This is a genomic window from Rossellomorea sp. GQ25, assembly GCF_059758515.1.
Genome location: NZ_JCAXEQ010000006.1, coordinates 288,357 through 346,027, shown reverse-complemented (window position 1 = coordinate 346,027; position 57,671 = coordinate 288,357). Strand labels below are relative to the sequence as shown.

General features: G+C 43.7%; 41 protein-coding genes and 1 pseudogene (2 of these 42 cut by a window edge). 7 read left to right on the top strand and 35 right to left on the bottom strand.

Annotated features, from left to right (window positions below; genetic code table 11):
• The 6 genes from AC6CIB_RS19395 to AC6CIB_RS19370 all read right to left on the bottom strand — a co-directional run.
• Nucleotides 1–667, bottom strand: the 5' portion of a protein-coding gene (locus AC6CIB_RS19395; RefSeq protein WP_498283457.1) for an SIS domain-containing protein. The gene continues 533 nt to the left of window position 1, outside the view; 667 of the gene's 1,200 nt are visible here — the first part of the coding sequence; the start codon lies at nt 665–667; its stop codon lies off the left edge, out of view.
• Nucleotides 668–732: 65 nt separating this feature from the next.
• Nucleotides 733–1,452, bottom strand: a complete 720-nt coding sequence (locus AC6CIB_RS19390; protein WP_498283455.1) for a GntR family transcriptional regulator — start codon at nt 1,450–1,452, stop codon at nt 733–735.
• A gap of 99 nt (nt 1,453–1,551) precedes the next feature.
• The gene (locus tag AC6CIB_RS19385; protein WP_498283453.1) at nt 1,552–2,811 is read right to left on the bottom strand and encodes a Gfo/Idh/MocA family protein; all 1,260 of its coding nucleotides are present in this window, start codon (nt 2,809–2,811) and stop codon (nt 1,552–1,554) included.
• A gap of 29 nt (nt 2,812–2,840) precedes the next feature.
• The gene (locus AC6CIB_RS19380) at nt 2,841–3,674 is read right to left on the bottom strand and encodes a carbohydrate ABC transporter permease (RefSeq protein ID WP_498283451.1); all 834 of its coding nucleotides are present in this window, start codon (nt 3,672–3,674) and stop codon (nt 2,841–2,843) included.
• Between the two features lie 14 nt (nt 3,675–3,688).
• On the bottom strand, nt 3,689–4,630 hold the full coding sequence (locus AC6CIB_RS19375; protein WP_498283449.1) for a carbohydrate ABC transporter permease: 942 nt from the start codon (nt 4,628–4,630) through the stop codon (nt 3,689–3,691).
• Between the two features lie 60 nt (nt 4,631–4,690).
• A complete protein-coding gene (locus AC6CIB_RS19370; RefSeq protein ID WP_498283447.1) occupies nt 4,691–5,941 on the bottom strand; it encodes an ABC transporter substrate-binding protein in 1,251 nt (416 codons plus the stop codon).
• Between the two features lie 472 nt (nt 5,942–6,413).
• Between AC6CIB_RS19370 and AC6CIB_RS19365 the strand changes: the two genes are divergently transcribed.
• The 4 genes from AC6CIB_RS19365 (at nt 6,414) to AC6CIB_RS19350 (ending at nt 9,023) form a co-directional block, all read left to right on the top strand.
• On the top strand, nt 6,414–7,439 hold the full coding sequence (locus AC6CIB_RS19365; protein ID WP_498283445.1) for a glycosyltransferase: 1,026 nt from the start codon (nt 6,414–6,416) through the stop codon (nt 7,437–7,439).
• A gap of 83 nt (nt 7,440–7,522) precedes the next feature.
• Nucleotides 7,523–7,648: a hypothetical protein gene (locus tag AC6CIB_RS19360; RefSeq protein ID WP_498283443.1), complete on the top strand. Its 126-nt coding sequence runs from the start codon at nt 7,523–7,525 to the stop codon at nt 7,646–7,648.
• On the top strand, nt 7,608–7,988 hold the full coding sequence (locus AC6CIB_RS19355) for a hypothetical protein (protein ID WP_498283441.1): 381 nt from the start codon (nt 7,608–7,610) through the stop codon (nt 7,986–7,988). Before AC6CIB_RS19360 ends, AC6CIB_RS19355 begins: the two co-directional genes overlap by 41 nt.
• Nucleotides 7,989–8,126: 138 nt before the next feature.
• Nucleotides 8,127–9,023: an RNPP family C-terminal domain-containing protein gene (locus tag AC6CIB_RS19350; protein ID WP_498283439.1), complete on the top strand. Its 897-nt coding sequence runs from the start codon at nt 8,127–8,129 to the stop codon at nt 9,021–9,023.
• A gap of 403 nt (nt 9,024–9,426) precedes the next feature.
• Here AC6CIB_RS19350 and AC6CIB_RS19345 read toward each other — a convergent pair whose 3' ends face one another.
• Together AC6CIB_RS19345 and AC6CIB_RS19340 are read right to left on the bottom strand one after the other, a co-directional pair.
• On the bottom strand, nt 9,427–12,846 hold the full coding sequence (locus AC6CIB_RS19345) for a S8 family serine peptidase (protein WP_498283437.1): 3,420 nt from the start codon (nt 12,844–12,846) through the stop codon (nt 9,427–9,429).
• 307 nt (nt 12,847–13,153) lie between these two features.
• The gene (locus AC6CIB_RS19340) at nt 13,154–14,137 is read right to left on the bottom strand and encodes a DnaD domain-containing protein (protein ID WP_498283435.1); all 984 of its coding nucleotides are present in this window, start codon (nt 14,135–14,137) and stop codon (nt 13,154–13,156) included.
• Nucleotides 14,138–14,749: 612 nt separating this feature from the next.
• Between AC6CIB_RS19340 and AC6CIB_RS19335 the strand changes: the two genes are divergently transcribed.
• On the top strand, nt 14,750–15,034 hold the full coding sequence (locus tag AC6CIB_RS19335) for a hypothetical protein (RefSeq protein ID WP_498283433.1): 285 nt from the start codon (nt 14,750–14,752) through the stop codon (nt 15,032–15,034).
• A 241-nt stretch (nt 15,035–15,275) separates the two neighbouring features.
• On the opposite strand, the gene AC6CIB_RS19330 is transcribed toward AC6CIB_RS19335, so the two are convergent.
• The gene (locus tag AC6CIB_RS19330; protein ID WP_498283431.1) at nt 15,276–16,931 is read right to left on the bottom strand and encodes a cell wall-binding repeat-containing protein; all 1,656 of its coding nucleotides are present in this window, start codon (nt 16,929–16,931) and stop codon (nt 15,276–15,278) included.
• Between the two features lie 403 nt (nt 16,932–17,334).
• A pseudogene (locus tag AC6CIB_RS19325) lies at nt 17,335–17,514 on the bottom strand (TasA family protein); the annotation flags it as partial.
• Nucleotides 17,515–18,363: 849 nt separating this feature from the next.
• Between AC6CIB_RS19325 and AC6CIB_RS19320 the strand changes: the two are divergent.
• Complete coding sequence (locus tag AC6CIB_RS19320; protein WP_498283429.1) at nt 18,364–19,608, top strand: glycosyltransferase; 1,245 nt, start codon at nt 18,364–18,366, stop codon at nt 19,606–19,608.
• Between the two features lie 29 nt (nt 19,609–19,637).
• Nucleotides 19,638–21,065 (top strand): nucleotide sugar dehydrogenase, encoded by a 1,428-nt coding sequence (locus tag AC6CIB_RS19315; protein WP_498283427.1) that lies wholly within the window; start codon nt 19,638–19,640, stop codon nt 21,063–21,065.
• A 433-nt stretch (nt 21,066–21,498) separates the two neighbouring features.
• Here AC6CIB_RS19315 and AC6CIB_RS19310 read toward each other — a convergent pair whose 3' ends face one another.
• The 25 genes from AC6CIB_RS19310 to AC6CIB_RS19190 form a co-directional block, all read right to left on the bottom strand.
• On the bottom strand, nt 21,499–23,859 hold the full coding sequence (locus AC6CIB_RS19310) for a family 10 glycosylhydrolase (protein ID WP_498283425.1): 2,361 nt from the start codon (nt 23,857–23,859) through the stop codon (nt 21,499–21,501).
• Nucleotides 23,860–24,130: 271 nt separating this feature from the next.
• On the bottom strand, nt 24,131–25,696 hold the full coding sequence (locus AC6CIB_RS19305) for an FAD-dependent oxidoreductase (RefSeq protein WP_498283423.1): 1,566 nt from the start codon (nt 25,694–25,696) through the stop codon (nt 24,131–24,133).
• 55 nt (nt 25,697–25,751) lie between these two features.
• Nucleotides 25,752–26,636: an ROK family protein gene (locus AC6CIB_RS19300; RefSeq protein WP_498283421.1), complete on the bottom strand. Its 885-nt coding sequence runs from the start codon at nt 26,634–26,636 to the stop codon at nt 25,752–25,754.
• Entirely contained in the window at nt 26,633–28,153 is a 1,521-nt protein-coding gene (locus AC6CIB_RS19295; protein WP_498283419.1) for a DUF4127 family protein, read from the bottom strand. The genes AC6CIB_RS19300 and AC6CIB_RS19295 overlap by 4 nt, the downstream gene beginning before the upstream one ends.
• Entirely contained in the window at nt 28,150–30,711 is a 2,562-nt protein-coding gene (locus AC6CIB_RS19290; protein ID WP_498283417.1) for a glycoside hydrolase family 38 N-terminal domain-containing protein, read from the bottom strand. Before AC6CIB_RS19290 ends, AC6CIB_RS19295 begins: the two co-directional genes overlap by 4 nt.
• The gene (locus AC6CIB_RS19285; protein WP_498283415.1) at nt 30,711–31,604 is read right to left on the bottom strand and encodes a carbohydrate ABC transporter permease; all 894 of its coding nucleotides are present in this window, start codon (nt 31,602–31,604) and stop codon (nt 30,711–30,713) included. Before AC6CIB_RS19285 ends, AC6CIB_RS19290 begins: the two co-directional genes overlap by 1 nt.
• Before the next feature lie 6 nt (nt 31,605–31,610).
• Entirely contained in the window at nt 31,611–32,486 is an 876-nt protein-coding gene (locus tag AC6CIB_RS19280) for a carbohydrate ABC transporter permease (protein ID WP_498283413.1), read from the bottom strand.
• Nucleotides 32,483–33,391 carry an ROK family protein gene (locus AC6CIB_RS19275; RefSeq protein ID WP_498283411.1) on the bottom strand — a complete coding sequence of 303 codons (909 nt, stop codon included), beginning with the start codon at nt 33,389–33,391 and terminating at the stop codon, nt 32,483–32,485. Before AC6CIB_RS19275 ends, AC6CIB_RS19280 begins: the two co-directional genes overlap by 4 nt.
• 27 nt (nt 33,392–33,418) lie before the next feature.
• Nucleotides 33,419–34,273: a MurR/RpiR family transcriptional regulator gene (locus tag AC6CIB_RS19270; protein WP_498283409.1), complete on the bottom strand. Its 855-nt coding sequence runs from the start codon at nt 34,271–34,273 to the stop codon at nt 33,419–33,421.
• Entirely contained in the window at nt 34,227–34,973 is a 747-nt protein-coding gene (locus AC6CIB_RS19265; RefSeq protein WP_498283407.1) for an N-acetylmannosamine-6-phosphate 2-epimerase, read from the bottom strand. Before AC6CIB_RS19265 ends, AC6CIB_RS19270 begins: the two co-directional genes overlap by 47 nt.
• 64 nt (nt 34,974–35,037) lie before the next feature.
• Nucleotides 35,038–36,354: an ABC transporter substrate-binding protein gene (locus AC6CIB_RS19260; protein ID WP_498283405.1), complete on the bottom strand. Its 1,317-nt coding sequence runs from the start codon at nt 36,352–36,354 to the stop codon at nt 35,038–35,040.
• On the bottom strand, nt 36,338–37,090 hold the full coding sequence (locus AC6CIB_RS19255) for an alpha/beta hydrolase-fold protein (RefSeq protein ID WP_498283403.1): 753 nt from the start codon (nt 37,088–37,090) through the stop codon (nt 36,338–36,340). Before AC6CIB_RS19255 ends, AC6CIB_RS19260 begins: the two co-directional genes overlap by 17 nt.
• A gap of 479 nt (nt 37,091–37,569) precedes the next feature.
• Nucleotides 37,570–39,492, bottom strand: coding sequence for a fructose-specific PTS transporter subunit EIIC (locus AC6CIB_RS19250; RefSeq protein ID WP_498283401.1), 1,923 nt, complete (start codon nt 39,490–39,492; stop codon nt 37,570–37,572).
• A 127-nt stretch (nt 39,493–39,619) separates the two neighbouring features.
• Nucleotides 39,620–41,566 carry a BglG family transcription antiterminator gene (locus tag AC6CIB_RS19245; protein ID WP_498283399.1) on the bottom strand — a complete coding sequence of 649 codons (1,947 nt, stop codon included), beginning with the start codon at nt 41,564–41,566 and terminating at the stop codon, nt 39,620–39,622.
• 505 nt (nt 41,567–42,071) lie between these two features.
• The gene (locus AC6CIB_RS19240; protein ID WP_498283397.1) at nt 42,072–42,485 is read right to left on the bottom strand and encodes a glycerate kinase; all 414 of its coding nucleotides are present in this window, start codon (nt 42,483–42,485) and stop codon (nt 42,072–42,074) included.
• Nucleotides 42,482–43,084: a hypothetical protein gene (locus AC6CIB_RS19235; RefSeq protein ID WP_498283395.1), complete on the bottom strand. Its 603-nt coding sequence runs from the start codon at nt 43,082–43,084 to the stop codon at nt 42,482–42,484. The genes AC6CIB_RS19240 and AC6CIB_RS19235 overlap by 4 nt, the downstream gene beginning before the upstream one ends.
• Nucleotides 43,085–43,250: 166 nt before the next feature.
• Entirely contained in the window at nt 43,251–44,123 is an 873-nt protein-coding gene (locus AC6CIB_RS19230) for an ROK family protein (RefSeq protein WP_498283393.1), read from the bottom strand.
• Nucleotides 44,124–44,779: 656 nt separating this feature from the next.
• Nucleotides 44,780–46,240: an ABC transporter substrate-binding protein gene (locus AC6CIB_RS19225; RefSeq protein WP_498283391.1), complete on the bottom strand. Its 1,461-nt coding sequence runs from the start codon at nt 46,238–46,240 to the stop codon at nt 44,780–44,782.
• Nucleotides 46,241–46,305: 65 nt separating this feature from the next.
• Entirely contained in the window at nt 46,306–47,259 is a 954-nt protein-coding gene (locus AC6CIB_RS19220) for a carbohydrate ABC transporter permease (protein WP_498283389.1), read from the bottom strand.
• 35 nt (nt 47,260–47,294) lie between these two features.
• Nucleotides 47,295–48,233 carry an ABC transporter permease gene (locus tag AC6CIB_RS19215; RefSeq protein ID WP_498283387.1) on the bottom strand — a complete coding sequence of 313 codons (939 nt, stop codon included), beginning with the start codon at nt 48,231–48,233 and terminating at the stop codon, nt 47,295–47,297.
• 164 nt (nt 48,234–48,397) lie between these two features.
• Complete coding sequence (locus AC6CIB_RS19210) at nt 48,398–49,885, bottom strand: response regulator transcription factor (protein WP_498283385.1); 1,488 nt, start codon at nt 49,883–49,885, stop codon at nt 48,398–48,400.
• Between the two features lie 3 nt (nt 49,886–49,888).
• On the bottom strand, nt 49,889–51,658 hold the full coding sequence (locus AC6CIB_RS19205; RefSeq protein WP_498283383.1) for a sensor histidine kinase: 1,770 nt from the start codon (nt 51,656–51,658) through the stop codon (nt 49,889–49,891).
• 153 nt (nt 51,659–51,811) lie between these two features.
• Nucleotides 51,812–54,922: an alpha-mannosidase gene (locus AC6CIB_RS19200; RefSeq protein ID WP_498283381.1), complete on the bottom strand. Its 3,111-nt coding sequence runs from the start codon at nt 54,920–54,922 to the stop codon at nt 51,812–51,814.
• Between the two features lie 23 nt (nt 54,923–54,945).
• Nucleotides 54,946–56,259: a glycoside hydrolase family 125 protein gene (locus tag AC6CIB_RS19195; RefSeq protein WP_498283379.1), complete on the bottom strand. Its 1,314-nt coding sequence runs from the start codon at nt 56,257–56,259 to the stop codon at nt 54,946–54,948.
• Nucleotides 56,260–57,671, bottom strand: partial view of an alpha-mannosidase gene (locus AC6CIB_RS19190; protein ID WP_498283377.1) — the 3' portion only. 1,285 nt of this gene lie beyond the right edge of the window; 1,412 of the gene's 2,697 nt are visible here — the last part of the coding sequence; its start codon lies beyond the right edge, outside the window — the gene reads right to left on this strand; the stop codon is at nt 56,260–56,262.

The window sequence follows — 57,671 nt, the reverse complement described above, 5'->3', positions numbered from 1 at the left end:
CTGTCTTCCCGGTCTTGATGATCTTTTCGCCGGCTGTTCCTATTTCCTTCACTGTCTCCTCTAGAGTATGAATGTGCTCTGGCTGGAAAAGGAGCAGGACCGAAAGAAGCATGGTCGTAAAGCTGCTTGTCATCGCAAACCCTTGATCATTCGCTTCCTTCGGCATGTAGATGACCAGGTGATCCGGATCCCCCTTCTTCTTCTCAGCCAGTAAACCATCACGATTACACGTAAGGGCGATTCCGTAAAAATCATCAATGATTTGTTCTCCTAACTCAACCGCGCCAACGCTTTCAGGGCTGTTACCGGAACGGGCAAATGAAACCATCAAGGTCGGATAATCCTTGTCTAAATACTCATATGGATTGGAGACAATATCGGTAGTGGCGATGCTTTCTACCGTCCATTTCTTGTTCTTAACCAGTTCCTTTATGGAAGTAAGAACGGTTTCCCCGACAAAAGCAGACGTTCCCGCTCCTGTCAAAATCACTCGGAGATGAGGATGCCTTTCTCCCAATTTCTTAAAAAAAGTCATCAGTGTATCTCTATGTTCAAGCAGGATATCAACGGTTTCTTTCCAAAGTCTTGGTTGTTGAGCAATTTCTCTTGTTGTATGGATGGCACCGGGATCATTTGGTTCCCATTTGTTTGATTGTATAAGTTCCATATCCATTCCTCCATAACTGTTAATGTCATCATTACCAGTTAAGTGAAATAGATACTCGAAAGCACCTACTTCAATTCAACTGTGTACGTAAATTTATCTCCCCTTGCGATGGAGATGGTATATTCAATGACGTCTTGATCCTCATACGTGATGCGCTCCAGTCGGAGACACGGTGAGTTTTCTTCAATGGTCAGCATGCCGGCTGCCTGTTTTTCGGCGCTGACAGCATTGAAGCTTTCCAGTGCTCTTGTAATCGTCACATCGTATTGGGACCGAAAGATTTCATACATTGGCGTATATTCCAATTCTTCCTTCGTGAGATTGGTAAAACGCCCTACCGGAACATAAGAGGTTTCATAAATCATCGGTTCTTCGTCAGCAAGCCTCAGTCTCGTGATCTTGAATACTTCTTCTTCCACCGGCAGTTTCATAGATTTCGAAATCGTGCTGTCACAAGGTACTTTTTCAAACGAAACGACCTGTGTGGATGGCTGTTTCCCGATTTTTTTCATTTCTTCTGTGAAGCTGTAGAATTCAACAAGGCTCTGCTTGTAGGTTTTCGGTGAAACATAGGATCCCTTGCCGTGAACCTTATAGATGTAGCCGCCCTTTTCAAGCTCCTGCATCGTTTGCCTTACTGTCGTCCGGCTCACTTTGTATGTTTCACACAGCTCCCGTTCAGAGGGTAACTGCTCCTGCTCCGCAAGTTCACCCTTTTCGATCTTTTCGAGAAGGATATCCATCAGCTGGTAATATAACGGGATTCGATTATCTTTTTCTATCATGTTAAGCTCCTTTAGTGGTATCTTTGTCATAACCATTTGTATACTCATTATACATAAAATTGCGACAATTATCACTTGATGCCATGATAGAAGTTTTGATTAAGCATTTTCTTTTGACTTCTCCAATTCTTCCATATAATTTTTTATATCGATAGTCGCACCTGACAGTCTCGATTCCTCCGCTGCAAAGGCAATCAAGTGACTCTGAGAAGAAACTCTGGCAGATGTTAGTGTCCCTTTATCCTTCGTGCGGACTCGGTTGATGAAATCCTGCATGATACTCGTATCAGCACCCATGTGACCGCCATCCACGGTTGGAGGATAGATCACTTCCTTCTTCCCGGCAAAATGCTTGATGATTAATTCATTATCGGCGTCATGACCTGTAATTTCCCCTTTTGTCCCCATGATCTTGAAGTTACGATAGGTTTCCTTCGTAAAGGCCGTCATCGTGAACGAAACCGTCACATCCCCACCAAATAATAAATTGACGACTTGATGGTCCACCACATCATTGTCACATCGGTACACACAGCGGCCATAAGGACCTTCCTGGATCGCCTTCAAGCGGCTCTCGATACTGGGACTCGCTGACACAACATTCGCTGGCCACACATCCCGGTCATGAAGGTACCACTTCGCAGCGGAATACGGGCATTCCTTCTCCACCTTACAGCCATCCAGACAGCGGTGGGTCGATCCCTCAGGAGCGTTCTCCTCTTTAAAATAGGTGAGACTGCCATAAGACGAAACACTCTTACATTCCGTTCCGATCAACCAGGCGAGCATATCCATATCATGACAGCTCTTCTGAAGAATCATCGGACTTGATTCCTTCGAATTCCGCCAGTTTCCACGGACAAAGCTGTGTGCCTGATGAAAATAGCCGACATTCTCATTCCATTGAATCGAGACAATATCCCCGATCACCTTCCGATCAATCACTTCTTTAAGAGACTGATAGAAAGGAGCATACCTCATCACGTGGCATACACTGAGGAGCGTGTCATGCTTCTCGGCCGCTTCTGCGATGGCCAACGTTTCAATGGGGCTCGGTGACATCGGTTTCTCCAGTAGAATATTATATCCCTTTTCAATGGCACGCATGACAGGTTTATAATGATCCCGGTCCGGGCTGCATATAAGCAAGGCTTCACATACCCTTTCTTGTTCCAACAGGTCCGGCCAATCTTCAAATCTCATATTCTCAGGGATTCCATGTGCTTCTGCAAATTTCTCCCGCTTTTCTTTATCGGGTTCAGCTACTGCGATAAACTCGATTTCATGAGGATACTGGAGGGCATAGGACCCATACGCATAGAATCCCCTGCTTCCAGCCCCTATTAATGCTGCTTTCATTGTCATTCCTCCCTTAGTTGCCTACCAACTTATTTTCCACCGGTAATCGCAATTCCTTCTATAAATTGCTTCTGTAATATGATAAATAGGATCAACATCGGTAACACGGCCAAGAATGAGCCTGCCATCAGGATCGGATAGTTAGTGCCGTACTGCCCCTGCAAAGAGGATAATCCCACTGCCAGGGTCATGGCGTCCGGTGAACTATTCACGATCATCGGCCACATCAGTTCATTCCAGGACCATAGAATGGTGAAGATCCCAAGGGCGATCAAACCCGGCTTAGCGAGTGGCAGCATGATGCGCCAATAGATTTGAAAATGATTGCACCCGTCAAGTCGGGCCGCCTCCTCCAGCTCCTTTGGTAATCCCATGAAAAATTGTCTTAAGAGAAACGTTCCAAAGGCACTAAATAACCCAGGAACCACAACGGCTTGAAGCGTATTGAGCCAGCCCAGCTTCACCATGATCATGTATTGAGGAAGCAAGAATACCTGGCCTGGGACCATCAATACGGACAATGCCAGCACAAACAGGAGATTCCTTCCGGGAAACACAATCCGTGCGAAAGCATAGGCAGCCAGTGAGCAGAGAAATAACTGCCCCGCCGTCCGGAGTACCGTAATGATAAATGTGTTCATCATAAATTTAAAGAATGGCAGCAGAGTAAATACCTCTTGATAATTCTTCCACTGAAAGTCTTCCGGTATCATCACAGGTGGAACCTGAATGGACTCTGCATAGGTTTTCAGTGAGGTCAGAATCATCCAGACAAAGGGAAACAACATGACAATCGAGCCCATGATCAGGATGAAATGGATGAGAAAAGTCTTACTCCGTACAAACTGAATCGATTTCTGCATAGGTCATTCCCTCCTCAATCATAATGGACCCACTTCTTTTGCAGGGCCATCTGGATCACAGTAATGATGAGAATCACCACTAGTAATAAAACCGCAATGGCTGCTGCATATCCTTTATCATTTAAAACAAAGGCATGCTGATAGAACAAATACACAATGGATTGAGTATTCTCCAGCGCCGTACTGCTCTTACTGATCATCATAAAGATCAGGTCGAAGAATTGAAAAGCTCCGATCAACGACATGATTGACACGAAGAAAATGACTGGTGAAAGAAGCGGCAAGGTAATTTTAAAGAACATCGTCACAGGACCTGCCCCATCCATTTCGGCTGCTTCGTAATACGTTTTCGGGATCCCCTGTAGACCCGATAAGAAAATGACCATGTTGTACCCGATCCCACTCCAAATCGCCACTGCAATAATCGAATATAACGCGATGTTTGGATTCGTCAACCATTGTGGACCTTCTATCCCAATAAAGGACAGCAGATAATTCAATAAGCCGAAATCAGAATTGTATAGCCATTTCCATACCATGGCGATTGCTGCAGGCATGGTAATGACGGGCAGGAAGTACAACGTCCGATAAATCGTCGTCCCTTTAATCTTTTGATTAAGCAAAACAGCTATAAGAATCGAAAGGAAAATACCCAAAGGAACGGTAAATAGGATATAGATCCCTGTATTCTTGAATGATTGCAGAAGATTCACATCCGAAAGCATCCTTGTATAATTTTTTAGCCCGATCCACTCGTATGTCCCAAATGCCCCCCACTCGGTAAAACTGAAGTAAAAGGTCTGAAGCATCGGCCATAAATAAAATACAAAGAGACCTATCATCGTCGGAGCGATCATGATATATGCCCATAAATAGTCAGAACGTTTCTTCGTACTTGCATAAGAAAGCACGTGAAGCTTTCGTTTCGTTTCAACCTGGAGAGGAAGCGGTTCCATTTCATTCTCCTCCTTTGTCAGGAAATGAAGAGAAGAAACACTCTTCCCTTCTTTCCTTTCCTACTCTACCAGTTCTTGATTCGCTTTTTCCGCCAGCTCTTTTACTACTTTCTCCACACTCTCTTCTCCCGCCCAGGCCTTCTTAAGGATATCCGTTTCATACTGCCAGATAGCCCCTGTGTTCTTCACACTTGGAAGGGGATTCGAATACTCAGCTCCGTCGATATACGCTTGAAGATTCAACTCCGGAACAGAATTCAACCAGGCCTCCTGAGTACCGTTATAAGCCGGTATGACCGTACCTGTTTCGGCAAACACTTCAGCTGCCTCTTTCGAACCAAGGAACTTCACAAACTCCCATGCGGCCTCTTTATGTTTGGTATTGGCTGCGATGACATTGGACAATCCATGAATCGAAACAGCCCTCTGCTTTCCTTTTGGCAGAACCGCTACGTCCAAATCAGGATTCTTCTTATATTCCGGTACCATCCAGGGACCATCGAACATCATGGCGATCTTTCCGGATGAGAACAGATCCGATGCTGCCGTTTCATTCATCTGGGCTTGAGTCGGAGACATTCCCTCTTCTATGAAACTGATATTGTATTTCAATGCTTCGATCGCTTCAGGCTGATCAAATCCTACCGATTTTCCATCCTCTGAAATCACGTGTCCTCCGTTCTGCCAAATCAAATCGTAGTACCCACCTTGATTCCCCATCACGGCAGCAAATCCCCATACTCCTTTATCCTTGTTCGTCAGTTTCTTTGCCGCTTCCTTTAACATATCCCAATCCCATGTGTCATCCGGATAAGGGACTCCGGCCTCGTCGAAAATTTTCTTGTTATACCATAATCCCGTCGTATCATAATCCTTAGGTATTCCATATACCTCATCCTTGACCGTATACAGATCAATGAGCGACTCGGGATAATTATCCAGGCTGTAATCATCTTTCTCGGCAAGGTCGCTCAGTGGCAGAAGTACATTCCCCTCCGCATATTGAACAATATGAGGACCGTTCATCCATAACACATCAGGCAATGCCCCCCCGGTCGCGGCAGTTTCAAGCTTCTGAAAATACTGCCCGTATGGGATCAGTTCCGTCTTCACCTTAATGTCCGGATGTTCTTCATTAAACTGTTTAATGATCTCCTCAATCGCGGGTACTTGCTTCTTGTCCCAGAACCCATAACTGATCTCGACCTTTCCGTCCTTCGATTCCCCTGAAGAACTGTTACTGCACCCTGCCAGTAATCCAAACACCCCAAGTACTAACGATAGTAAAACAATAAGACCTTTTCTCACCATGTTTCCCCCTCTTTCTTCAAATGATCATATAATAGAAATCCCTGCCTTATATATTGTCATGATGTTATTACCAGTTGGAGTATAAGGCGTTGTATTCACTGGTAAGAATCGAGGATGCTTTGTATTAGTAATGATGTCATTACCAGTTAAACAAAGTATATCACCTTCATTCCTGAAGATGAACAATTTATTTTAAATTTTCTAAAAATTATATCGACAGGATTCTACAAAAATTCATTTTCATTAAAATCCCAATTACACCAATAATATTTTCATCACGTGACTACGAAAGACAGCTCAAAGACTTTCATTCGCATCTTTCTATGAGTCAATCATCTAGAAGCTGTTTTCACTTAACCTATTAAAAACATAATCCCTATGTACGTTGAATCATAAAAGATCCTATCATTCTACTATTCATAGCCTCGCTTACTTATCTATTGATTCATTGCACCATGAAGGAGGTCAGGAATTGTTTAGTACAATCATACATTCCGTTGGAAACTTTCTTTTCATTTATCCTTTGTTCATGAGCCTCGTTTGGATCATTTTGGGTCTACTCTTCTATATAAGACGTGAAAGAAAACCGAAGGAAATACAACACAACCTGAAGGAGCTTCCTTTCGTATCCATTCTCTTGCCTTGTTACAATGAAGACGCTCACATTGAGAAGACGGTTAAGGAATTAAATGACATCAACTATAAAAATTTTGAGATAATCGTGATCAACGATGGCAGCTCTGATCAAACACAAGATATTTTATCCGTGTTGGCCCACTCGATAGAACGGATAAAAGTAATTAACATTTTAGAAAACAAAGGAAAAGCAAATGCCTTATATTATGGAACCATCGCCTCGAAAGGTGAAATTGTAGTGACGATGGATAGTGATGCCATGTTGGATAAAAATGCGTTACTCTATATGATCCCTCATTTCACAACTCCCAGAAATAGTGAACGTGTAGGGGCAGTAACCGGGAATCCTCGTGTTCGTAACAGGGATTCCTTATTGGGAAAAATCCAGGTGGTGGAGTACTCTTCCATTATTGGCTTAATTAAACGATCCCAAAGGATTTTAGGCAAGATGATGACCGTTTCAGGGGTTTTTGTTGTCTTTAGGAAAAAAGCCCTTCTTGACGTCGATTTTTGGGACAAGGATTTAATAACGGATGATATTGGCATTACCTGGAAACTTCAGGAACGGTTCTGGGATGTACGGTACGAACCAAGAGCATTGTGCTGGATGCTGGTCCCGGAAACGCTAAAAGGGTTATTAAATCAGAGGATCAGATGGGCGCAAGGTGGAATGGAAGTGCTCATAAGGCATAGAGCCATCTTTAAGGATTTCAGACAAAGAAGATTATATCCCGTTTATTCGAACAGACTCTCAGCACCCTGTGGTCTATATCATGGATGTTCTATCTTATTTATCTATTATTCTCTGGATTTTCTTCTTCTATGCTGCTATACGGTGCCTATATTGCCTTTATCTCGTTAATTCAATTAGTGGTCGCTTTATGTATTGATAGACAATACGAAGAGAAACTTGTCCAATACGTTTGGTGGGCAGGATGGTATCCAATGGTTTACTGGATGGTAAGTATATTCGCACTGGTTCCAGCCATCCCGAAAGCCTTTAGAATTCTCACATCAAATAAAACGGAATATGCCATTTGGGAAAGTCCGGATAGAGGGAAAGAGACATGATCAAAAGAAAACGCAAGTGATTGCCCACGTCATCAGTGGATTGATGTGGTTAATCATCATACTATTAAACGGAGTCCTTTTCACTCCAGCCTTTGACTTTATCATCTCATTCAATCATATAGCCTTTTTACAATTTGTCCTCCCATTGACTGTCATGTTTATGAGTTTCATCGCGATTCTATCATACGGGTGGAGCTTCTATAATAAAAAACGTTTCGGTAAGCTAAACAGACGTACAATGCCTGGTGAGGTAACACTGGAAGACCTCGAAGAAGCAATCCCCGACAGGAATAGAATCCTTACGAAACTTCAATCGCAGAAATGGACGAATATAGGGTGAGCAGAAGGGATACACGTAGAACCGTATGTCCCTTCTATAAAGTGTGAGACATCCTTTCTAATTAGAAAGGATGCCTGCCCACCCCTCCCATCCATCTGTTAAAATAGTAAAAGAGGACGTGTTCGGAGAGGTGAGGAATTGGATTACTCAGTGATAGGAAAGAAGATAAAAGAATTAAGAAAAGTGGTAGGATTGACCCAGGGGGATTTGGCTGAAGGAATCTGCACCCAAGCGCTGATCAGCCGGATCGAGAAAGGGGATATTTACCCAAGTGCCACGGCGTTATACCAAATCGCCATGAAGCTTGGAGTGGACGTGAATTACTTCTTTGAAATCGGGACGACCCCCCGTATTGATTATGTCCGAGAGGTTGAAAGACAATTAAAAACTCTGAGGTTTAAACGAAAGTTTACTGAAATGATCGAGATGGTAAAGACGGAAGAAAAAAATCCATTTTTCTACAAGGATAACGAAAAACTGCAACTCCTCAACTGGCATAAAGCCATCTATCTATTCGAAGTCGAAGAAGACCACACGTCCGCCTTTTCCGTATTGCACCAGGCGTATGAGCTAACTGCCCATCAAAAAAAAGCACCCTCTGAAAGAGAATTGGAAATCATGATGACTTTTGGAACATGGGAGAAATTATTACACAACAATGATAAGGCGCTCCATTATTATCATAAAGTCGAAGGTATCCTCAAGCAAATGGAACATTTGAATGATCAATCCATCAATACACGATTATTATATAATATTGCCCGTGTCCTGACCCAAATAGAAAACTATGAAGAGTCTATTGCCTATTGTCACAAAGGCATCAATTGGTGTTTGGAAGAAGAGCATTTATGGGGGCTGGGAGAGCTTCACTATCATATAGGTTATAATTACGAAAAAATCGGGGATTTTGAAAAGGCACTTCCTTATATGGACAAAGCCATCCAATTGTTTATTTTGAGGAATGATGATACTCATCTCGAGTTTCTTGAGCGTAGGAAACAAGAAATTGTGAGCAAGATAAAAGGCGGGGATTGAAGGGAAGCAGTCAATAATAGTTCGTGCTTTCCCTGAGACACATTCTCTTCAAGACCTCCTCATTAAGTGTTTATTATGAAATGAACGATTATTCCCCTAACCATCTATTATATTAAACACTCGATTAGCTTTATAAAAACCATGGTCCCAACGTTCCATTCGTTTCATCAAACGTTCGTTTAAAAAACACTCTCTTAACCGGGCGGTGAATACTTCTCCAGTCGCTTAAGGGACCGATTCTGCTTTTGACAAGAAATAGAGAAATTAAAGAAAAATATATTAAAAGATAAGGATTAGGTGGGACCCAGGCAGGTCCCTTGTCCCAGAACCCAAATAAAGACGAGGGAATCAATCCCCTCGTCTCTTTCACTTTCGGGCAAGGGTGCCTGTCCCCCCGTCCCACCTAACGTTTCACTGTGAATTTCTTCGGAACCGTTGAAAGCGTCAATCCACTCTCATCCTTGACCGTAACCTTTACATAGTAGTCCCCATCCGGATAATCACTGTCAGGAGCCCATGGCAGGTTATAGATGGAGTGTTCGTCATGAATGTCTGCTTCTTCAAGTGTGTTCCCCTGTGTATCGGTAATTTCCAAATGCCAATCGAGGCGTTTGTATCCGAAGAGCGTCAGGCGCAGCGGCTTCGTTTCACTTACGCTTGAAGCATTGTTGATGCCTAAATAGTTAATAAGGGGTTCGGCGTTTAAATACGTTTCATCCCCCTGGTACGCAACTCCCACATTTCGGGCATTGTCTATGGCAGAGATGGTGACCAGTTCCGGTTTCACTTTTGAGATGTACTCTGATCCCCCGTTTTGAATCCGTTGGGACTTTCCGTTCACCCAAAGCAGGCTGCCAAGAGGACCGGTACCCGTGTCTGTTATATCCCAGCTGATATGGTAGTTTCCATCCGGCATTTCTTCTACCTTGATGTCTTCCACTTTAGGAGCTTCGGAATCTACTTTTATCGGAATCTTGGTCTCTTGAGGTTCAGCACCCTCATAGTTTAACGCGCTCGTATAGACGTAATAATACTGTCCATCCTTTATCGTTTTCCCATCGTCGTCAGTAGAATTCCAGAATAATCCTTCCATGTTATAAGAGTAATTTCTGTAGCTCATGATATTCTTTCTGAACTTAAACGGACTTCCATCCTCTGTGAATTCACTAAAGTTGCTTATCTCTTTAATGATATTCCCTTTTTCATCCTGAATGCTCAGGGACAGTTCCTTCAGGTTGCGTAGCGCCGTGAAGGAAGGATAAGCCCCTTCACTAATAGATCGTGGTGAAACGCCTATTTTTTCTTTATTGAATGTGCCAGTGGTCGGATCATATCCGAGAGGCAACGAATCAATTTCATTGAATAGGACTGTATACCCCAAGAATGCATCCCCTGTTACCGGGCTTTCATCCACATTTGCCATGGAGTCCCAGTCTCCGTAGTATCCCATAAGCGGTACGGAAAGTGTCGTCAGTTCTTTTACGGAGCTTCCTTTTGGTACAAAGCGGATAAACCCTTCAATGAAGCGTCCTTCACTCAGCTCTTCAGGCAGTTCAACTGAAATTTCCACTTCCTCATCACGGTGCGGTTTATATGGATACGGTTCCGCTGGATCGTATGTCTTGCCGTTGATTTTGATGTCTGCCCCTGTAACTGGGACAGTTTGAAGCGTTAAGTATTCTCTTTCCACTCCATCATGGGTTTGTTTGGTTGTTTCGTCTGTAATCAGATCGATCACAATCTCATATTGGTGCTGAGGCTTAACAAGATTCTTCTTCAAAGCCTCCACCTTCAAGGTGAAATCAAAGTTGCGGCCTACTTCCTTCAAAGCAACTGAAGCGGCTTGCTCTAATGGAACACCAGCACGTTCAAGGAGATATGGCGTCTCCATCGCACGGTCAATCTTCATGATCCCGGAACCTTGTCTTCTTGGTGAATACACCGAGTTATCATGGGTTGGATTCGTCAGTATTTCGGAAGTATTCATCAATGCGTTTTTCGCTTTTAACACCGTTTCCTTATCTTTCGGAAGACCCAGCTCCTGATAATAGTGTTGTAAAAGAAGCGCGGCTCCACCCGCTACCTGCGGGCTTGCCATGGACGTTCCGCTCATGGTTTCATACTCGTTATTAATCACCGTCGAGAAAATCTTCCCACCTGGTGCCGTGATCTCAGGTTTGAAGCTTAAGTCCGTTGGAGACCCAAAGGATGAGAAGGTCGACATCGGTTCTGTTGCCGTATTTTGAACCTTCAGCATTTCGTCAGTCAGTTGAACCGTCAATTCTTCACCGGACTTCAATCGCTCAGCGAGTTCATTTCCGTTCACTTGATCCGTTGTGACCGCCGGAATGAAGTACGGGCTGAAGAAAAGGTTAGCATACGCCGTCACTTGGGGAGGTGGAACCACCATCACCGCTACGGCACCTTTCCCTGCAGCTGCTGCCTGCAGATATGTTGCTGGGGAATAGTATTGCGTTGGCTGTGCGACTGCTATTTTCCCTTCCAGATCAAGGTCCTTGACCGCCGCCGAGTTCCCCTCTCCAACATAAACAAGTTCATATTCCTTAGATGGATCCAACGTCCCGATCAATTTCTTGATCCCCGGCTGAATTTGATAGCCCAATAGACTTCCATCCGACAAACTGAGCCCGTCCACTGTCATCATGTCGTTCTCTGAAGAAGCCACTTGAAGGGCATACGGTGTCACACCAGGGTCTCCCACCAACCCGATGTCAGGATTTTTCGCTAACGGCAATTGAGACTTTGCCAGCAAATTGTTCTTTGTGCTGTAAGCCGCATTCCCTGCCGCCGCAACGACTAGAACGCCTTGTTCTGTTGCATATTGAATCGAGCGCTGAACGGGATCGTTCGGATCTACGCTACCTGCATCGGAACCGAGGCTGAGGTTGATGACGTCCGCACCCATTTCAACGGCATGATAGATCCCGGCTGCGATATCATCGTCATAAGCGCCGCCACCCTTATCCGAGAATACTTTTTCCGCTAAAAGCTGTACATCAGGAGCGACCCCTTCTGCTTTTTTCTTGGTTTCTTCATAGGCTCCAACAATCCCCGCTACGTGGGTTCCATGAGAATTGGAGGTTGGAATAACGTTGGTGTCGTTGTCTGCCCAGTCGTACCCTGTAGGGACTTTATCTGTATACCATGTTTCCTTTACTTCTGTCTGGTTAAACTCATCTTGTAGATTTTGTTCGGTTAACTTCGCCGCTTTCTTTCCTTCTTCAGAAAGCTGCATCGCTTCGTGCCGGTGGTCCACCCCTGAATCAACGACCGCTACGACCATACCTTCACCGCGCGTGTTATACTTCGTCCACGTATTCATGGCCTCAACGAGCTCTTTGCTGTCTACAACGGTATGCTCATATTGTTTCGCTATCCGGACGTCTTTTACGCCATCCAGCTTAGCGATCTTTTGGGCTTCCCCAAATGTTGTATCCACGCTGAAGCCACTGAATCCTTTCGAAAATGTGTGTCTCACTTTAGACTTTGAGCTCTTTTTGCCCGAAATGACATTCTTCACTTTTTCTAGTTGAGCGTGCGACGACGACTTTGCCTGTTTGTCCACATCCACTTCTACGACAATCCTTACATTCTCCTTCGGATTGAAGGAAGACTGATTCAAACCGTACAATGGGTCATTGTTCTGCTCGAGTAGTTCCGCAAACGGATTGGATTTCTCTGCAAGTACTGAATGTGGTACCCGTCCCTGTTTTGAAACCTGAAATTCCGCACTTGCTGATGCCCCGAACGTCCCTGCAGCCATCACACATGCCAATAAAGATGGTACGATCTTTTTTTTCATGCCTCTACTTCCCTTCTACTATCTTGTATTCTAACTATTCTTACTTTTAATAGTAGATAGAGAAATCGTCGCAGTAAATGGGGGTTTTACAAGCACCTTTCCAAATGAAAAACAGATGCCTTTTCTATCAAAATGGTCAAAGAAACGCTAAATTGATAGTAATATAGTCATTGATTTTATGAATAACACTGTCTTTAGTGAAAATATGTGACTTCCTATAACCCCAAGTTCCCGTATACTTTGTTGTAAAAGACGATCGATTATAGTCATCACAAGAGACATTGAACTCAACCCTTCCCAAACATTCCTAACTCCTTCTAAAGCTTTGCTTTCTCCATCCAAAGTCATACCCTTCCTCATCAGACGATGTATCTTGTTCCTGACAAAACCAATCGGGAAGCATCTCCGTCCGGGTCGGTTTACCGGTTCTACCACTTCTCATCTTCTTCGATTTACTCTTAAATGCCTCATCCTTCTCCCAAACCCCGTTAAGAGTCAAAACCCCAGCCTTCAACCAATTCTTCAAAATGGCTTCAACATACCCCCAATGGACCTTTCCTTTTTCCACCGCTCGCTTCATTGCTTCAATGACTAAGGCAGGAGATAAACTTCCACACCAGCTCTCGATTTTGTTTTGTATGTAGGTACCCAGGTGGCCAAATCCATTCTCAACGAAAAACGCGTGGGTGTTACCATCTATATCATTTGTTGTTTTATTATTTGAAGTAATAGTTGAAGAACTCTTTGTATTTGTCTTACGCTCCACCGTAGGAGGGGGGTTATCCCCTGGAGATTGGCCCTCCGGTAAGATGTCCTCCTTCTTACGTTCTGGCGTAGTTGGCGGGCAAAAAGAAAGGTCAGCCACATTTACCTTCTCCTTCATGACACGTTGAACGTTTCCAGTGACAGGCTGCACAAACATGACGTTATTCAGCAGGATGCTTGAAGTCGAAATCGTCCTAAATTCACGAAGTAGAAGATGATGATCCACCAGAAAATCAATGGCATCCTTCACTTGTCTCTTGGTAAACCCATAGGAATCAGCAAATGCCTGGTAACTCTTCTGCAGCATATCTCCTTTGAACTTCGTGCTTGCTCCGACAATCATTCCGCTCTCGTCCTTGATTACAGTCGCACGGTACCAATATACGATATCCGCTAGTAATGTCATGGCTACAAAATGGGCCTTTCCGCTTGAAAATGTGATGTTCTTATACCATAAATGAGGAACAATATTCCCTTCGATCTTTAACTCTCCGATTTGATCCACTACCTGGCATCCTGATTTCATCTGTGATTCCACCCTTCTTATCTATTCATTTTTTAAATAGGCTGGAAGAAAGAAAAAGGACACCCTATCAATAAATTTTTTTAAAATAGATTGCCGTCCTTGAAAAGGCACGGATATCTTTTCTGTTAAACTATTAAAAAATACAACCCTTATCGAGGAGATGAAACGATGGATTACTCAGTAATCGGAAAGAAGATAAAGGAAATGAGAAAGGCTGTCCGGATCACACAAGGAGAACTGGCTGAAGGGATCTGTACCCAAGCCTGATCGAAAAAGGAGACATCTATCCAAGCGCCACGGCTTTGTACCAAATAGCTGTCAAGCTGGGCGTCGACGTTAACTATTTCTTTGAGATCGGGACCACCCCGCGGCTGGATTATATTAAGGAAGCAGAGAGACAGTTAAGGTATCTGCGGGTCAACCGACAATTCGAGGAGAGGATGGAGTTGGTCAAGACAGAGGAAAAAAAAACCTTTTCTATAGAGATAACGAAAAGCTCCAGCTTCTTTACTGACACAAAGGGATATATCAATATGAAGTGAAAAAGGATTCAGGACCTCCTTTGAACTTTTAGATCACTCTTATCAGTTGAGCGCCAACGGCAAAAAAGCGATGTCCGAAAGAGAAATGCAGATTCTTGCAAGCATTGGCACCATTCATTTTTCCATCCAACAATATGAAGAAGCACTCCGTTATTTCAATCAGGTCGAAACAGCCCTGCGCACGACTGAGCTATTACATGATAAGTCCATTAAAGCCCTATTATTCTATAGTATATCCAGAGTGCTGACGCGCATAGGAGAACTAGAGGATTCGACGGCCTATTGCCTCGACGCCATCAAATGGTGTTCGAAGAAGAGCTTCTATGGGGAGTGGGAGAATTGCATTACCAGTTAGGCTACAACTATGAGCTGGTGGGTGACTATAAAAAAAGCCCTACCGTATTTCAAACACGCCTTGCATATGTTTGAAATACGGTAGGATAAGGTGTATATAGAGTTTCTCACGCCTAAGATTGAGGAGATTTCGAAACGGGGGACTAAGGGACAGGTTCCTTGTCCCAGCATCCATAAAGAGACTAGGGGATAGCCCTCTCGTCTTTTTCTTTTTGGGACAGGATGCCTGTCCCCATGTCCCACTATTGGATTTGTATTAAATTAGAATCCAATTCCTTCACAACGTTATCGGTAACCGCTCCCGGTCCACCCCATACCATGTAATGAGAATAACCCATCAAGAGGGATTTAGTCGGACTTGGTATAGAGTTATCACTGACCAACAAAATAGGGGAGTTATTTTTTGCTGCCAGGACAGATCCTGCAAGGGCATCAGGGAAGTTCTTTCCTGTCGCAACATATCCCGTGTTTTTCCCCAGTGCCAGGTTTTCAATAATCAACTTAGCTGTTTCATAGCGATTTATTCCACCGTAGCGAACCGGACTTGGGAGTTGATTCTCTATTGACTCACTGACCGCACCTGCCGCACCTACAATGATGGTATTTGCCTTCCCTGCAAGTGCTTTTTTCGTCGCATCCGGTAACGAAGCTTTTTCAGTCAATAGAATCGGGATGCTATTCTTTGAAGCGTATGGTGCTACAGCCAGGGCATCAGGGAAGTTTTTACCGTTTGCTACCACAGCTTTTGTGGATGGTATTTCTTTCGCAACATACGCAGCTGTCTCGTAACGGTTATCCCCACCGATTCTTTTCACAGAAATATCCAGATACTCCAATTCATCCACAACCTGATTAGAAACGGCTCCCTCACCACCGAGGATTATCACGTTCTTCGCTTTGAGGCGTTGAACCTCCCTCCAGGTGGCAATCGGAAGTTTTTCCTTATCCGTCAACAGAATCGGGGCATTGTAATAATAAGCCAGAGGTCCACCTGCAAGGGCATCTGGGAAGTCATTCCCTGAGACCATCACAACCGTGTCAGAGGTTTTCCAACCTTGCTTTGAAATCCCCACTGCTGTGTCGTAGCGCTTCGCTCCCTGGATACGATCTGTTAACTCCTGAACTTTGAACGCATAGGGAACGTTCGGGGTGCCCCAATTGTTTTCCAATCTCACATAGTACGTTCCAGCAGGAAGCTCCAGCCGTTCTACATCAGGACCGTACTCGGCAAAATGGACGTCAGTGTCCAGATTGATATATTCCTTCCCATTCTCATCCACAAGGAGGACATTCCATGATCCTTCATTATCTCTCTCTATACTGAAAGCAATTCTCTCGGTACGATCTAAGGTAAATGTAAAATAATCTTTGTCATCATATGTTTGTATGTGACCTTTGTAGGTTTTGTTCAATTGCATAGAAGATGCTGCTTCCATTTTGTCATTGAATTCTTTTTCATAATAATCGTTTTGGGTTTGTTGGACCATGAACGTATATGGGACCCCTGCGGATTTGTGATAGTCAGTGCTCACCTTGATAAAATATTCTCCCGCAGGCAAGCCGATATTCACCTCTTCAGCACCCGTGACCCCTGAATGAAATCTAGTACTAAAATGCGTATAAGGGTCACCATTTTCATCGGTGATTTCCACATCCCACGTAGCGCCTTCCACTCGATTAAATTGAATAACCGTATTTCCAGTCTTATCGAGTGTAAAACGGTAAAAGTCTACATTTTCAGTCGATTCCAGGGTTCCTTCATACTCCTGGTCAAGAACGATAGGTTCCGCATTCTCCAAAGTATCTCCCTGCTCAGAAGCAGCTTTCACCGTGCCACCTGTACATACAGATAATAACATCATCGTAATCATACCTATACTGCTTAGAATTTTCCTCACATTTTGCCTCCTTAGTTTTTGGGTTATTTTTACAACAAGTCTATTATACTGTGTATTTGGGTTAATATTACTTTTTATCTATAAACATAACTTTTGACCCACTCGATATTGGGGTGTAATGGCATTATTTTTTGGATTTTTAGTGAGAGAGAGGGCGATTCATGGGTTATGTAGGGGATATTATGGTTTCAGTTCCTTATAAAATCATACTCTTTTCCATTTTATTAGCCGTTTGTCGAAACTGCAGTTTACTACTTAAATGTAGAGGCGGGTGATCCACAAAAATTCATGATATAAGTGGTCTCGAACCAGCCCTTCTCCAGAACCAAAATAAAAACGAAGGGATGAATCCCATCGTCTCTATCACTTTTGGGACAGGGTGCCTGTCCCCCCGTCCCACCGATTAGTTGCTGTCAGGGTCTGTATCGTCATGGTAGGTTGAACTTCCTGTCTTGGCGTCAAACGTCCAGTCAACTTTTAGTGTGTCACCTTGGAATTGGTTTTGATCTTCGCCATTATCTACAAACTCGAATAGTACAAAGATTTTTTCTTCTTGTCCTACAGGAATTCCATCTGGTACTGGTAGGGCGCCAGTCTCGTTGTTACTTCCAATAAGCTGCCATCCAGTCCGCTCGAGACAAATATCCAGATAAGAATGGTCAACCATCAGTACAAATAAAAGCAGTCATCGATGCCGACGATGCTGTTGGGGTTCCGGCTGAATAATGAAATAAAAACCTTGATTGAGTGAACAATCAGGGTTGGAGTCCAAAAGCTTCATTAGATTAATTTTATTAAGTTGAACCGCATTTTAACTGTACCCTGTAGAGTAGACACTACATAAATGTCTACCTCTATGGGGTAGTTTTGTGTACTCCTGGAGCAGGAGGAAGGTTCGAGACCCCGGGCTTCCAAATAAATTCAGCCTGAAAATCGTCTAAGCGAAGGTCCTTTTGAGGCATTTTGTAGTTTATCATAATAACCCTTCTATTGATAAATCTTCCGATAATTATATTGATCCTGAATTAATCATATCAATTTCCTCCTCAGAAGGTCCGCGAATGGAACCGTCCCCTTGTTACCAGTACTCTTTCCGTAAAGATTGTTATTATGTAACCTGCAGAGCTTCATAAACAATTTACAGCTCAATCGAATAGCAACACTTCTTAGAAAACAGCCATCATTAAATAATAATAAAAACCTGACATTCACCCCAAAGTAAACCATCTCTACCTCATAATTTCCAAAACACCTGCCAAAAGCAGCAGGCGTTTCTCTTCATTTATTAACATCTCCTTACATTTCAACGTTTTCCCTTCCATCCAAGGAAACAATTCTCTCGTTTCAACTGTTTATATAAGGTGTAAACCTTAAGAGCATCACATCTCAGCTTGTTTATTTATTCCATTCTATTAATAAAGGAGATTTTTCATTGGGAGAAAAGAAAATACACAAACTATTCATTATCCTTTTATTCAGCCTCATCGTTGCCATGCTATTCGTAGTTCGTAAATATGCCCATGGCGGGGTGGACTACACTCTGGGAATCTATGGTTCGATCATGATTACATATCTACTTGGAAAGATGCTGCTTTCATTCCGGTACAAGCCAAAAACCGGTACGCCGCCTGACCTGAACGTGTCGGTGGTCATCCCTTCTTATAATGAGAAGCCGGATGCCGTCATTAAGACTGTGGAGAGTATCCTTCAACAGGATTACCCGATTCATGAGATTTTCTTTGTGGACGATGGCAGTAAAGATATTTCCGGTTATGAAGCCATTCTAAACCTTAAAGAAAGCCGGAACATTGAGAAGTTGATAGTTCATCGGCTGGAGAAAAATAAAGGAAAGAGACATGCACAAATCTGGGCATTCAAGCAAGCGACAGGAGACATCATTTTCACTGTCGATTCTGACGGGTATATCTATCCCGACGCTACCCGTGAGTTATTAATACCGTTCCATGACCCGGAAGTAAAAGCCGTCACCGGTCACATCAATGCAAGGAACAGAACGGATAACTGGTTTACGAAGTTATTGGATATGCGGTATGAGAACGCCTTTAGAGTGGAAAGGGCGGCTCAATCCGTTACCGGGAACGTACTAGTCTGTTCCGGCCCGATCAGCTGCTACAGATGGGATGTCATCATGGATAATATTCATGACTACGGCAATCAAACCTTCTTAGGGGAGCCGGTTCAATTCGGAGATGACCGCTGCTTGACGAACTATGCGATTCTCAGAGGAAAGACTGTCTACCAATCGAAAGCAGTGTGTCTGACCGACGTGCCTGAAACCGTCCGGCAATTCATCAAACAGCAGATCCGCTGGAATAAGTCTTTCTTCAGGGAAAGCCTGAACGCGTTAAAGGTAGGATTCAAGAAACCGCGGACCCTTGTGTGGGTGTTGCTGGAACTATCTCTATGGATCTTATTCGGATTCGTTATTTTATTCGCCTTTATTTTCAAAGCAAAGACGATCGGTTTATTGCTGATGTTCTACTATTTCATTTATATTTGCCTCTCGGCTTATGCAAGAAATATCTACTATATCCTGAAGCATCCAATCGTGTTCCTGATGGCCCCTTTATATGGCCTTATTCATTTGGGATTACTGTTCCCATTACGCATGTACGCCCTGGCAACCCTTAAATCCAATGGATGGGGCACACGTTAATCCAATCCATTAAAAAGGAGATTAAATACATGAGTGTCAATCAACAAGACTTACTTTCCATGTCATCCAGTTATAAAGAATACCTTTATCATAAAATCATCGATAAAACCGCCCGAATCGGAGTGATCGGGCTGGGCTATGTCGGCCTCCCCACTGCCTTTGAAAAAGCAGAAGAGGGGTATCAGGTTATCGGGTTCGACGTTTCAGATTTTAAAGTAAAACAAGTCAATAACGGTACGAACTATATCAATGATATTGACGACACTACGTTTAATGAACTAACAAAAGTACGTAAGAAGTTAAGTGCCACTTCTGATTTTTCGGAGCTATCTAAAGTAGACATTGCACTCATTTGTGTGCCTACCCCTATCGATGAATATAAACAGCCGGACCTTTCTTTCGTCCGGTCTGCCGCAGAATCGATTGCAGAACATCTGCATCCGGGCATGCTCGTGATCTTGGAAAGTACAACCTACCCAGGCACCACAGAAGAGATCATGATGCCTTTATTTGAAGAAAAAGGGTATACCTCGGGCAAGGATCTTTTCGTTGCTTACTCACCAGAGCGAATCGATCCGGGAAATCGTCAATTCGGAATTAAAAACACGCCTAAAATTGTTGGAGGGGTAACCGAAAACTGCACAACGCTTGCTGCTGAATTTATCGGAGATGTCTCTTACCCTGTTTCATCCGTTAAAGTGGCTGAAATGGCCAAGGTCTACGAAAATACCTTCCGCTTCATCAACATCGCATTCGCCAATGAAATGGCCGTGTTAGGTGAAAAAATGGACATTGATATGTGGAAAGTCATCGAGGCATCAGGCACCAAACCATACGGCTTCATGAAATTCTTTCCGGGACCGGGAGTTGGCGGTCACTGCATCCCTGTAGATCCTTACTATCTAACCTATAAAGCAAAGGAATTAAATCAGAACACCAAGCTGATTGAACTCGCTGGTGAAATCAATAACAAAATGAGTGAAGTCGTTGTCAATCGAGCCATGAAGTCACTTAACCAGCACGGAAAAGCGATAAACGGAAGTAAGGTGGTGGTATTGGGTGTGGCCTATAAAAAGGACATCAGCGACATGCGTGAATCACCGATATTGCCAATCCTGGATGAATTAGCAATGGTAAATGCCGACGTTACGGTATGTGATCCATTCATAGACCAAATATCAGTTAACAACGAGACGCGAACAACAGAGAAATATTCAAAACGATTACTGAAATACGCAGATCTGGTCATCATTGGAACAGACCACACGTGTTTTGACTGTGAAGAAATTCTGGAAGAATCTCAAATCGTCCTGGACACTCGTAATGCATGTAAGGACATTGGGGAGAAGTATTCTAATTACATTCGATTGTACAATCCGATTTTCATACTGAAGTTATCAAACTATGAATCATTTTGGCTCTTTAACAAGTTAAAGGCCCGTCCCTCGAAGCTTTAAAGCGTCGGGGACGGGCCTTTAAAAAGTTGACCAATAGAGCCAATGCCCCCTTGGCGCTCGACCCAACCTCTTCACCCTTCCCACTCCATATACATCTGCGCTGTAAATTCATAAAAAAATCTCTATGGAATTATAAGGAGTGTTAAATGACACATCGAGCGGGTCTTTTGATCCGTGTACAGGAAGGATGATATCGGCGGGTTCGGATAGCTGTCTTTCTTTGCTCCTTGTTACGGCGGCATTACGCATGCCCTTGCGTTTGACATTGAAGTTTCCAAGGATGCCTGCTTTTGCCATGATTTAAATAAAGGAGTTCAGATAAAAGATTGAATACCTCATCTCATTGAGAGAGTAATGTATCTAATAGTTAAACAAGAAAAAGGTTTTGGGAAAAACGCTTTCCCAAAACCTTATCCATTATATGTTTAGCTGTTTACTGCTGTTTCCCATAGTAATAATTCAACCACTTATGCACTTTGTTCATCTTCTCTACCACTCGTTCTTTGACTACTTCATTCAATGTTTCCATTGAATTCACCAATTCTATCGACTTCTCAAACTCTTCTTCTACCTTTTCAATGTCTAATGATTGATCAGGGCGCTCCATCATCTGCTCCCATTTACGAAGGTTGTTTTCTAGTTCCTTACCTTCTTCTTTGTTTACGGCTCCCTTTGGAATATAGATGGATGCTGTCTGTTCCTTCAGTTGTCTGACCGTAGCAAGGACGGCTTCTTTCGGTGTCTCTCCAGGATTGATGGCCTGGTGTCTCCATGGTCCTTTACCCAAAGCATCCACGGAAGGAGCGCTTGCCTGCCCGAATGCAAACATGTTCACTCCTGATGTTCCATATGCTGCTGCCAATACGTCATTGACGGCTGCTTTTTCTCCCAGATGATGATAGAAAGAATAGATCCCTGTGTAGTACATCATTGATGGCGGCGTCAGTTTCTTACTCGCTATAACCGTTGACTGAATACTATTGAAATCGTGACCATAAGCCTGCGGGATGACGCCGTCGATATCCTCCACCCAGTCGCTGATCAATACGGCTTCAGGTCCCGGCTCCGGAGTTGCGGTCATCATGAAGGATGGGTCGATCCCTTTACTCTGATCATGAAGCTTCTCCACGAAAGCATTCTCCTGTTCACGTAACCAAAGCTCCCATTCTTCCCATAGTTCATCGGATTCTTGCAGATTCATAGGGTCTACACCGAATTCTTCTTCAAAACGTTCACGATTCGATGCACTGAACCCATAGCTCTTATCAAACGAATGGTGTGGATAGCGCATATAGTCAATGTTGACACCGGTGATTTCATAGTCCTCCTGCTGTTCTTTATAGATATCCAGCATAAAGTTCTGAACCTCTGGATGGGCTATGTCCAGCCAATAATAATTGCTGCTTGAGTCACTACCTGGTGTTCCCGGCTCATCATTTCGCTGAACGGCGCTCCATTCAGGATACTTCTTGAACTGTGATGGAAGTCCAAGACTGCTGTGGCCGATCATGAAACCATCCGTCCATGATTGAACGGTAATGCCACGATCTTTTCCTTCTTCGATGAAGGCTTTCAGAATGTCCGATCCGTACTTTCCGTAATCCTGATTGGCGAAGTTAGGGTGCTGCTTCGGCAATCCGTACGCTTCCATGGTGTCACTTGGGAAGATGGTATATCCCCAGAAGGTAGTTTCAAGATAAAGGGAATTGAATCCTGCTTCCTCCATGCGGTCCAATGTCGTGATGACGTCGTCCAGATCCTTCTCTTCAGGGCGATACCAGATCGCTCTCTGTTCGCCTACTTCAGATGGCAGGGAATAATAATACGCGTCGTATGCAGCCTGAGTGGCTTGCTCTGTATATTCCAGCGCCTTTTGCGGATCTTCATTTTGGATGTCATCGGCTTTTTTTAGGAGCTCTTCCGCAAGCTTGACAGAAGCGTTCGCCTCTTCAAAGGCTGCATCGATGAAGTTTTCTTCTGCACGAGCGATGCTTTGCTTCGCTTCTTGTAAATTTTGTTTACTCTTGAATATATAGGTGGACGCATCACGGATCAACTCGATATTCCCTTCAGCATCATACTCAACCTTCATGCCGATCTCAGCTTTTTTCAAGTATTCCGCTTCTGTTCCATGACCACTCACGACAAACCCGTCAGCCGGAATGGTGCTGTCTCCTCCACCAACTTTCGTGACAACTCCACCGGTTACAGTGATTTCATACCCATAAGGGTTGGTGCCGGTGTTGGCTCCGAATGCCGGTGTGTAGACAAGAAGTTGATTCGCTCCGCGGTTGCCTGGAAATGGCGCTCCATCTGGATTGGATTCATCTGTTGGATCAACGTCATCGAGGACAGCGGAATAGGTTCTTTCAACTGGCTCATTAATCCAAACCGTTTCCCCTTCATCCAGACTCTTTAAGAAAGTCATAATCTCATCTGTCGTTTGGGGACCAGTGGAAAGGACGACACCATCCTCTGGAATGGCACTATCTCCTTTACCTGACTCGACCACCTGATAACTTGAGCCTTCTTCCTTTTCCAGAATCACCTCATACGACGATCCATTGGTTTCCGTGAAATAACTGAACGTTGGATCAAATAACACCAGCTTGTTCGTGTTGTTGCGATTGTTTTCTGCATCGACGGTGATGCTGATGCCATCTTCATCCACTACCTTCGTCGCTTCACTTTCATCTGCTTCCACTTGCAATGCCGGGGCTTGAAATGCAGGGACGGCCAATGTCATAGCCATTGCTGACACAGCCATTTTCTTTCCAATCAACCACTTCTTCATACAGTACCTCCATATAATTGTTTTTGTATGTATGCGCTATCATGATGTGGCCAATTTAATAATATCATAATCTTCAGAATAAAAGGAATAATTCTTCAAAATAGATATTTAAGTTGGATTAATTCTTCAAAAATAGACATATCATCACGAATAAACCTAGATCGATTCGCTCATGAAAATTTCCCGTTCAAACAGGTCACTATGGGTGATTCCGGGAAAGAACCCTTTTACAAAAGGGTTCTCCCAAGTATCTTCCATTTCATATCCCGTGTTAAATAGGTCCTACTTCGGGCCAATGCAGTTCAATTCCTTCTTTCACAAGCAACTCTTGAAACTCCATCAACAGTCCATTGTTTTCTTTCACTTCACGGGGCAGAACTCCCTTTTCGATTGCAAATGCAGCTAGATACCCTGCTGATTCCCCGATATTCCATTCCACGGGATGAACCCTGAAGCATCCGTTCGTGATGTGGGTGGAGCCAATATTCTTACACGAAGGCAAGACATTATTCACCCTGACTGGAAGCAGCGCTCCTAACGGAATTTCAAATGGATAGCTTTCTGCATAGAAGAACGTATTCGTCTCTGTCGTAGGATGAAGATCGATTCGATAGCATCCGATTCCAACCGAATCGTCCACATGCTGAATGCCTTCCCTTGTGTTGGCATTGATCTGTTCTTCCACTACCGTTGTCACGGCCTTGATTCTTCTGGATTCACGGATATAGGGATATTTGGCAAGCCCATCTTCCGTCCCCAGAATATCCCCCCGCAAGCGTAAGCCTGGATATCCCTTTCCCCCATCGGGTCGAGGTGCTTCCGTCTGGAGCCAATAGAGAAGGGATAAGCTCAATTGCTTCGATTCATGAATATGCTTCTCGTACTCTTCCTCACTTACATCAATGATCGAACCGGACCAGTAATCATTTTGAGGCCAGTTGATCAAGGAAATATCGCCTTCGTATGATCCTTCCGCAAAGAGGGAGGGATCAATAATCCGTCTGTAATCCCACAATCCCCAAAGCTCTTCATGGTGAAACATGGCAAACTCCTTCGAACCGCCTGTATGAGCATCCGGAGCGAACCAGCTTAACTGCTTATGCTGTAAGAAGGGAGCCTGGTACTCTTTCCAGAAGTCATACTGCCCGGGTTTTTCAATGATGAAATTCCCGCCATCTACGTAATCCACGGCGAACACATAGGTGAAAGACTGCATATCCTGTGGCCTTGCCTCTTCGGGTGCATGGAGCTCCCCTGTATCCTGTTTGGATTCGGCTCCTGTGACATACTCCACACCAGCCAAGGGAAGGAGATCGCCTACTTCCGTTGCATCAAGATAATAGTGACCTTGTAGCTTCCGTTCCTTTCTACTTTCCGTATGCACGACCGTCACAGATTCAACATCCGCGCCCTCAACCGTTGCGCCCACCACTTTATAGTTCGTGAAGACCTGTAACCTTCCACTGCTCGTATAAGGCACGAGCATTTCCTGAAGAACGGCGAGGGCCACTTTCGGTTCGTGGCAGAGCCTGCTGACCCAGCCGTTTCCAGGATTCAGCCGCTCATTTCGTCTGGCCTCTTCCTTTAAGGGGTAATGACTCCGATAATATTCCCGCACCCTGTTTCGAAATTCCCGGTACGTCTTGGTACAGCCAAATTGCTCGATCCATTGATGTTCATCAGGAGGAACCGCCTGGCTGGTCAGCTGCCCCCCGATCCAATCGGTCTCTTCTGTAATGATGACGTTTTTGCCTCGTTTAGAAGCAGCCAAGGCTGCCGTACATCCTCCGATCCCACCACCGATGATGACGATGTCTGCTTGCACTGTTTGGTTCACTTCTATCACCCCTTTATCAAAAATTCTCCTTTATACAAATTAAACAAACGTTTGATTAAACGATTAAGCCTGCCCCGACCACACCTGAATTGGCACCGAGCTTGGCTGCAACAATATGAACCGACTCTTTCAAGCCCGGATAAACATAGGACTTAACCTTTTCCCTTAATGGAAGGAGGAGCTGATCTTCTGCCTTCATCACTCCACCACCCAGGACGAACACATCGGGATTGATGGCATGGGTGAGATTGGCGATCGTCATGGCTAAATAGTCGATGGTTTCATTGACGATCTGTTGAGCCGTTTCATTTCCACCCTGGGCCTGGCGTAACACTTCCTCCGCTCCACCGTCTATTCCCGCAGCTTCACCGGCCACTCCGATGGCGGTACCGCTTGCGAGCGTCTCCAGTGCACCCGGATTTAAGGCTGGATGCTTGTGGCCGTTTGGAACGACAATCATATTCCCGATTTCTCCTGCGTACCCGTTCGCTCCTTGAAACACCTTTCCGTTGATGACCAACCCTCCGCCGACTCCAGTGCTCACGGTGATATAGTAGACACTTTCATGGCCAGCACCCGCTCCGAGTCTCGCTTCGGCGACTGCTGCCACATTCGCATCATTATCCACTTTCACGGGTAATTGGAAATGTTCTTCTACAATGGATACCAAAGGAATTCGATCCCAGCCCGGCAAATTAGGGGGAGAAAGAATGGTCCCCGTCTTCGCATCAAGTGGTCCCGGACACCCAATGCCGATCCCTCGTACATCCTCCTTGCCTTTGACACGCTCCACTAATGAGATCAATCTTGAAATGACGCTGACAGGTCCCAGGTGCGCTTCGGTTCTCTCCCTACCATCCTTAAGAATCGTTCCCTTTTCATCGAGGAGAGCCACTCGCATATTGGTCCCTCCTAAATCGACACCCATTCTCAATGTCATGACTCTCTCCCCCTGCCAAGTCCAATCTCAAAGGTCCGATTCCAGGGTAAATAGATTTCTTTAAGAGGAAAATCAAGACCATACTTTGATAAAAACGCTTCTGACTCTTTTAAAAAGGTTTCTTTTACCCGATTTAACAACTCTTCATCACTAACGGCCGACTCATCTATTCCGGCACGCACTTGTTGACGAACAATGGATTGATACACATAGTCTTCTAATAACCTCAGGGTCAGTTCCTCCAGTAATCTTGCTTTGACTTCCTCTTGGGGAAGGGAAGGTTTCGATTTCTGAAGGTGAACCATGGCGGCCTGGGCAACGACCGTACCCAACGTGTTTCCTGCCGTATTCCAGCCGGCGAATCCCGCCAGCCGGGAAGCCTCGATCTCTCCCAATAATCGTGGAAGCATTCTCTCATCGACTCCGTTGGCATAAGCGGTATCGGCCACCGCCACCAGTCTATCTTGACGAAGGTGATGGGCGATTCGCTTGATCCATTCCCCGATATTTCGGTGAGGCGTATCGACTTCCCCCAGGAATTTCTGGAGAGCCAGATCTCCCTGGCGTTTACCCGGGACATTGACCGCAAACACGATATCCGCTTCCCCGGCATGATCCACTGTGCAGCCCCCGAAGGCGAAGATCTGACCCTTCACTGACTCACAAATCGGACGGTCCTCGTACATCGCAATGGATAGCGCACCCGTTTCTCCACTATAGATAGGGTAAAAGGTCGGGAATGGTACTTGCTCGAGTTGATAAATCATCTTGGCTACCAGTGTATTGGCGACCTCATCGGCTCCAGGATAGATGAAAACGTTCTGGAACAATCCCCTGTGAGCGACTTGATGGGTAAGCTCTTCCTGTTCCCCGATATTCAACCCATATTCAGAGGTATCGTCCTGCGGGAAAACCAGGACATCAATCGTTTGATCCTCTACCATATCCAACAGTGATACATTCACCTCATAATTTTTAAGTCTGGTTGCCAAATAGTCTTCTAGAATCGTTGAAGGTATTTTACTCCGTAAGTCCTTTACCTTTTGACTCGATACCTCATGACCTGTTTTCTCAAAGCGGTGAACGTGATAGGAGTACTCCCAAAGCTCGACTCCGTATTCACTCCAGTACTCCTTCTCTTCCTCATTTACATAGTTATTAGAGATACGCATGGTAGAACTGAAGGCCATGATGGCTTTATCAGGATATTTTTCTTTTAACGTTCTAATCATGCCGATTCTCTGTTTAATCGTCTCTTCCCCGTCCAAACATACACGGGACGGGACAAGTCCTCCATAGCCCAGCATATCAATGGAAAGAACAAATCCATCCACTTCCGGTGCCACTTCCCATATCCACTTTTCCAAGGCAGTCATATCCCCGGGCTTTTTCAAAAATCCGAGGAGGTCTTTAGGAGGGAGCAGCACTTCCCAATTCCCGATTGATGCGATTTGTTTAGGCAGTTCTCTTGTGACGGGTCTCCCATCGACAGGCAGGAGGGCGATTTTTCTATTCATGCTTTCCTTCCTCCTCTTACTAGGTAAGTAGCAATTTCTTTTGGTTTTAACGTGTCTGTACCGCCTTCTATCACGCCCGCTGTTTCATGTAGAAAATTCACGCGTTCTACCATCCTGGCATGTGACTGCAAGGTGACGGGTTGATCTTCCTCACTGGGATTCCATAAGCGCAACTCTACCCCATCGGACACTCGTCTCAGTGAACTCCACTGCACCTCTCCGTTATCGATTTCTATCAAACCCGTATTCTCATCATCCCGTGTCTCTCCAGGGTAAATCCTCGGAGGAACCCGGTAGATATGGGCATCCGTCGCCACTTGTCCTACACTCTTATCAGCATCAAATTCAAAGGCAGCTTGAAAGGTATACTTGCCGATACACTGAGCGTCCGGTGTTTCCATATTCGGACCGGCCCCCCCGCCCCTGGTTCTGAGATCATCCCGTGATAACCAGCCAACGCTTCTAATCAAGGTCACGTCCAAAGCCTCTTGTTCTCCGAGACTCGTCATCTGGTATTCCTGTAACCCCCGGTGATAGAACGTGAGCCCGCTTTCCACTCTCATAAACGAAAGGGAAGGCTCAACCACCACCGGAACTTCCTTTTGCTTCGGAGCATCGAATACTTCTTCGGTCTTTACCCCTCGTTTCACGACATCAAATGCGGTATCGCTATACGTACACTTCACAGGAGATCCTAGAGGATACTGAACACGCAGTCTCTGGTCCTTTGATTGGTTATCGATGGCGTAGCTCACACCCATTTTTTTATCATTCGACTTGACTGTAAGAGTGATATGGATGGTGGTTGTGACGGTTTCATCCGCGGGACCGGTTCTTTCCTGATTCAATCCGGCTGGTGTTTGGAGCTTTACATCATATATCATCTCTTGAACACCTGAAGACTTTCTCACACGTAATGGACCGGAAAGCTCGGCGAACGTCTTCACATCGTGAACCGGTGGGGAATAGTTGTACTCATCTCCTGCGTCTAACGAGCTATAGAATCGTTGCAATCCCCTGTGCTCCAACCCAGTCTCTTTCTCTACTAAAAAAAGCGTTCCATCATCATTCAATTCAATGGAGTAAAACTCATTTTCAATCCCTTTGTCATCCGACTCCAACAATTCCTCATATCTTCCCTCAACTACACGGAAGGTCGCGAGAGAAGTTGAAGTCAGCTTCTCGACATATAACTCTACTTCATAAAACGTTCCTTCCTTAAAATCCGGAAACGCATCGAGTGGAGACGAGAAATGCCTTCCCTTACGTTTACTCTTGATCGTAGGAGAATACAGCTTCCCATTATGGTCCTTTAATTGAAACGTCCGTTCTTCTTCCAGCCAGATCTCACCCGACACCCAGCCTGTAAACGGTCTTGGATGCGGGTTGAAAACGGTAAACACGCTGTTATCCTGAAACGGCTTTCTCCATCCCGTCCCTGAAAACATGGGATCCTGAATCCCGCCATGAGAAAGGGAACCCATTTGGATGGACTCCAGTCTTTGCTTCAACATCATCGTCCTCGTTTCCATTTCCTTATGGACTTCATCCACACTGCATCCACAAATGCTATCGTGGGGATGGTTGAGCATGAGCAGCTTCCAGGACTCCTCCAGGTAACGATGAGGATACTTGTTCCCGCTATAGATAGACGCAAGCGGTTCTGCATAACCCGTCAGCTCGTCTTCCATCTCCTGGTTCTGTTGCTTTAGATAGATCCTCGTCGAAAGCACATTCGGAAGAACATAGATATGTTCATTGCTTCTCATTTCCCCGAAATACACGGGCAGGTCGGCGGGGACCTGAGCTTGAACGTTTTTCAAGAATTCTTCGTAAGTGCTGGACACAAACTCTACTTCGCCTTGCAGTTCATTTATTCGTGCCATCAAATCCCCATGCTTCGGCATAAGATGGTCGCCACCATTCGTTAACAATACATGAGAAGTCGTAGCATAAGGCGTGACCTTCTCCACATAGGCCTTCATTTGCTCCCCTACATTGTCTTCGTTTAATAAAGGCTGGTAATATCCCTCTGGCAAAAAGGCCGTGAAAACCCGGGAACCGTTTGGTGCTTCCCATTGAAATTCAGACGTTTCAGGTTTGATCCCCCGCCATAAAATTGCATTATCAATCCCAAAACCATTCAATAACTGAGGCATCTGGCTCACATGCCCGAACGTATCCGGTAAATATCCGACCTTCTGGGACTCTCCATATTGATCGGCGAGCTTTAAGCCCACCTCCATGTTCCGGATCAGGGACTCTCCGCTGACGAGAAACTCATCGGCCAATACATACCAAGGACCGATGATGATTCTCTTTTCTTCTATTAAGTGAAGGACTTTTTCCTTCATCCCTTCTTCACAAACCTCAAAATAATCCTCCAGGGCAGCCATTTGTCCATCGAGGACAAATTGTTTCAGCTCCCCATTTTCAAGTCCGGTCACGATCCGATCCAGCACTTGAGTCAAGCGGTGACGGAACACTTCAAAGGGTAGATACCACTCACGGTCCCAGTGGGTTTGAAAGACGATATGACAGGTCAACTTATTAGCCATTATCCTTTCACAGCCCCTTTCATGGCACCCGCGATGAAGTGTCTTTGCAGGATGGAGAAGATGATGATGATCGGAAGAATCGAAATGATCGATCCTGCTGCAATGTAACGCCAGTTCGCCGAGAAGGAACCGGCCAATGTGTTCACTCCAAGCGGTAATGTGTACATGCTTGTGTCATTTAAAATGATCAACGGCCAGAGGAAATCGCCCCACGCCATCATAAAAGTGAAGATTGCGAGGGTGACGAGTGAAGGTTTGACTAACGGCATCAGGACCCTCCACCAAATTTGAAACGCATTGGCCCCATCCATCCGTGCAGATTCATCCAGCTCATATGGAATCGTAAGGAATGCCTGGCGCATAAGGAAAATCCCAAAGGCCGTTGTGGCATGGGGAAGGATCAAACCTGCATACGTGTTTTGAAGACCTAAGTCCAGAGCCAATAGATAAATAGGGATCATCAGGAGCTGGAACGGCACCATCATCGTACTAAGAATCAAGACGAAGACGATGTTTTTCCCGCGGAAATTCATCCGTGCCAAAGGATAGGCCGCCAATGAACAGAACACGATATTCAATAGGACGGTGACAACCGACACGATAACACTGTTGAATAAGTAACGCCAGAACGGGAAGAATTCCATCACTTCCACATAGTTTCCGAACGTGATTTTTTCAGGTATGAATTGTGGCGGGTACGAGAAGATGTTCTCGCTGCCTGATTTCAGGGACGTCGCCAGAAGCCACAGGAATGGTCCGACCATGATGAGTGTGACGAATAGAAGGGTCGCGTATTGAAGAAAACGTTTCGCCACCTTTTTGACATTGATCGGCTTTTTGACAGAAAGTACAGTTGGATTTTCTTTACTGGTTCCAAGAGAAGGAGAACTCATGGAGAATCACCCCTTTATCGCAGATTCTTTTTTGCTCATGAATTTGATATTGATCACTGAGAAGATCAGTGTGATGATGAATAAGATCACCCCGGCTGCACTTGCATAGCCCATCTGCAGCTTATCGAAGGCTTCTTCGTAAATGTAGAATACGAGTGTTTTCGAACTGTTCAGCGGTCCCCCGCCCGTCATGACGTAAATCTCTTCGAAGACCTTCATGGCGGAAATGGATGACATAATGGTGACAATCATGATGGAAGGCATCAATAGTGGAATCGTAATATGCCAGATTTGTTTCCATTTGCTTGCCCCATCAATATCTGCTGCTTCATATAGATCATCAGAGATCGATTGCAGTCCCGCTAAGTAAATGACCATATAATAGCCAAGCCCTTTCCAAACGGTCACAACCATGACGGCGAAAATGGACGTAGACGTCGACGTCAGCCAATTCACCGGTTCTGATATGAGGCCGACCGATTCCAGTATGTAATTCAGAATCCCTTTATCGGCATACACCCATTTCCAGGCGATCCCCACCACGACCATCGATGTGACAACCGGTACATAATAAGCGGAACGGAAAAATCCGATTCCTTTTACCTGCTGGTTGACTAAGATGGCGAGAAAGATCGGGAGGATGACGAGGGCCGGGACGACAATGATTAAGTATAATAAGGTCTGGCCGAGCACTTTCCAGAATAGAGCATCGGAAAATAATTCTTTATAATTCTCAAGCCCGATGAATTCGGCTTCTGTCACGATATTATAGTTGGTGAAGCTCAACCAGATGGCATTGAGCATGGGATAGAAGATAAACGCACCCAGGATGATGACGCCGGGTATTAAAAATAGAAATGGTGTTAACGGATGATTTCTCAAACGGACTCCCCTCTTTTCTCCATCACTTGAAATAGTAGCTTCGCGGCTCCAAGCATTCCAGCTTTGTTTCCCAGGACAGCAGGAAAAATGCTGGAGTTGACAAAATATTCCTTCAATTTATATTGGAAGCCGGCCCACCAATGGCTCTTGGAATCGATGACTCCTCCACCAATGAACACGACTTCCGGATCAATGGCCACCGAAATGTTGTATACCGCAATGGCCAAATAATCCAGATATCGGTCAACCACCTGTTTGACCTGTTGATTTCCCTTTGAATATTCCTCAAATATCTCCGAGCCATGCCGGAAAGAAAGATCCGTTTCGGTGAGAACGGCCTGAACCAGTGCTGTACCTGAGAGGTATTGCTCCAGACATCCCCTCTTCCCGCAATTGCATGGCTTTCCATTTGGAACGAGCACAACATGTCCCCATTCCCCACTCTGATGATGATGGCCATTTATGACCTGACCGTTTATGGCATTCGCTCCCCCGACTCCAGTACCGAGTGTCAGCATGACCGCCGTTTCGGGGCTTCCTTCCCATTTCCAAAGCTCTCCTATAAGAGCCGCATTTGCATCATTTTCCACGACGCAGGGCAGCCCATATCTTGTTTCGATTTCTTCTTTCACATTGGTCCCTTGCCAGGAAGGCAGATTGGCCGTCGCAAAGACGATTTCCCCCTTCGCCCGATCGACACGCCCTGCGGTGCCGATTCCAATTCCAATGACTGTTTGATCTTTGTTCAATAGTGAGTCAATCACCCTATAGATCGATTCAAGTATTCCTTCCCTGCCTTGTGAAATATCGGTGGGGACCATTTCATGATAGAGGATCGTCCCATCTTCACGGATAATCGATCCTTTGACTCCGGTACCCCCTACATCTATTCCGATGGCTTCCATTGTGTCACCCACTTTTCCCCTGGCTCATTAATAGATTTTGTCTACGACAGCTCTTGCGGTTTTTTCCTTCATCCCGAGTGAGAACTCTTTATTGTTGAGGGCGAGACCCGTACACAACAAATCAATGACAAACAGCTGTGAAATCTTCGCAATCATCGATCCACCTTCAAGGGGGGATTCTTTCCCTCCGCTCAATAGAACCGCATCGGCAAGCTTCGTAATCGGTGAACGGGCATAGTAAGTGATGGCGATCACACTCGCGCCATTTTCCTTCGCCAGTGACAGGGAATCAATGGTATCCTTCGTACTCCCCGAAATACTCAACCCGACAACCACGTCCCCTTCCTTCACGGTTGCAGCCGTCATCGATTGAATATGGGGATCAATGACGGCATCGGACCGGTATCCGATTCTTAAGAAGCGATTTTTTGCATCAAGAGCTGTCAGTCCTGACGTTCCGACCCCAAAGAAGTGAATGGATCCCGCTCCAGCCAGTAGTTGAATCGCCTTCTCTAAAGAAGGATCATCCAGTTTATTGACGGTTTCATCAATGGCATTCTTCGTATAAGAAGCAATCGAATGAATGAACCCCGTCGGTTTACTTGGGTCTGATTCTTCTTCCTGGGATAGGGAGGATAAGTCCTTGGCAATGGCCAACTTGAATTCCTGATAGCCTTTCATGCCGATCTTCCGGCAGAACCGTAAAACCGTCGTTTCTCCTACTTCTGCCACATCGGCAAGGTCGGTGACGGAATAGTAAAGGGCCTTTTCCATCTGGTCCAGCACGACTGCCGCTACTTTCTGTTCTGATTTCGTCAATGAAGGAAAGTAACTATTAATTAATCCGCCTAATTTGCTCTTTGACGCCGTTTGTGAGTGCATCCTGTGTCCCTCCTCTATTCTGTATGGATTCCACGAACTTCTTCGTAATCTCCTGTGGCCTCGTAATCGCAGAGCCTACCACAACCGTATGAGCACCTAAATCAAGTGCACGATTGACATCATCCGGAGTCGAAATCCGGCCTTCAGCAAACACCGGTACTTGTAGCGTTTCAACCAATCTTTTCAATAGAATGAAATCGGGTCCGCATTGCTGAGGTGAATATGGTGTGTACCCTGACATGGTGGTGCTGACACAATCTGCCCCAAGTTTTGCTGCGTTCACAGCCTCGTCATATGTAGAAACGTCTGCCATGATGGTTTGACCTTTCGATTTTAGATACTTCATCAGACTTTCCAATGATTCACCGTTCGCTCTCGGTCTGGTTGTCGCATCCATCGCGATCATGTCCACCCCCGCCTGGATCAGTTCATCTCCTTCCTTTCGGGTAGCCGTTATGTAGACCTCACTCCCCGGATAGTCCCGTTTCACCAAACCAATGATCGGTAAGTCCACATATTGTTTGATCGCTTGAATGTCAGCGGCACTGTTTGCCCGGATCCCTGATGCTCCCCCAACGTATGCAGCCTTTGCCATCTTCCCCATGACATCCGCTCCGTGCAGCGGTTCATTCTCCAGAGCCTGACAGGAAACCACCAGCTTTCCTTTCAGTTGTTCAAAAACGATTTCCTTGCTGATCATCTTGTAATCACCGTGCTTTCATTGAAATGCAGAAAGGGAGATAGACTCCCTTTCCTTCATTCCCTTATTTAGATAGTGTTTCGTTCCATTTCATTTCTGCTTGTTCCAATGCTTCATCCACTGTCATATCACCTAGCATCGCTGCATGAAGGGCTTCGTTCATGGCCGTACGTAACTCTTCGAAATTACTCATTGGCGGGATCAGCACTTCACTATCCTTCAATTGCCCGGCTGACACGATACGAGCTTTATCAATCGGAGTCGCTTCTGCCGGTTCTTCACTGAAATATGGATCGTCTAACGCTGTTTCGATCGATGGAAGGATCGCTGTCTGTTTATCAAACTCCACCTGGTTTTCAGCATTTGTCAGGAAGATCGAGAAGTCCACCGCTGCTTGCTGGTGCTCGGATTGTTTTGGTACAACGACGTTCATCGCTGCTACGTTCTTCTTATTCGTTTCACCCGTGATGATAGGTGCTGTTTTCGTTGCTTTTAAAATATCAGGAGCATTTTCTTCTACAATGGTTAAGAATTGTGGACCCGATGCCAAGATCGCAATTTCACCCGCTTGATATAAATCAACCGCTTTTGAATGGCCTTCCGTTAACACTTCACGGGGGATCAGATCATTCTTGTAAAGATCCACGAAGAAGTTGAACGCTTCTTTCCCTTCAGCTGTGTTGAACGTTGCTTTCGTCATATCTTCATTGGTTAAGTCCACGCCCATCATGACCATCGTTTCGAGAAGATGACTTCCATCCAGAGCTGGGAAGAAAGCATATTTACCCGTTTTGTCTTTGATGGTTTTAGAAACTTCTTTTAGTTCTTCAAAAGTGGCTGGGGCTTTCTCGGGATCTAACCCTGCTTCCTTGAAGATATCCGAGTTGTACATTGTTACTTGAGAAGAAAGGTACCAAGGGATACCAAATGTTTTTCCGTCAAACGTGTTGGAAGCCCAGATATTTTCAAAGTATTTACTTTTAACATCTTCCGGAACCATTTCATCCATATTCACTAACGCATCAAGCTCTGCTAATTTCGCCGCGAATTGAGGATTCAAGTTTGCCACATCGGGAGCCGTCTTTGAAGCGACCGCTGAAAGGATCTTTGTTTCCATATCACCCCAAGGAATGTCTACCCATTTCACTTTCACATTTGGGTTTTCCTTTTCAAAGTCAGCAATGACCCCATTTAAATAATCATCAAATGTTGGAGATAACTGCATGGTCCAGAATTCAATCTCCACCGGATCATCTTTCGATCCTTCTTTCTGTCCTTCAGAAGAGCTTGAGCTGTTGCTGTTGCAGGCAGCTGTAAATAGCATAGCAAACATCAACATGAGCGTTAATAGAAACTTTCCATTTTTAAACATTTCTTTCATCCCTTTCCCCTTTTGTATTCGTATTGATAAAATAGTTCAGTGCTCGCGGCAAGTCCCGGTGCCAAAAATCCCAGAGATGCTGTTCGTCTTCTTCGTAGTATGTAATGGTGTCTGAGATGGATTGAAGTTGTTTGTGAAGACTTCGGTTGTAAGATAGGATTGGGAGTATTTCTCCCGTTAGTGGATAGGTAACCGCTTCTTCTTGCAGACCGACAACCTGGTACACTTGCCAATTAATTTTTTCAATATTTCGAATTTCATTGACGTGACTAGCTGTAAAAGCACCAGATTGCAAAAGCAAGTGAGACCATGATTCCGGAGCATCAGAAGCAATACTCACACTAACAGCAGCTCCAAGAGAATCCCCTAACAAACCAACTTTACGAATCTCTTTATCTTTATTTTCAAAGCGGCGTCGAACTTCCATCAGAAGTTCATCCTGGAAAAACCGAATGTATGACCCATGCCGGTCTCCCTGTGGATGATAAAGATGATAGCGTTCTTCAGAGCTTGCCGGCGGCACAAGAACCAAGAATAGATGAATGGATACCGAGGTTTCTAGAATTGATTCCAGAGCTTGTTGGATATGTCCAAGTTCTACATAGTCCATTCCATCCTGAACAAACAGTAAATCTACTACATTGCTTTGACCCCTCTTGTATTCATAGGTGTAGTAAAGTTGATCTCTCCGTAAAAAATGACTCGTCATCACGCATTCTTTCAATCTAGAATTCAACGAGCGTATTCTCCCCCTTTCCCAGAATAGGTTCCCCTATTAGTTTCTATCCTAGCATATGAAAGCGCTTTTGTGAATATGTTCTCCAGTTTTTATTTTTTTGGTGGATAAATGCTCCAAATTAAAAAGAAGGGAAATTCCCTTTCCTCCAAGCTAATAATCTGCCACTATGTCCAAAATATAAAGATTTTTCGACGAAAGGATCACATATGAGCAACACCGGATCATAAATTCCAAAAGAGGATCATAAACGTCTGAAACTGGCTCATAAGTTGTAATTCTGCTTTAGTAGAGCTGAGAAAGGAACCGATAGATAGCTTTTCTAGCACGATTTCTAGAAGGTTTTAGAATTTTTTAGTGAAAATCCAATGGAAAACGGTGAAAATCGATAACTTTCTGGGGTCCAATCACAAAAAGGACTAAGTTCTATAAATAAAAACAAGGACGAGCCGGCTTATTAGACCTTCTCGTCCCCAACATTATTCTATCTCTTCTAATAACTCATAAGCTTCTTCTCTTGTTTTTACATTCAACAATTGATTCCGATAGTCCTCATCCATCAGCTGACGGGATAGCAGTTGTAATATCTTCAAATGCTCGTTCCCTTCACTTTCTTTAGGAACGGCAATCATAAAGATCAACTTAGCATCTGATCCGTCCAAGCTGTTCCAGTCTACTCCGTCTTTCTTGATCCCAAACACAACACTTGGTTTTGTAACGGCAGTGGACTTCCCATGAGGAATGGCAATATTCATACCGATCCCCGTGGTACTTTCTTCTTCCCGGTCTATGATGGCTTGTTTAAAATCGATGGGTGAAGTGATCGTTCCCGCTCTATCTAATTTTTGAATCATTTCATCAATAACATCGTCACGTGTAGAACCTTTCAAGTCAACATCAATCAGCTCTAAATTGGTTATATCTGTTAGCTTGTTGATTTCTATTGACTCTACTTGAAGTTGCTCTTCAGCAATTTCTGCTAAGTTCGTAACTTCACCCTCTGCTACTGTCTCTTCATCGGTATAAACATCCTTCTTTAAAAGGTTGACCACTAAAGCGGTGACCACGGCACCAGCTATAACAGCAACAAAGAACATCAATACGTTATCCACCGCACCAAGGACAGCAACAATCGGACCTCCATGAGCCACCCGGTCTCCTACATGACCAAGCATAGCGATGACGGATCCTGTCATGGAACCAACCATGATACTTGGAATGACACGCAGTGGATCTTGTGCAGCAAATGGGATCGCTCCTTCTGTAATACCGAACAAGCCCATTGTAAATGCTGCTTTTCCCGTTTCTCTTTCAGAAGCCTGAAACTTCTTTTTGCCGATGAAAGTGGCCAGTCCCATCCCGATTGGCGGGATACAAATGGCAACGGCTATCGGTCCCATAATTTCATAGTTTCCTTCTGCAATCATGGCAGAACCGAAGAGGAAGGCTACTTTGTTCACCGGTCCTCCCATATCGAAGGAGATCATGGCGCCAAGTATGAGGGCAAGTAAGATAGAGCTTGTTCCTTGCATACCTGCAAGCCAGCCGGTTAATATTTCAAATGTTTGAGCGACTGGTGCACCAATGATAAATACAAATGCCAGTCCTACAATAAGGGCGGCCAACACCGGTATAATGATAATCGGCATGATTGGTTGGATGGCTTTCGGAACTTTGATCTTTTTAATATAAAGGGCAACGTACCCAGCCAGGAAACCTGCGATGATCCCACCGATGAACCCTGCACCCGCTTCACTTCCATAGAAACTTCCGTTCGCTGCAATGTACCCACCGACGATACCCGGGGCAAGACCAGGTCTGTCTGCTATACTATACGCGATGAACCCTGCCAGGATCGGGACCATGAATGTGAATGATGCTCCGCCGATCGCTTCAATGCTCTTCCAGAATGAATCCTCTGGTATGACGAGACCACCCGGCGTTTTCACTCCACCCATCGTCAAGGCAACGGCAATCAATAATCCACCAATCACAATGAACGGGATCATATACGATACGCCATTCATTAAGTGGCGATAGATTGGGTTTTCTTTCTTCTCCGTCTGTTTCTTTTCTACGGAAGTAGAGTGGTAGACAGGTACATAGCCACTCATTACTTTCTTAAGCAACTGCTCCGGTTTACGAATGCCATCCTGCACTCCGGCTACTAATACTTTCTTTCCATTGAACCGCTCTTTGTTTACGGTTTTATCAGCAGCAATGATAATACCATCTGCTTCTTGTATATCTTTTTCTGTGAACTCATTTTCTACCCCAATGGAACCCTGGGTCTCTACTTTCAATTGGACCCCCAACTGTTTCGCTGCTTTTTCCAGATTTTCAGCAGCCATATAAGTGTGGGCAATACCATTAGGACAAGATGTAATGGCTAGTAGTTTCATCTTTCATTCTCCTTTTCGTAATCGCTTACATTCACTATACAATGAAAAGCCCGAACGAAAAGGCCATTCTTTTACCGGAGCTCCGGTAAAAGGCCAAAAATAAGAAGCTAAGCCATTTCGCTTTACTTCATTCATTCTTGAACACAGATAGAAAGTTCATGATATCCTGTTGCATAATCAGGGATTGAATCTTCTTGGGATCTTCACTCAAAGAGGAGATTTCGCTAAATAGTTGTTTCACTTCTTTCTGCTCTTCATTTTTCACTGCCAACAGAAAGACTAATGATACTTTTTCTACTCCCCATTCTATAGGTTCCTTCAAAGTCGTGATACCAATAGCCGATTGCTTGATCAAGTCCGGGTGTCCGTGCGGGATAGCAATCCCTGCCCCAATGGTAGTAGCTGACATTCGCTCCCTTATCATGGTGCTTTCGATATATTCTTTTTCCACATAGCCTTTTGAGTAGAGGGAGAAAGCGAGCTTCTTTATGACCTCATATTTGTTTGTTTCTTCCTGTTGAATAAACACCAAAAATGGATTGGTATATTTTAATAAGATAGATTCCTCAGGTGATCGTTTTAGGGAGTGTTTATCCTGCTTTAGCCACTGCTCCAGGCGTTCTTCATCACTATTTTCCAACAGAGGTGAAACGACGATATGAGGAACTTTGATTTCCGGCAAAGAAATGGTGCTGATCACCAAGTCTACTTCTTGCTTACAGAGGAAATCCTTTAATTCAGACTTAGCAATACTTCCTAAAACGTGTACAGAATAGAATTTCCGTTCAATTTTCGTACGTAATAATTGAGACATACCGATACCCATATGGCAAACCAGTACAACTTTTGTTGTGGTTAGATGTTGATTTTTGATTCTCTCAAGTGAAGATTGAAAGTGTAAGGTTAAATAAGCTGCTTCTTCTTCGGGAATATCAAGCGCTAATGATTGATTAATATCCACTAACGAAAGCATCATTTGATCAAACATATAGGAATACATTTTTTTGATTTCATGTAACATGACATTTGATACTGGAAGTCCATGTTCCAAACGATTAAGGGTAGAATGCAAATGGACGTTTAATCCTTCCCATAATTCCCGGTCTTCTTTAAAATCGATGTTCGTAGATTGGGATACCCGATCCACTAACATACTCATCATCTTTAAGAGAATAGGATTGTCATCTTGAAAGCTTTGGTTTAAGGTGACCTTCTGAGATCGATATTTCCCGCCAAGGAAATGAAGGGCCAGATACGCCTTTTCTTTATCTGGAAAATGAATAGAAAAGAAAGGTTCAAGCTTCTCTAAGAAATCAACGGCCCAACGATACTCGGTTTTCTTTTGTAAAAAAAGACGCTCTTCCTCTGATATAGAAATGATTTGTCCCAGTTTGGTTCTCTTGATCATAAGGAGAGTATGAAGGACAATTCGTTCAAAGCTTTCGTCGGTAAAACGCAGAGCATATTTACGCTGCACTTCTTTCAGCTCCATATTTACAACCTTGAATTCTGTAGAAGAAAATTGATCCTTCATGAACTCATGAGTAAGTGCTGGGTGATTGACCATTTCCGATAAACGGGACAATGCTGAGCGCTTATTCTTTTCTGTACCTTCTAATGTTAAGCCTACCTTTTGCTTGGTACCTAACTTAATATCAAAACGCTTTAACCATGTTTCAATTTTTTCTATATCTCTTTTTATAATGGCCTTACTCACGTAAAATCGGCTCATAAAGTCCTGAGATGTGACCGGAGTAGTATCCATTAGTAGATGATAGGCTATTTGAATAACCCTTCTTTCGTCACCCTGGTCACTCAATGTCGAATCAGTGGAATGGAGGTGACTGAACAGCTTTTTTTCATCCTCTTCGTTCACTTCCAAACAGACACCCAGTCCAGGTTTTCGAATTAGTTCAGCAGAAGAAATGCCTTCTAAAAAATGTTGGATCGCTTTCAAATCGTTTCGTACCGTCTTTTCAGAGCACTGTACTTGGTCGGTAATATTCCTTACTAATATATAATGATTGGATTGACCTATAAGCATACGCAAGATTTCGTTTTGTCTCTCATTCATATTTTCACCTTCTTTATGTTTGAGACAATTATCTACCTTATGATACTTTTTGCTTATGGAAATGTAAACTCGGTACTGGAATACTTGCTTGACCGTTTAAAGCCGCAACAATACTTCCACCAACTCCTCCGGGAGCTGCCTGGACGTCAATCCTTACACTTCACTCAATAAGGAAGCGAGCCTCTTAGCCTACAAAATGAATATTGACATAAAGATTTTTCGACACAGTGGCATGATTATTTCAAATCTCGCATGATTAATTGGATTTAGGGCGTAATCTTCCGAAAAGAGGCACGATTTTTTGATTTCCTGCTCGATCATAGCTGAATCTCGCATGATTCATAGAAATATAGATGTATAGAGTCCCGGATTAACGGAATAATGGGCCACTAACCTAAAAAATAACAGAGTTGCGACTCAAAATACGAAAAAAGACGAGGCAAACACCTCGTCCCACTCAATTCTGCAACAATCGCACTCCCTCTCCACCGGCACTCCGTCTGAATCAAGAAGTAGCACTCCCGCCAAGGGAAATGACAATATTGCGATATCCATTCAGGACGGCATCTTTTATTTGTTCCCCCAAACCATACGTATTCGACAACATAGGATTCCGCTTCTCAAACGGTACAAGTGGAAGTCCGCTGCTGCGGGTGCTCTCAATAAACGCAGTCTCTCCGTTAAGAACTACATAACGGGCAAGGACAGGGTTCATTAAGGGATAATGTACCGGGACTTCCTTCTCTTCTCCATCCAGGCATGTGAGCAGGGCATCCAGGGTCCCCTCTCCACCATCCGCCGGAGATTTCTCAATATGAGCTGATGTCATAACAGAAAGGATCCCCATACGAGCCGCTTCTCCCACTTCAAAAGCTGATAATGAATCCTTATAGGAATCAGAAGCAATTAATAAATTCATTTCACACACGCTCCCAGAAGCCTAAGAAAGCGACTGGCACCTATATTGATCAATTGTTTTACCCACATGAATTCATACGGACTTACTTCAACTTCTCCACTTACTTCTTTCCCACCACTCTGTAAATCGAATTCTGGGTGAGGAAGTGTTACAGCTACTGGAGCATAATCTAAATTGACTACAAACGTGATGCTCTCTCCTGTTTCCTGATTGAAACGCTTCAGTCCGAATAGATTGACACCCAGTTCCAGCACTTCCTGCCCTGCATAGGGAGAAAAAGCCGATTCCTTCTGGCGGATCGAAATCATTTCCCGTAAGCCTTCAAAGATCCCTTTGCCACGGGAGTTTGTCTCTAATTCTTCTAGGATGCTTCCCAGCTCCAGCTTCTCACGATTGATCCTGCGGTTGATGCCTGACGTTTCAACCCTGGCTTCATCATTGTGAGAACCCAGTAAGGAATGATAGTAAATGGCCGGAACTCCTACAAACGATAACAGGATGGAATGTGCGGCAAGCATCTTCAAAGTGATGAAATAATCATTAAACAATTGTTTAGTTGGATCAATCCCATGGCCTAGGGGTTTCCTATTATTAATCAAACGTTTGTTTAAATCCAAACAAAGGAAGGATACGTATTCAAAAATAGCACTCGACTAAATATTAAATGCAAGCTTCAATCATAGTGTCGTGGAAAAGCTTATAAAACGTAAAAGACCTCAACAACTTCAATCATTCGTTAAGGTCTTTTCAGCAATTTCCCCTTATTTATTTACATGTTTTTAGTACACCTTCCCTAGCTAAAAACATCGATCCCATCACTCCCTGATTGTCATTCAATTCAGGAGGCACAATATACTGTTCAAAGTCGTCTATATTGACATATTGATTAAGTAGTTTTGCTACTTCCTCTCGAATGAGTGGGTATAAAATGTTTTGCTTCATGACCCCACCACCCAAAATGATTTTTTCGGGAGCGAGGATTAAGATGTAGTTTACGATGGCTTGGGCAAGATAGTAGGCCTCAAGTTCCCAAACCGCTTGCATCTCTTCCAGCTCGTCCCCTTTCTTTCCGTATCGGGTATGTATAGCCGTACCAGAAGCCAGGCCTTCCAAACAATCCCGGTGATAGTGACAGCTGCCTACAAAAGAATCTTCCGAGTGCCTGGGTACATAAATATGGCCCATTTCGGTATTGAAGAGCCCCTTTGACACTTTACCATTTTGAACAAATCCTGCCCCAATACCCGTTCCGACGGTTATATATAAACAACTGTCGGACTCTTGTGCAGCTCCTGAATGAAATTCCCCCAATGCAGCTGCATTCACATCTGTATCAACAAAAACAGGAACAGAAAAGTGACTGGAGAGGGCTTGATAGATATTGAAATTCTTCCAAAGTTGTTTAGGAGTATTTAATAGTTGTCCAAAATTATTTCTATTCTTATTTAATTCTATTGGCCCAAAACAGCCTACTCCAATCGAAGTTAAAGTGTAATGAGAAAAGTATGAGTAGACGTTCCCTAATGTTGTCTCAGGATCTTGAGTAGGAAAGATCTTCTTGCTTATGATTTCTCCCTTCTCATTTCCGATGGCACAAACAAATTTCGTTCCACCGGCTTCTATTGCACCATATAACATGAGTCTCCCTCCAATTGAAAGAAGGGTTCCCACTAGTCTGAACCCTTCCCTTCAAATTATTATCCGTTGTTGCTAATCGTGTAATGATATGGCTCTTTTCGTAAAGTTTGTTGCTATTATAGAGAAGAAAGTAATAGGTGATTTCCGCTACAGGATGCTCGCTTTCCGCGGGGCTGGCGGTGAGCCTCCTCGGCACGCCTCCGGGGTCTCACCTGTCCAGCTATTCCCGCAGGAGTCGAGCATCCTTCCGCTCCAATCAACTTTCTGAGCATGTTTCTTTTAAAAGAAATAATTAAAAACAAAAACTTTAAGCAAACAACCTCTTTTAAGGTGAGTAGAGATTGATTTCTTTTTAAGGAAGAAGAATATTCTGGATACTAGTTACATTGTTTTTCTTTCAAACTTTTAAGCTCTGTCACGAAAATTCTCTTAAAGATGGTGAGGGGAACTGCGCAGACTCCGGCGGATTTTGGTCGTGCTGAGACCCCGTTTGGCTAAGCTGAGAAGGCTCGGCCGAACGCTAGCTGCAAGCAGAGCAGTTCCCCTCGCCATCCAGCACACACTAATTGACAGAGCCTTGGCAGAGCTTATGTTTAAAAACAACAATCTTTGCGAAAAGAGCGAATGATATAAAGGAGAGCTGTCCCCCCGCGCTCCTATTGTTTCTTCTTCCACTCGTCATATTGCTTTTGAATTTCATCCAACACTTTCTGCATGCCGGCTTCGTTTAGCTTTTTATTGAAAGCCGGTAAGTATTCTTCGGGATCTACAGCACCTTTTAATAATGCAGGAGAGAATTCACTTGTAACATTCGAGATTGCGGCAATTTCTGTTCTAACCGGATTAGAGTCAAAATAGAAACCAAGTGCCGGAGACGATTTTGCACTTTCATTGAATCTTTCAAATGCCTCCCATTTGTCTGCCGGATCATCTTCGTAAAGCTTTAGGATCAGCTGATTCCCAATTGCAAAGCTCGGCATGTTATAGTTTTCAACACGAGCAGGCAAGTCTTTAATCGTTCCATCTTCGTTCTCTTCATAGTGAACCCCTTCGATTCCTTTATCAAGCAAGTTCCTTAAATATTCGTCGGAGTTTAATAGATTCAAGAACATCATGGCTCTTTCAGGATGTTTTGAAGTAGCTGAAATGGCTTGCATGGAACCCGTAACTGAGTTATTGAAGATATACGGTTCATGAAGTTCTCTAGTTACGATTTCATATCCTGCTGCTCTGGACCAAATGGCTTCTGCATATGGCTGATAAATTTCTTTACGGACGAACCAGTTAGCCGTTTCCAGTGGCCATGAGTCTGTACTTGTTGCTGCATCTTTTTGGATATAGCCTTTTTTATAGTATTCATGCATCGTTTTTAACGTTTCCATCGTAACATCTTCTTCGTATTTGTTCACAACCTCATCTGTGTTTCCATCTAAACGGAAAGCAAATGGTAACTCTTCTTGAAGGATGGAGTCGAACGGAAGATATGCATCAAATGTTGCAATAGGTGTTACATTCTTTTCTTTTTCTTTAATAACAGCCAGCAACGGCTCTAAATCTTCAATTGAGTTCACTTTTGAAATATCCAGCCCATGTTTTTTTACCAGTTCATTATTAAAGGAAAGGACGGCTTGCTGACCTACTTCTTTATTCGTTGGTACTGCATAAAGTTCCCCATCAATCTTAGCACCTTCAAGGAATGCCGGATCGATTAGCTTCTTCATGTCTTTCCCGTATTCATCCATTAAGTCACTCAATCCAACAAATGCTCCTCTTCTTGCATTTAATGCGTAATTGTTGGCCCATGAGCTTGTGAAGGCAATATCATACTCTTCTCCAGAAGTGGTGATCACCTGCATCCGATCATTATACTCTCCCCAATCCAGAAGTTTAAGGTTGATAGAGGTGTTGATCTTTTCCTTCGTGTACTTGTTTACCTCTTTCATGACATCGTCAACATCTTTTTGAGGAGTTCCGATTAAATACCAGGTCAGAGTAACATGATCCTCCGTGGAGTCACCTGATGTTTCTCCGCTTGAACTTTTCCCGCTACATGCTGCCAGTATCCCCATAAGCAGCACCAATACAAGTGAAAGTACCCCTACTTTTTTCATTTTCATCCCCCAGTTCGTTTAATTTATTTGGTTCTATCAAAAAAGGAATGGCGTTCCTTCAATGAATACTATCAATCCTTTACTCCTCCAATAGTCAGGCCTTTTATAAAGTACTTTTGAAAGAAAGGATACGATAAAGCAATCGGAAGAGTGGCAATAACCACCATCGCCATTCTAGCTGAATCTTGTGGAATTGATTCTAGGATTGAACTGTTTTGGTTTGATAGCATGGCATTCTGTTTAATAAAGTCCATATTGTTCTCAATCCGCATTAATAGCGATTGCAATGGTATCAAGTTCGGATCGTCAATGAAAAGGAGAGCGTTAAACCAATCGTTCCAATACGCAAGGGTATTGAATAGTGCAATGGTTGCTATACCTGGAACAGATAACGGCAGAACAATGGTTAGAAATATTCTCCACTCTCCTGCTCCGTCGATGCGAGCGGACTCAAGTATTGCTTCAGGTACGGATCTTAGGAAAAACGTTCTCATAATAATGATATAGAAAGCATTAACTGCCATTGGAAGAATTAAAGCCCACATCGAATTCTTCAAATCCAGAAATTGTGTCATCACGATGTAGAATGGAACCATTCCTCCGCTAAATAGCATCGTGAAAAAAGCGATGAATGTAAATTGCTTTCTGAATATAAACTGTTTTCTTGATATAGCATAGGCATACAATGCAATGACCGTTACACTGATGAAAGTACCTACTACCGTAACCAAAATGGTTACACCATAAGCTCTCACGACTTGTGCTTTCATTTCCCATAAATACTTATATGCTTCCAAACTCCACTGTTCCGGAATAAGTTGGTAACCATTTTCCGCTAACGATTGTTCATTACTAAGCGAAATGATAATCACGTACAAAAACGGAAATATACATAGAAAGGCAAAAGTACCAAGCAATAGATGCATGAAGATACTCGTTTTACCTGAAAATCCGTAAGGGTTATACGTTTTTTTCTTATCCGTCTCCTTCGGAAAATCCGTCGCGACTTTAGTAGATGTCTCCATCTAGTACTCTCCTTTCTTTCTAAAGTATTATTTTCTTAAAACAAGGCGTTATCTTCATCAATCTTTCTCACAATATAGTTAGTTATTAGAATTAATATAAATCCAACGGTTGCTTGGTATAACCCAGCCGCTGTACTCATTCCTATATCCCCCATTGTCATCAATCCTCGGTAAACATATGTATCGATAACATTGGTTACAGAGTAAAGTGGTCCTGAGTCACGAGGGATTTGATAGAACAATCCGAAATCGGCGCTGAAGATGCTGCCAATATTCAGTATCGTTAATATCACAATGAGTGGCATGATCATAGGAATGGTAACGTGACGAATCTGCTGCCACTTATTTGCTCCATCAATCATGGCAGCTTCATAATGCGTCCTATCAATACCGACAATGGCAGCAAGATACACAATACTGCTAAATCCTACACCTTTCCACTGGCTAATAACTGTGATGAAATAAGGCCAATATTTTGGTTCGTTATACCACGAAACAGGCTCTATATTAAAGAAGCCCAGCACACTATTAAATAACCCCTTGTCTACACTAAGAAAGGCGAATACAAAGTAACTAACTACCACCCACGATAAGAAATGAGGAAACAACATTCCAGTCTGATAGATTTTGGCTAATTTCTGCTTCGTTATTTCACTTAATATAATGGCTACGGCTACGGATAACATCAATCCGACTATGATAAATAGGAGGTTATAGAGTAGGGTATTTCTCGTTATGACAAACGCATCATTTGTACTGAACAAGAATTTGAAATTTTCAAATCCCACCCATTCACTGTGAAATACGCTGGCAAAAAAGCCATCCGGATGAAACCGAAAGTTCTTAAATGCAATGATCTGCCCAAACATGGGAATATATTTCATCACGATGAGCCATATAAGCCCTGGTAAAATCATTAATAGCCATATTCGGTTATCGTACACATTTTTAACAAATTGATTGACTCTGCTCATGTTTTTCCTCCTTTCTTAACTCTATAATTCAATTATATGAAAACCCTTACATGATAAATAGTTGAGATATCTTAGATTTACTGGTCAAAATAAATACAATCACTAAAATTAACTATATTTTCAGGAAACTATAAAAAAAGCCTCTTAATCGAAGAGACTTTTTCTCATGCTTGTGAGTGTTGTTTTCTCCACTCAGAAGGGGTTGCATGTTCGTATTTTTTAAACTGTTTATAGAAATAGGTAGCATCCGTATAACCTACTTTTTTGCCGATATGCCCTGCTTTTTCATGTGAATTCATTAAGAGTTTCTTAGCCCGGTCAATTCTCAGATGGTTCAGATATTTGGTGAAAGAGTCTTTGACTTCCTTTTGAAATAATTGTCCTAAATAGATCGGATTGATGTGAAAACGATGGCCGAGTGTTTTCAAGGACATGTCTTCTGAGTAGTTCTGATGGATATAGGTAATAATTGTTTGAATAATTGGACTCTTCTTCTCTTCTCCACTGTCATCATGTTCAATGTATCTTATGCATTGATCCATTATGGCAAGGGCATCTTCATTACCATGAAGGTACAGAATTTGATGGATTAATTGAACGTATTGAGTATACTCCAAGGAAATCAGAAACTTGTTTTTCATCTGAAAGAAGTATTCTAGCATAATGCTTTTTATAACGAATACGTCTTTATCCTGTTCAAGCTGAGTGAAGATTCCCCTTAAATAATTGCGTACAGTATCATATTCCTGATTAGCTAAGTGCTCCAGAATATCTGGTTTTAGGTAATTAATCGTCTGCTTTTCAGATGTTGACGATTTTAAGTGCATTTCCTCTGCTATACGATGATCTTGATCCGGTAGCAGCATCTTCAATTCACACGCCATTTCCAACTCTCGGTAAACCTTCTCGGCATCATCGATGAAATCTACTCTTCTACTCATGACAACAAGGTGTTCTCTCCCGTTACATTCATGCTCAACAATCGAGGAGACCTCCGCTTTCTCTTCTTCAAAAGACTCCTCAGACCAAATGAGTAGAATATCCCCTGAAGGTGTAGTGATCGCCAATGTGTTAGTTTCTTCCTCGATCGTTTTCTGCAGGTGTATCGCTTCTTCCAATTCTGTTTTTAACAAACCTAGACGAAGAGGTGTTTGAATATTGACCATTGGGTAAAACGAGATTCTTTCTTTAAAATCATTCTCCGTCATTTTTCTCATCAGCCATCTCCAAATGGAGTGATCGCGGAGAATAAGGATAGACTCTTCTTCTAGTGATATCCGATCTATTTTTTCCTTCAAGTGAAGGATGGTAGACAAGAGCTCATCTTCATTAATGGGCTTCAATAGGTAATTTTCAATACCAAGTTTCAGGCCTTTTTTCACCAAATCGAACTCTTGAAAACCTGAAAGAATAATGGACTTAATCGATTCTTTTTCCTTGCTTATCCTCTCTATCAATTCCAGTCCGGTTAGTTCAGGCATTTTAATATCAGTGATTAATACATCAAACTCAATTTCCCTGGACAGTTCTAATGCTTCCATACCATTCTTTGCCGTAGCCACAATGGTAAATCCAATGTCTTCCCAATCAAGTATATACTTCAATCCTTCTAGAATAAGCGGTTCATCGTCTACCAGCATAACTTTAATCACTTACTACACCTCACTTATTAGTGGTAATTTAACCGTGACGGAAGTTTTGACATTGGGGACACTCCGTATCTCCACACCATAATCGGATCCATACTTTAATTGAATACGCCTGTGAACATTTCCCAGTCCGATAGAATCGGAAGTTCCTTCTTCCTGTTTCAATCTTACTTTGATATCTTCCAACTTTTGGTTTTCAATACCACTTCCATTGTCTTCAATTTCTATGATAAGGATGTTGTTCTGCTCATAAATGGTGACCGTTAATTGGTTGGTTTCGCTATCTCTCCTGAATCCATGCAATAAGAAATTTTCAATCAAGGGCTGTAATATAAATGGAGGCATATAGTAGACTTTGATTTTTTCTTCTACATTGAAGTTGTCGATTAACTGGTTTTGAAATCGTATTTTAAATAATTCAATATATTGTTGTGCATGGTTGATTTCGTTCTCAACCGTAACCAAGTCTACTGTTTTCAAAGAATATCGAAATAACTGAGCTAATTGGACAATCATTTTTGCAGATGTTCGTCCACCCTCGGCTAATGATTTCATTCGTATGGCTTCCAGTGTGTTGTATAAGAAATGAGGATTAATCTGTGCTTGAAGATTCGCTAATTCAGCTTCTCTTTGTTTCAGCTTGGATAGGTAGACTCTATCTATGTAATCATTTAAATCATCCAATGTTTCATTAATAGTGTGGGATATATCTGTAAGATCATCATCTACATTGGCTGTTATAATTCGTGCCGATAAATTTCCTTCTTGTACTTCCTTCATCTTATTAAGAATTTCATCAACTCGTTTAGAATATCCTCGTAATGCTATGTAAGGAAGGGCAATTGACAAAATCGTTAACATTACAATAATAGACAAAATCGTTAATTTATACGTAAGGAGCTGAGCCATTTCCTTCTCTGAAATTACGGCAGTGATCATGAGCTGACTCGTGGGCTCGATGGAGGATTGAATATAATAGCGTTCATCCAAATTTACTTTCTTTTGAACCGCACTATAAGATAAGTCCCTAAGAAGTCTTTCAGGAGCGCTCCCATTAGAATAATAGAGTTGTTTGTTCATATCTGTGATAAAAAAGGTTCCCTTAGAGGGGGTATCTTTCAATGATAATAACCTATCTAAATTTTCATAACTGAAATAGACCATTACTTTTCCCAATCGATCCATAGAAACAGGATCGTTTATTTGTTCTTCCACGACATACATATCCTTAGGCACGACATCCATATCCTTAGGAAGGGGTTGGTTTTCTAACATAAAGCTAGTGTCTTCTTTAGATTGATTATTTTGATTCCACCTACTATGATCGAACAGATACATATATTCTGTTCCTAAACTTTCATTTCGAACCCGCAATGCGATGGACTCTGAATCTCTGGAAAAATAGTTCTTTACATAAATATCGAAATTATAAGGAACAAAGGAATCACTGCTCGAGTATTTATCTAAGCGATACCCAATATATTCTTGGTAGTCATGCTGTAAAGCAAAAGCCAAATCTTCAATTAACCGTTCTTCTTGGTAAAGCTGACGAATACCTTGACTAACGAATTGATGCTTGGCATGTATTTCAGATTTGATTTCATCGATAACCGCTTCTTGTCTATCAATTTCACGTTGAACGATAAAGTCAGAATAATATTCTGATAGAAAAACAAACAAGGTGGACATTGTAAGGAAAATAATGAGGGAATAAGTTAAAAACACCCTATAAAACATTCTCTTGCTTATTCGTTTGAAAAATAGGAACGCTTTCATTTATTAATTCCCCCAAAGTAAGAAAAAAAGGGAACAGAACCTTGTAAGCATCTATTCCCTATTCTTCAACTACGATTCTAGTACAATTGGAAAATTTCATGGTACACCCTGATAAACGCAACTTACCTTATGGATACAATACGGAGCAGAAAACTATCCCTTGAGGACGATTTCAATCGTCTTGATTTCATAAGGATTGAATGTTAAACATAATGGGTTTTCGTTAAAATCCGTAATGTTTTCATCTTCCATGAGGTTCATTTCCCGCCATGCATCTACCAGCAATGAGCTGGTGATGGTGACGGACGAGCGTGCACCTTCCATTTCATGAAGACGGACAATCAGGGATTCACGGTCTTCCGCTTTTTTCACCGTGTCGATGATGACGCCATGACCGGAAATAGACAGAAGGGGTTCTTGGAACCCGGATTGGGTTTCTCCCCGGACGATCCGCAGCGGTGCGTTTAGGTAAGTGGCTTCCCGTTCTATATCATGCTTAGACGTCTGTCCAGCGAAAGGATAGAGTGAATAGACGAAGTGGTGATGCCCTATATCAGCCTTGGGATCTGGATATACGGGGCCTTTTAGTAAAGAAAGGACCAGGACATTGTCTTTAATAGAGTAGCCATACTTACTATCGTTCATCAAACTGATCCCATAATAAGGTTCGGTGAGTGCAGCCCATTTATGACCCACCGACTCGAATCTCGCCATATCCCAAGAAGTGTTCCAATGGGTCGGGCGTTTGACGTTTCCGAACTGGATATCGTAAATCGCTTCGGTGGATCGGATGGCAACTGGAAACTCCACTTTGAGTAGCTGCTGTCTGGCCGTCCAATTGATATCCGTCTCGAAGTCGATTCGTTTTGTATGAGAATAACAATGGATTCTCTGGAAAATTTCCATCTGTGGAGTTTTCCATGTAAATGCTACGGTTGTTTTTAATGGTCCATTTTCAAGTATAGTACACTCCTCCAGTAAATCAATAGGAGTCGATTTCTCCACATAATAAAGGTCAATGTCCCAGGCATCGTGGGCGAGTGGCTTGTCTTCATAGAGTTTCAGCACATTGCCTGATGCTCCCGCCTGAATCATCTCCCTTCCCTCTTCTTTATCGTAAAGACTTGTGATGTGACCATTTGCATTCCATCGGATGCGATAATCCGGTGTTTCCCATCTTCTTTCATCCAGGTCAACATTACTCAACATTCCCTCTTCCTTCTCCGCCCTCCCTGTCAAACAGATCGTTTGGTAAGAGAACGGTCTCGTTTCAGGCACTAAGACGAGGGTATCACCATTGGACAGAGTCTGGGTCTCGACCTTTATCCCATCCAGCTCATAAACTCCATTGGATTCAGGCACGGTGACTAAAACCGGTGATGTATATTGATGTGGATGAAGAAAGGACCAATGATGATCTCCATACAAGATATGATTCTGTTGAGAGGTTATAATCGTATCCTTGATTCCAGACGCTTTTTCATAATCTTGGTGGGCATCTTCATATACTTCCGTGATCGAAGAACCCGGGATGATGTCGTGGAATTGATTTAGTAGAATCAACTTCCAACCCGTTTCAAGGAGTGCCTGGGGATATTGATCCCATCCATTTACAACACTGTTCCAGGAAGAGAGAAGTTCCGCTTCACGGTACCCGTATTCCAGTTTCCGATTCATCTCTTTCATCTTCGCATGGCTTGTGTAAGTACCTCTGTGATACTCCAAATATAATTCCCCGTCCCACGTATGGGTGTACTGATCGGATTTCCCCACGGTATCATGAAGCTTCTCGAAATAGTTCTGGGCATTAACGGACTTAACTGACGGCATGCTTGGAACGGTATCGAGATGGCGCTTCATTTCGATCATTTCACGATTGACGCCGCCACCTCCGTCTCCGTATCCATAGGCCAGGAGCAGTTCTTTATTCAAGTCTTTATCACGGTACTTTTCCCAAATGCCTTTAACGGTTTCAGCCGTAATCAGCCCGTTATACGTATAGAACCATGAGTCGGCAGGTCTTCCCGGTTCAGGCGTCGTAATGAAATGGGTCAGAATTTCGGAACCGTCAATTCCTCTCCACTGGAACGTATCGTGGGGCATCCGGTTGTATTGATTCCAACTGATCTTCGTCGTCATGAACGTATCAATGCCAGATTTTCTTAATATTTGCGGCAGGGACCAGCTGTAGCCAAATACATCAGGAAGCCATAATGTCCGCGTCTTCTTATTGAACTCTTTCTCAAAAAACCTCTTACCATATAAAAGCTGGCGTACGAAGGATTCCCCGGATGGAATGTTACAGTCGGCTTCCACCCACATGGAGCCCTCCACCTCCCACTGACCGTCCGCAACCTTCGCTTTGATCGCTTCGAACAATTCCGGGTCTTCCTCCTTCACCCATTCGTAAAGCTGAGGCTGGCTTTGCAGGAACGTGTAGTCAGGATAAAGTTCCATCAATCTAAGTACTGTGTAGAACGTCCTCCTTGCCTTTTCCTTCGTATGTTTTGTACGCCATAGCCAGGCAAGATCGATATGGGAATGACCGGTGGCATGAATGGTTACATCCGTATGCTTAGGAAGGTTATCCACTTCATGTAATAGTACAGAACGGGCAGCATAAAGGCTTTGATAAAAGGCCTCACTATCTCTATCCGACCAGTCGATCTCACGGAATGCCCGGTTGAGGATGGCCAAAACGATGGAACGGTTAGGGTCGTTCTCATCTTGCTGCTTAATAGAATCCAGTATCGCCTTGGATTTGAAATACAGGTCATCCACTTTCTCATCTAAGTATCCCCACCAGGCTTCCTTTAACCGGTAATACTGGTTAGTAGGCTGACCGCCCCCTTCTAGGCCGGACCAAAGCTGAATGGAAATATCGAGGGAGTCCCCTGCCGGCAGGATGACTTCTTTATGATTGGAATCGACCCCTTGGAACGGTTTATTATTCACATAGAGGAGGGACTCGAATCCTGAGTTGTTCCCTCCTCCTGTCCTTCCGAGATCGAGGTAGAGGACAGCCTTCTTTCCTTCCCATTCTTCCGGGATAGAAAGAAACGTATTCAGCCATAGATATTTGTCCCTCCCTGACCAGGTATCGTTTACTTTCATTTTTTGATCTGAATATCCTTCAGGGAAAATGTTCTCTTTTCCTTTTTTGGGCTCATAAAGATTGAAAGATTCGATGCCCCTTATATCCCGGTAACGCAGGCGATCCAACTCGTTCACTCGGTTTTCTAGCTTTTGGATAGGATAAAACATATGGAGCCTCCATTCAAGAATTTTTACTGCTTAGCAAGCCCCAACGGACTTTCCGGTACGAAGATCCCGACTTCGCTTAGAATGAATTCACTAAACATGGAATTGGCCCACGCAAACCAAGAACGAGTGAACTCTTCCGGACGATCGGCATCGAATCCTTCGTGCATGTAATGTGTAGATGCGTGTGTATTCTTGAACATCTCGAGGATCCTTGCCTTTTCTTCTTTAGAAGTCGCCGTCATTCCCTGGATTGCCAGGCCGATGTGCCAGATGTAATGATCAGGTGTGTGGGGACTTCCGACTCCTTCCGCCTTTTTCCCTTCATAGAAGTAAGGATTGTGGCGACTTAGAATGAACTTCCGGGTATTTACATACGTTTCATTATAAGGATCTGTATATCCTAGGTACGGGATGGCCAAAAGGCTTGGTACGTTGGCGTCATCCATTAGATTGTACCGTCCGTCCCCATCGGTTTCGTAAGCATAGATTTCCCCGAAGACCGGATGGTTCACTTTAGCGGATGTCTCGATACCCTTCTTGATTTCAACAGAAAGCTGCTCCATTTGACCGGCGAGCTGGTCCTCCATCATTTCCTCAAGCATTTCCTTCGCATATCCTAGCACCACAACAGCGAACATATTGGCAGGCACAAGATATCCATACAAACATGCGTCATCACTAGGACGGAATCCCGACCAAGTCATACCTGTCTTCACGGAGTATCCACCTTTCCCCTCCCTTAGAAGAGTGTCCGATACGCGGCAGTTCTCCCGTTCAAAGAGATACGGAGATTCTGCCTCGTGATCCTGCTCCACTTTCCAGACATCATGGATGACGGTCAGCACTTCCTTTAGCTGTTCATTCAATACGCTCTCATCACCTGTCGCCTTCCAATAGAGGTATGTCAATTGAATGGGGTAACACAGGGAGTCCACTTCATATTTACGTTCCCAAATCCAAGGAGTCATCTCCGTACGGTCGGCCTGATGTCCTTGATTGTCAGCCGTTTGGTTGAAGGCATTCGCATAAGGATCCAGAAGAATGTACTTCCATTGGCGTTCGATGACCCCCTTCAGCATAGCGGCAATCTCCGCATCTTCTTTCGCGAGAATCAAATACGGGCGAACCTGAGCGGACGAATCCCGGAGCCACATGGCCGGGATGTCCCCTGTTATCACAAAGGTTCCATCTCCATCCTTTTTCAAAGTCGTTTGGTACGTATTCAAGAAGCAATTTTCGAATAATTCATAGACTTCCGGATCATGGATATAGGCCGACTTCACTTTATTCATAATCGTTTGAAAAGACGCTGGTACTACTTTTTCACTCATGATCATTCACTCCTCGTCAGTTTGAATTAAAACAGTGATAATTTCTTTAGGACGGATGGTCCTCTCCACGTTTCCGTGTCCTAGAAATTCCTTCTTTTCTTCTAGAATCGTAGAAAGATAGACTTCATCTCCCTCTACACTCAGTTCCTGTGGTTCATCCGTCGGGTTAAACCACCTGACAATGATTCCTATTCCTTCTTCCGCAGGCTTGCATGCAGTCAAGGCTAAAGCATCACCCGACCATTTGAATAGACTGCTGGTCTTTTCATTTCTTCCTTCACCTTGTTCTACTTGAACAACAGTCGGATTCAAATAATAGTGATAGGCTTCATTGAAAGCACGTGAATCAATGACATTTCCTCGATGGGGGATCACCATAAATTCTGCTTTATTTAGACCAAGGCACTGTGCTTCCGGTGTTTCAAACACCCCCCAATCCCCGAGCTCCCCAACGGATCGGAGCAGTGTGACCGCAATGGATTTTCCGTCCACGATTTCATATTCATGAAGACCCTTCCCAGCAATCGTCAATCCCTTCTCATGGTCATCCAGGCTGACAAACCTTTGCATATGGTGATCGAAGGTCGGATTGATCCACTGGCTTTCCGGTTGGTTTGGACGCTTTACCACTTCAAACACACTATCCGCAAAGTGATACAGATTCCCTGTTCCAACAGGAAACAACGCACGCAAGCGATGGTCTTTTGCTTGATTGTCTATTGTTACTTCGACCTTCAGCCCTTTAGAACCCTTCTCGAGGATGAGCCATGTTTTAAAGGTTAGCAACACTTCTTCCTCATGTCGTCCCGCTTTACGTTCTGGGTGCCAGACCAGATCCTGCCGCTCAATTTCCAATTGTTCATCTGCTTGCTTCGGGACAGAAATCTTGGACTCAATCTCAATGGATGCACGATACGGGTTATTTTCTACAATGTTCACGGTAGAGGTTTGCTGCTTCGTCGTGAAGACGGTACCGTCACTACTTGCTTTGAACATATACTCGTTTCCGATATCCCCCATGTCTTCATATATACCAAGACTTTCATAATGAAAGCCCGTTTGTTTGTCCAAGATTGAATAGGATCCGTTCTCATGAACGGTCACGCAGATATGCTCGTTTTCAAGCTCTTGTTCTGATTGGTGCCACATAAGGTTCTCCTCAAGAGGCGTGTCTTCACCAGGCACTAAATAACAAGTTTCATAGCCTATATGAATAGGGGATTCTATTGCAAATGTTATTTCTATTTCCTTAGCATAATAAGGTTTTCTGAATCCATCTCTCGGGAGGTCGTAACCAAATGAGATGCCCCTTTCTTTCACAAGAACAGGTAACCTCGTACCATCCCCTCTCTCTATTACAAAAGAAGGGAGTGGGGTGTTCTTTAACGTATTGGGAATCTGACGAAAATCCAATTCAT

What these genes read in the sequence shown, in the direction of transcription:
- AC6CIB_RS19380 (WP_498283451.1), bottom strand. Translation starts at nt 3,674, where the DNA reads ATGCAGAAATCGATTCAGTTTGTACGGAGTAAGACTTTTCTCATCCAT.
- AC6CIB_RS19345 (WP_498283437.1), bottom strand. Translation starts at nt 12,846, where the DNA reads ATGAAAAAAAAGATCGTACCATCTTTATTGGCATGTGTGATGGCTGCA.
- AC6CIB_RS19245 (WP_498283399.1), bottom strand. Translation starts at nt 41,566, where the DNA reads ATGAATGAGAGACAAAACGAAATCTTGCGTATGCTTATAGGTCAATCC.
- AC6CIB_RS19230 (WP_498283393.1), bottom strand. Translation starts at nt 44,123, where the DNA reads ATGTTATATGGTGCAATAGAAGCCGGTGGAACGAAATTTGTTTGTGCC.
- AC6CIB_RS19250 (WP_498283401.1), bottom strand. Translation starts at nt 39,492, where the DNA reads ATGAAACTACTAGCCATTACATCTTGTCCTAATGGTATTGCCCACACT.
- AC6CIB_RS19270 (WP_498283409.1), bottom strand. Translation starts at nt 34,273, where the DNA reads ATGCACTCACAAACGGCGTCAAAGAGCAAATTAGGCGGATTAATTAAT.
- AC6CIB_RS19370 (WP_498283447.1), bottom strand. Translation starts at nt 5,941, where the DNA reads ATGGTGAGAAAAGGTCTTATTGTTTTACTATCGTTAGTACTTGGGGTG.
- AC6CIB_RS19335 (WP_498283433.1), top strand. Translation starts at nt 14,750, where the DNA reads ATGTCCGAAAGAGAAATGCAGATTCTTGCAAGCATTGGCACCATTCAT.
- AC6CIB_RS19195 (WP_498283379.1), bottom strand. Translation starts at nt 56,259, where the DNA reads ATGATCATGAGTGAAAAAGTAGTACCAGCGTCTTTTCAAACGATTATG.
- AC6CIB_RS19225 (WP_498283391.1), bottom strand. Translation starts at nt 46,240, where the DNA reads ATGAAAATGAAAAAAGTAGGGGTACTTTCACTTGTATTGGTGCTGCTT.
- AC6CIB_RS19275 (WP_498283411.1), bottom strand. Translation starts at nt 33,391, where the DNA reads ATGGAAGCCATCGGAATAGATGTAGGGGGTACCGGAGTCAAAGGATCG.
- AC6CIB_RS19220 (WP_498283389.1), bottom strand. Translation starts at nt 47,259, where the DNA reads ATGGAGACATCTACTAAAGTCGCGACGGATTTTCCGAAGGAGACGGAT.
- AC6CIB_RS19390 (WP_498283455.1), bottom strand. Translation starts at nt 1,452, where the DNA reads ATGATAGAAAAAGATAATCGAATCCCGTTATATTACCAGCTGATGGAT.
- AC6CIB_RS19360 (WP_498283443.1), top strand. Translation starts at nt 7,523, where the DNA reads ATGGTTTACTGGATGGTAAGTATATTCGCACTGGTTCCAGCCATCCCG.
- AC6CIB_RS19375 (WP_498283449.1), bottom strand. Translation starts at nt 4,630, where the DNA reads ATGGAACCGCTTCCTCTCCAGGTTGAAACGAAACGAAAGCTTCACGTG.
- AC6CIB_RS19205 (WP_498283383.1), bottom strand. Translation starts at nt 51,658, where the DNA reads ATGAAAGCGTTCCTATTTTTCAAACGAATAAGCAAGAGAATGTTTTAT.
- AC6CIB_RS19310 (WP_498283425.1), bottom strand. Translation starts at nt 23,859, where the DNA reads ATGAAGAAGTGGTTGATTGGAAAGAAAATGGCTGTGTCAGCAATGGCT.
- AC6CIB_RS19340 (WP_498283435.1), bottom strand. Translation starts at nt 14,137, where the DNA reads ATGAAATCAGGATGCCAGGTAGTGGATCAAATCGGAGAGTTAAAGATC.
- AC6CIB_RS19215 (WP_498283387.1), bottom strand. Translation starts at nt 48,233, where the DNA reads ATGAGCAGAGTCAATCAATTTGTTAAAAATGTGTACGATAACCGAATA.
- AC6CIB_RS19295 (WP_498283419.1), bottom strand. Translation starts at nt 28,153, where the DNA reads ATGAATAGAAAAATCGCCCTCCTGCCTGTCGATGGGAGACCCGTCACA.
- AC6CIB_RS19240 (WP_498283397.1), bottom strand. Translation starts at nt 42,485, where the DNA reads ATGAATTTATTAATTGCTTCTGATTCCTATAAGGATTCATTATCAGCT.
- AC6CIB_RS19355 (WP_498283441.1), top strand. Translation starts at nt 7,608, where the DNA reads ATGCCATTTGGGAAAGTCCGGATAGAGGGAAAGAGACATGATCAAAAG.
- AC6CIB_RS19260 (WP_498283405.1), bottom strand. Translation starts at nt 36,354, where the DNA reads ATGAAAGAAATGTTTAAAAATGGAAAGTTTCTATTAACGCTCATGTTG.
- AC6CIB_RS19300 (WP_498283421.1), bottom strand. Translation starts at nt 26,636, where the DNA reads ATGACATTGAGAATGGGTGTCGATTTAGGAGGGACCAATATGCGAGTG.
- AC6CIB_RS19315 (WP_498283427.1), top strand. Translation starts at nt 19,638, where the DNA reads ATGAGTGTCAATCAACAAGACTTACTTTCCATGTCATCCAGTTATAAA.
- AC6CIB_RS19385 (WP_498283453.1), bottom strand. Translation starts at nt 2,811, where the DNA reads ATGAAAGCAGCATTAATAGGGGCTGGAAGCAGGGGATTCTATGCGTAT.
- AC6CIB_RS19290 (WP_498283417.1), bottom strand. Translation starts at nt 30,711, where the DNA reads ATGGCTAATAAGTTGACCTGTCATATCGTCTTTCAAACCCACTGGGAC.
- AC6CIB_RS19285 (WP_498283415.1), bottom strand. Translation starts at nt 31,604, where the DNA reads ATGAGTTCTCCTTCTCTTGGAACCAGTAAAGAAAATCCAACTGTACTT.
- AC6CIB_RS19200 (WP_498283381.1), bottom strand. Translation starts at nt 54,922, where the DNA reads ATGTTTTATCCTATCCAAAAGCTAGAAAACCGAGTGAACGAGTTGGAT.
- AC6CIB_RS19265 (WP_498283407.1), bottom strand. Translation starts at nt 34,973, where the DNA reads ATGATCAGCAAGGAAATCGTTTTTGAACAACTGAAAGGAAAGCTGGTG.